Annotated in this window: 53 protein-coding genes (1 of these 53 running past the window's edge); 23 read left to right on the forward strand and 30 right to left on the reverse strand. The window is 31.6% G+C overall.

Going from position 1 to position 57,671, the window contains the following annotated elements:
• Window positions 1–251 precede the first annotated feature (251 nt).
• Window positions 252–1,565 carry a lipid II isoglutaminyl synthase subunit MurT gene (gene murT, locus CD113_RS07695; RefSeq protein ID WP_095092773.1) on the forward strand — a complete coding sequence of 438 codons (1,314 nt, stop codon included), beginning with the start codon at window positions 252–254 and terminating at the stop codon, window positions 1,563–1,565.
• Complete coding sequence (gene gatD / locus CD113_RS07700; protein WP_002464101.1) at window positions 1,566–2,288, forward strand: lipid II isoglutaminyl synthase subunit GatD; 723 nt, start codon at window positions 1,566–1,568, stop codon at window positions 2,286–2,288. It begins immediately after the preceding gene.
• Window positions 2,289–2,632: 344 nt separating this feature from the next.
• On the opposite strand, the gene CD113_RS07705 is transcribed toward gatD, so the two are convergent.
• Complete coding sequence (locus tag CD113_RS07705; RefSeq protein WP_002464442.1) at window positions 2,633–3,619, reverse strand: FUSC family protein; 987 nt, start codon at window positions 3,617–3,619, stop codon at window positions 2,633–2,635.
• A 176-nt stretch (window positions 3,620–3,795) separates the two neighbouring features.
• Between CD113_RS07705 and map the strand changes: the two genes are divergently transcribed.
• From map to vraR, 5 genes are all read left to right on the forward strand, one after another.
• Window positions 3,796–4,551: a type I methionyl aminopeptidase gene (map, locus tag CD113_RS07710; RefSeq protein ID WP_002464443.1), complete on the forward strand. Its 756-nt coding sequence runs from the start codon at window positions 3,796–3,798 to the stop codon at window positions 4,549–4,551.
• Between the two features lie 236 nt (window positions 4,552–4,787).
• Window positions 4,788–5,174, forward strand: a complete 387-nt coding sequence (locus CD113_RS07715) for a hypothetical protein (protein ID WP_002464444.1) — start codon at window positions 4,788–4,790, stop codon at window positions 5,172–5,174.
• A gap of 14 nt (window positions 5,175–5,188) precedes the next feature.
• A complete protein-coding gene (gene vraT, locus CD113_RS07720) occupies window positions 5,189–5,890 on the forward strand; it encodes a cell wall-active antibiotics response protein VraT (RefSeq protein ID WP_002464445.1) in 702 nt (233 codons plus the stop codon).
• Complete coding sequence (vraS, locus tag CD113_RS07725) at window positions 5,887–6,930, forward strand: sensor histidine kinase VraS (protein ID WP_002464446.1); 1,044 nt, start codon at window positions 5,887–5,889, stop codon at window positions 6,928–6,930. The genes vraT and vraS overlap by 4 nt, the downstream gene beginning before the upstream one ends.
• On the forward strand, window positions 6,920–7,549 hold the full coding sequence (gene vraR / locus CD113_RS07730) for a response regulator transcription factor VraR (protein WP_002464447.1): 630 nt from the start codon (window positions 6,920–6,922) through the stop codon (window positions 7,547–7,549). The genes vraS and vraR overlap by 11 nt, the downstream gene beginning before the upstream one ends.
• A 208-nt stretch (window positions 7,550–7,757) precedes the next feature.
• On the opposite strand, the gene CD113_RS07735 is transcribed toward vraR, so the two are convergent.
• From CD113_RS07735 to CD113_RS07745, 3 genes are all read right to left on the reverse strand, one after another.
• On the reverse strand, window positions 7,758–8,975 hold the full coding sequence (locus CD113_RS07735) for a YihY/virulence factor BrkB family protein (RefSeq protein WP_002464448.1): 1,218 nt from the start codon (window positions 8,973–8,975) through the stop codon (window positions 7,758–7,760).
• Between the two features lie 295 nt (window positions 8,976–9,270).
• Window positions 9,271–9,546 (reverse strand): hypothetical protein, encoded by a 276-nt coding sequence (locus tag CD113_RS07740; RefSeq protein WP_002464449.1) that lies wholly within the window; start codon window positions 9,544–9,546, stop codon window positions 9,271–9,273.
• Window positions 9,547–9,552: 6 nt separating this feature from the next.
• Window positions 9,553–10,017, reverse strand: coding sequence for a low molecular weight protein-tyrosine-phosphatase (locus CD113_RS07745; protein ID WP_002464450.1), 465 nt, complete (start codon window positions 10,015–10,017; stop codon window positions 9,553–9,555).
• A 146-nt stretch (window positions 10,018–10,163) separates the two neighbouring features.
• Between CD113_RS07745 and CD113_RS07750 the strand changes: the two genes are divergently transcribed.
• From CD113_RS07750 to CD113_RS07760, 3 genes are all read left to right on the forward strand, one after another.
• Window positions 10,164–10,364: a DUF1128 family protein gene (locus CD113_RS07750; protein ID WP_088177495.1), complete on the forward strand. Its 201-nt coding sequence runs from the start codon at window positions 10,164–10,166 to the stop codon at window positions 10,362–10,364.
• Between the two features lie 14 nt (window positions 10,365–10,378).
• The gene (locus tag CD113_RS07755) at window positions 10,379–11,623 is read left to right on the forward strand and encodes an aminopeptidase (RefSeq protein WP_002464452.1); all 1,245 of its coding nucleotides are present in this window, start codon (window positions 10,379–10,381) and stop codon (window positions 11,621–11,623) included.
• A 69-nt stretch (window positions 11,624–11,692) separates the two neighbouring features.
• Window positions 11,693–12,223 (forward strand): acyl-CoA thioesterase, encoded by a 531-nt coding sequence (locus tag CD113_RS07760; protein ID WP_002464453.1) that lies wholly within the window; start codon window positions 11,693–11,695, stop codon window positions 12,221–12,223.
• Between the two features lie 512 nt (window positions 12,224–12,735).
• Here CD113_RS07760 and yfkAB read toward each other — a convergent pair.
• A complete protein-coding gene (gene yfkAB, locus CD113_RS07765) occupies window positions 12,736–13,887 on the reverse strand; it encodes a radical SAM/CxCxxxxC motif protein YfkAB (RefSeq protein WP_002463267.1) in 1,152 nt (383 codons plus the stop codon).
• 242 nt (window positions 13,888–14,129) lie between these two features.
• On the opposite strand from yfkAB, the gene CD113_RS07770 reads away from it, so the two are divergent.
• The 8 genes from CD113_RS07770 (at window position 14,130) to CD113_RS07805 (ending at window position 22,020) form a co-directional block, all read left to right on the forward strand.
• Entirely contained in the window at window positions 14,130–14,291 is a 162-nt protein-coding gene (locus CD113_RS07770) for an SE1561 family protein (RefSeq protein ID WP_002463265.1), read from the forward strand.
• Window positions 14,292–14,424: 133 nt separating this feature from the next.
• On the forward strand, window positions 14,425–14,943 hold the full coding sequence (locus tag CD113_RS07775; RefSeq protein ID WP_002463263.1) for a type 1 glutamine amidotransferase domain-containing protein: 519 nt from the start codon (window positions 14,425–14,427) through the stop codon (window positions 14,941–14,943).
• 439 nt (window positions 14,944–15,382) lie between these two features.
• Window positions 15,383–16,393 (forward strand): siderophore ABC transporter substrate-binding protein, encoded by a 1,011-nt coding sequence (locus CD113_RS07780; RefSeq protein WP_002463261.1) that lies wholly within the window; start codon window positions 15,383–15,385, stop codon window positions 16,391–16,393.
• 712 nt (window positions 16,394–17,105) lie between these two features.
• Window positions 17,106–17,915 carry a monofunctional peptidoglycan glycosyltransferase SgtB gene (gene sgtB, locus CD113_RS07785; protein ID WP_002463259.1) on the forward strand — a complete coding sequence of 270 codons (810 nt, stop codon included), beginning with the start codon at window positions 17,106–17,108 and terminating at the stop codon, window positions 17,913–17,915.
• Between the two features lie 656 nt (window positions 17,916–18,571).
• Window positions 18,572–19,390, forward strand: coding sequence for a recombination regulator RecX (gene recX, locus CD113_RS07790; protein ID WP_002464181.1), 819 nt, complete (start codon window positions 18,572–18,574; stop codon window positions 19,388–19,390).
• Window positions 19,368–19,682, forward strand: coding sequence for a YfhH family protein (locus CD113_RS07795; RefSeq protein ID WP_002464182.1), 315 nt, complete (start codon window positions 19,368–19,370; stop codon window positions 19,680–19,682). Before recX ends, CD113_RS07795 begins: the two co-directional genes overlap by 23 nt.
• A gap of 14 nt (window positions 19,683–19,696) precedes the next feature.
• Entirely contained in the window at window positions 19,697–21,214 is a 1,518-nt protein-coding gene (locus tag CD113_RS07800) for an ATP-binding cassette domain-containing protein (RefSeq protein WP_002464184.1), read from the forward strand.
• A gap of 8 nt (window positions 21,215–21,222) precedes the next feature.
• Window positions 21,223–22,020: a hypothetical protein gene (locus tag CD113_RS07805; protein ID WP_002464186.1), complete on the forward strand. Its 798-nt coding sequence runs from the start codon at window positions 21,223–21,225 to the stop codon at window positions 22,018–22,020.
• A gap of 349 nt (window positions 22,021–22,369) precedes the next feature.
• Here CD113_RS07805 and CD113_RS07810 read toward each other — a convergent pair whose 3' ends face one another.
• A complete protein-coding gene (locus tag CD113_RS07810) occupies window positions 22,370–23,347 on the reverse strand; it encodes a metal-dependent hydrolase (protein ID WP_002464188.1) in 978 nt (325 codons plus the stop codon).
• A gap of 149 nt (window positions 23,348–23,496) precedes the next feature.
• On the opposite strand from CD113_RS07810, the gene mutY reads away from it, so the two are divergent.
• From mutY to CD113_RS07825, 3 genes are all read left to right on the forward strand, one after another.
• On the forward strand, window positions 23,497–24,534 hold the full coding sequence (mutY, locus tag CD113_RS07815; RefSeq protein WP_002464189.1) for an A/G-specific adenine glycosylase: 1,038 nt from the start codon (window positions 23,497–23,499) through the stop codon (window positions 24,532–24,534).
• 258 nt (window positions 24,535–24,792) lie between these two features.
• Complete coding sequence (gene ntdP, locus CD113_RS07820) at window positions 24,793–25,335, forward strand: nucleoside tri-diphosphate phosphatase (protein ID WP_002464190.1); 543 nt, start codon at window positions 24,793–24,795, stop codon at window positions 25,333–25,335.
• A 273-nt stretch (window positions 25,336–25,608) separates the two neighbouring features.
• Window positions 25,609–27,345, forward strand: coding sequence for an ABC transporter ATP-binding protein (locus tag CD113_RS07825; RefSeq protein WP_002464191.1), 1,737 nt, complete (start codon window positions 25,609–25,611; stop codon window positions 27,343–27,345).
• Between the two features lie 220 nt (window positions 27,346–27,565).
• Here the strand turns inward: CD113_RS07825 and CD113_RS07830 are convergent, their stop codons facing one another.
• The 7 genes from CD113_RS07830 to CD113_RS07860 form a co-directional block, all read right to left on the reverse strand.
• Complete coding sequence (locus CD113_RS07830; protein WP_002464192.1) at window positions 27,566–28,660, reverse strand: FUSC family protein; 1,095 nt, start codon at window positions 28,658–28,660, stop codon at window positions 27,566–27,568.
• Window positions 28,661–29,502: 842 nt separating this feature from the next.
• Window positions 29,503–31,527 carry a Stk1 family PASTA domain-containing Ser/Thr kinase gene (pknB, locus tag CD113_RS07835; protein WP_002462582.1) on the reverse strand — a complete coding sequence of 675 codons (2,025 nt, stop codon included), beginning with the start codon at window positions 31,525–31,527 and terminating at the stop codon, window positions 29,503–29,505.
• Window positions 31,524–32,267 carry a Stp1/IreP family PP2C-type Ser/Thr phosphatase gene (locus CD113_RS07840; protein ID WP_002462583.1) on the reverse strand — a complete coding sequence of 248 codons (744 nt, stop codon included), beginning with the start codon at window positions 32,265–32,267 and terminating at the stop codon, window positions 31,524–31,526. The genes pknB and CD113_RS07840 overlap by 4 nt, the downstream gene beginning before the upstream one ends.
• A gap of 6 nt (window positions 32,268–32,273) precedes the next feature.
• The gene (gene rlmN, locus CD113_RS07845) at window positions 32,274–33,368 is read right to left on the reverse strand and encodes a 23S rRNA (adenine(2503)-C(2))-methyltransferase RlmN (RefSeq protein WP_002462584.1); all 1,095 of its coding nucleotides are present in this window, start codon (window positions 33,366–33,368) and stop codon (window positions 32,274–32,276) included.
• A 2-nt stretch (window positions 33,369–33,370) separates the two neighbouring features.
• Complete coding sequence (rsmB, locus tag CD113_RS07850) at window positions 33,371–34,678, reverse strand: 16S rRNA (cytosine(967)-C(5))-methyltransferase RsmB (RefSeq protein ID WP_002462585.1); 1,308 nt, start codon at window positions 34,676–34,678, stop codon at window positions 33,371–33,373.
• A complete protein-coding gene (gene fmt / locus CD113_RS07855) occupies window positions 34,675–35,607 on the reverse strand; it encodes a methionyl-tRNA formyltransferase (protein ID WP_002462586.1) in 933 nt (310 codons plus the stop codon). Before fmt ends, rsmB begins: the two co-directional genes overlap by 4 nt.
• A complete protein-coding gene (locus tag CD113_RS07860; RefSeq protein ID WP_002462587.1) occupies window positions 35,600–36,088 on the reverse strand; it encodes a peptide deformylase in 489 nt (162 codons plus the stop codon). The genes fmt and CD113_RS07860 overlap by 8 nt, the downstream gene beginning before the upstream one ends.
• A 213-nt stretch (window positions 36,089–36,301) precedes the next feature.
• Here CD113_RS07860 and CD113_RS07865 point away from each other — a divergent pair, with 213 nt between their 5' ends.
• Window positions 36,302–36,505 (forward strand): TM2 domain-containing protein, encoded by a 204-nt coding sequence (locus CD113_RS07865; RefSeq protein WP_002462588.1) that lies wholly within the window; start codon window positions 36,302–36,304, stop codon window positions 36,503–36,505.
• A gap of 242 nt (window positions 36,506–36,747) precedes the next feature.
• Here CD113_RS07865 and priA read toward each other — a convergent pair whose 3' ends face one another.
• The 4 genes from priA to gmk all read right to left on the reverse strand — a co-directional run bounded on the left by priA (window position 36,748) and on the right by gmk (window position 41,984).
• Entirely contained in the window at window positions 36,748–39,156 is a 2,409-nt protein-coding gene (gene priA / locus CD113_RS07870) for a primosomal protein N' (RefSeq protein ID WP_002462589.1), read from the reverse strand.
• Window positions 39,156–40,355 carry a bifunctional phosphopantothenoylcysteine decarboxylase/phosphopantothenate--cysteine ligase CoaBC gene (coaBC, locus tag CD113_RS07875; protein WP_002462590.1) on the reverse strand — a complete coding sequence of 400 codons (1,200 nt, stop codon included), beginning with the start codon at window positions 40,353–40,355 and terminating at the stop codon, window positions 39,156–39,158. The genes priA and coaBC overlap by 1 nt, the downstream gene beginning before the upstream one ends.
• A gap of 793 nt (window positions 40,356–41,148) precedes the next feature.
• Window positions 41,149–41,361: a DNA-directed RNA polymerase subunit omega gene (rpoZ, locus tag CD113_RS07880; protein WP_002462181.1), complete on the reverse strand. Its 213-nt coding sequence runs from the start codon at window positions 41,359–41,361 to the stop codon at window positions 41,149–41,151.
• A complete protein-coding gene (gmk, locus tag CD113_RS07885; RefSeq protein ID WP_002462179.1) occupies window positions 41,361–41,984 on the reverse strand; it encodes a guanylate kinase in 624 nt (207 codons plus the stop codon). Before gmk ends, rpoZ begins: the two co-directional genes overlap by 1 nt.
• 306 nt (window positions 41,985–42,290) lie before the next feature.
• On the opposite strand from gmk, the gene CD113_RS07890 reads away from it, so the two are divergent.
• Window positions 42,291–43,988: an Rqc2 family fibronectin-binding protein gene (locus tag CD113_RS07890; protein WP_002462178.1), complete on the forward strand. Its 1,698-nt coding sequence runs from the start codon at window positions 42,291–42,293 to the stop codon at window positions 43,986–43,988.
• A gap of 162 nt (window positions 43,989–44,150) precedes the next feature.
• Here CD113_RS07890 and CD113_RS07895 read toward each other — a convergent pair whose 3' ends face one another.
• The 13 genes from CD113_RS07895 to CD113_RS07955 all read right to left on the reverse strand — a co-directional run.
• Window positions 44,151–44,552, reverse strand: coding sequence for a VOC family protein (locus CD113_RS07895; protein WP_002462177.1), 402 nt, complete (start codon window positions 44,550–44,552; stop codon window positions 44,151–44,153).
• Between the two features lie 445 nt (window positions 44,553–44,997).
• The gene (locus CD113_RS07900) at window positions 44,998–45,201 is read right to left on the reverse strand and encodes a hypothetical protein (RefSeq protein ID WP_002462176.1); all 204 of its coding nucleotides are present in this window, start codon (window positions 45,199–45,201) and stop codon (window positions 44,998–45,000) included.
• Between the two features lie 29 nt (window positions 45,202–45,230).
• Window positions 45,231–45,842: an orotate phosphoribosyltransferase gene (gene pyrE / locus CD113_RS07905; RefSeq protein ID WP_002462174.1), complete on the reverse strand. Its 612-nt coding sequence runs from the start codon at window positions 45,840–45,842 to the stop codon at window positions 45,231–45,233.
• A complete protein-coding gene (gene pyrF, locus CD113_RS07910) occupies window positions 45,842–46,534 on the reverse strand; it encodes an orotidine-5'-phosphate decarboxylase (protein WP_002462172.1) in 693 nt (230 codons plus the stop codon). The genes pyrE and pyrF overlap by 1 nt, the downstream gene beginning before the upstream one ends.
• A 107-nt stretch (window positions 46,535–46,641) precedes the next feature.
• Window positions 46,642–49,815, reverse strand: a complete 3,174-nt coding sequence (gene carB / locus CD113_RS07915; RefSeq protein WP_095092669.1) for a carbamoyl-phosphate synthase large subunit — start codon at window positions 49,813–49,815, stop codon at window positions 46,642–46,644.
• Entirely contained in the window at window positions 49,808–50,908 is a 1,101-nt protein-coding gene (locus CD113_RS07920; protein ID WP_002464926.1) for a carbamoyl phosphate synthase small subunit, read from the reverse strand. Before CD113_RS07920 ends, carB begins: the two co-directional genes overlap by 8 nt.
• Window position 50,909: 1 nt before the next feature.
• The gene (locus CD113_RS07925; RefSeq protein ID WP_002464927.1) at window positions 50,910–52,184 is read right to left on the reverse strand and encodes a dihydroorotase; all 1,275 of its coding nucleotides are present in this window, start codon (window positions 52,182–52,184) and stop codon (window positions 50,910–50,912) included.
• A 13-nt stretch (window positions 52,185–52,197) separates the two neighbouring features.
• A complete protein-coding gene (locus CD113_RS07930) occupies window positions 52,198–53,082 on the reverse strand; it encodes an aspartate carbamoyltransferase catalytic subunit (RefSeq protein ID WP_002464928.1) in 885 nt (294 codons plus the stop codon).
• Between the two features lie 26 nt (window positions 53,083–53,108).
• Window positions 53,109–54,416: a uracil-xanthine permease family protein gene (locus CD113_RS07935; RefSeq protein ID WP_002464929.1), complete on the reverse strand. Its 1,308-nt coding sequence runs from the start codon at window positions 54,414–54,416 to the stop codon at window positions 53,109–53,111.
• Between the two features lie 202 nt (window positions 54,417–54,618).
• Window positions 54,619–55,146, reverse strand: a complete 528-nt coding sequence (gene pyrR / locus CD113_RS07940; RefSeq protein WP_002464930.1) for a bifunctional pyr operon transcriptional regulator/uracil phosphoribosyltransferase PyrR — start codon at window positions 55,144–55,146, stop codon at window positions 54,619–54,621.
• A gap of 378 nt (window positions 55,147–55,524) precedes the next feature.
• The gene (locus CD113_RS07945) at window positions 55,525–56,442 is read right to left on the reverse strand and encodes an RluA family pseudouridine synthase (protein WP_002464931.1); all 918 of its coding nucleotides are present in this window, start codon (window positions 56,440–56,442) and stop codon (window positions 55,525–55,527) included.
• The gene (gene lspA, locus CD113_RS07950) at window positions 56,442–56,933 is read right to left on the reverse strand and encodes a signal peptidase II (protein ID WP_002464932.1); all 492 of its coding nucleotides are present in this window, start codon (window positions 56,931–56,933) and stop codon (window positions 56,442–56,444) included. The genes CD113_RS07945 and lspA overlap by 1 nt, the downstream gene beginning before the upstream one ends.
• A 253-nt stretch (window positions 56,934–57,186) precedes the next feature.
• Window positions 57,187–57,671 carry the 3' portion of a VOC family protein gene (locus tag CD113_RS07955; protein WP_002464933.1) on the reverse strand. Its footprint extends 313 nt past the window's final position, so 485 of the gene's 798 nt are visible here — the last part of the coding sequence; its start codon lies off the right edge, out of view — the gene reads right to left on this strand; the stop codon is at window positions 57,187–57,189.

Raw genomic sequence — 57,671 nt, forward strand, 5'->3', positions numbered from 1 at the left:
ACCTCGTATTTATAGATTATTATTTTGATATTAAAGTAAGTGTAACAAAGAATTTTCAAAATGTAAATAATAATAATTTTAATCTAAAGTCCAAAATTTTAATATAATTGAGAATAAATATCATTTTTAATTATCTAATTGAGAATTGTTATAATTTAATAAGGATATGATTATTTTAGAAGTAATGAAACTTTTTTGAAGTTGCAAAGTCATGTTATAATTATACGAATGCAAATTTGAGGAGGAAACACATGAGACAGTGGACTGCAATCCATCTGGCTAAGCTTGCTCGTAAAGCGAGTAGAGCAGTAGGCAAAAAAGGTACAGATTTACCTGGCCAAATTGCTAGAAAAGTGGATACTAATATTTTAAGAAAATTAGCTGAACAAGTAGATGATATTGTATTTATTAGTGGTACTAATGGTAAAACGACAACATCAAACTTAATTGGACATACACTCAAAGAAAATAATATTAATATTATTCATAATAATGAGGGTGCAAATATGGCAGCGGGCATCACATCTGCTTTTATTATGCAAACAACTCCGAAGACTAACATTGCGATTATTGAAATTGATGAAGGATCAATACCAAGAGTATTAAAAGAAGTGACACCATCTATGATGGTATTCACTAATTTCTTTAGAGACCAAATGGATCGCTTTGGTGAAATTGATATTATGGTTAATAATATTGCCGATACAATTAGTAATAAAGGTATTAAGTTATTACTTAATGCTGATGATCCTTTTGTTAGTCGTTTAAAAATTGCGAGTGATGACATTGTATATTATGGTATGAAAGCTCATGCACATGAATTTGAACAAAGTACAATGAATGAAAGTAGGTATTGCCCAAATTGTGGACGCTTATTACAGTATGATTATATTCATTACAATCAAATAGGTCATTATCATTGTCAATGTGGTTTTAAACGTGAACAACCAACATATGAAGTTTCAACTTTTGATGTAGCACCATTTTTACAGTTAACTATCAATGATGAACGATATGATATGAAGATTGCTGGTGATTTTAACGCCTATAATGCACTTGCAGCATATACTGTTTTAAAAGAATTAGGATTAAATTATCAATCAATTAAAAATGGTTTTGAAACATATACGTCTGATAATGGACGTATGCAATATTTTAAAAAAGATCAAAAAGAAGCAATGATTAATTTAGCGAAAAATCCAGCTGGTATGAATGCCAGTTTATCTGTAGGTGAGCAATTACAAGGTCGTAAAGTATATGTTATTTCACTGAATGATAATGCTGCAGATGGACGAGACACGTCATGGATTTATGATGCAGATTTTGAAAAGTTAGCTAATCAAGATATAGAAACAATCATTGTTACAGGTAATAGAGCTGAAGAATTACAATTGCGCTTAAAACTTGCTGAAGTAGATGTACCAATTATAGTTGAACGTGATATCTATAAAGCAACAGCGAAAACAATGGATTACACAGGTTTTACTGTGGCAATACCTAACTATACGTCATTAGCACCAATGTTAGAACAACTTAATCGCTCATTTGAAGGAGGTCAATCATAAATGAATGAATTGACTATATATCATTTTATGTCTGATAAATTAAATTTATATAGTGATATTGGCAATATTATCGCTTTAAAACAAAGAGCCAAGAAACGAAATATCAAAGTTAACGTTGTTGAAATTAATGAAACAGAAGGCGTAACTTTCGATGATTGTGATATTTTCTTTATTGGTGGTGGTAGTGATAGAGAACAAGCACTTGCTACTAAAGAATTAGAAAAAATTAAAACACCGTTAAAAGAAGCAATAGAAGATGGCATGCCAGGATTAACCATTTGTGGTGGTTACCAATTTTTAGGAAATAAATATATTACACCAGATGGCACTGAACTTGAAGGGTTAGGTATTTTAGATTTCTATACACAATCTCAAACTGAAAGGTTAACAGGGGACATTGTTATAGAAAGTGATACATTTGGTACAATTGTTGGCTTTGAAAATCATGGAGGTAGAACATATCATAATTTTGGTACGTTAGGCCAAGTGACATATGGTTATGGTAATAACGATGATGATAAAAAAGAAGGTATCCATTATAAAAACTTACTTGGCACTTATTTGCATGGACCAATATTACCTAAAAACTATGAAATAACAGACTATTTATTACAAAAAGCATGTGAACGTAAAGGGATTCCATTTGAACCTAAAGAGATTGATAATGAAGCGGAGCAACAAGCGAAGCAAGTATTAATTGATCGAGCTAACAAAAATAAATAATCATTATTAATATATAAACACGACCATTTCTATTTTCTGATATTAGAGATGGTCGTGTTTTTTAGGTTCTCTAAATTTTGGGACTGATAAACAAAAAATGAATAATTTAAAATAATTATGAATCAGTCCAATTTGAGAGAGAATTGTTTTTTATAACTATGGTAGGGAGTGGGACAGAAATAATTTTTTCTAAATAAATTATTTTGTAGTCCCACCCCGGCAAAACTGACTAGGTTTGTAAAACGTTGATAAATCAACATTTTACAAATCAGACAGTTACTGCCAAATGCTTAATATTAAGTATAAATGCTTTATGTCCCAGGCTTTTAGAACTAAACAATCGTTTACGCATATCTATTATCGAGTAAACGGTACATCATTAGAAATTCGTAGATAAGATGACTCTTTATTTGATTTTGACCTTTAATATCAAGTGTTTTAATACTATATTTCAACGTGTTGACAGCTTCAGATTCACGATGGAAAGTTCCTTCATTAACTATCATTTTAATATTTTGACTGATTGTTAAGATAGCAACACGCTCAGCAGTTGTAAATGTTATTTTAGTGTTTCTCGGTAAGTATATGATATTTGATAAATGAGTAATAAATAAACGGTTTGTGTAAGCGCGTTTTGTCATTTGATTGAGCAATTGCCAATCACACGCTTTCTTTTTATGATAACTAAGTTCATCACGTTGATAACTAATAAGTGTTTCAACTTCGGTATTTAAGTTAAACAATTTCTTAAAAGCTTTATTACTTTTATCAGATTGAATATGTCCCAAAATAAGCTCCTGACAACGATTGTAATATAATTTATACATCAACTGTTCTGTGCTAGATAATCTTGTTTCAACTTGATTGTAGTATTTGGGCGGGAAAATAATAAAGTTAATTAACCCTGAAGTAACTAAACCAATAATCGCTGTTAATGTTCTAGATAAAAAATTAAACATATAAGCATCATTGATACCCGGGATCATAGCTACGGATGTTAGTACAGCGACATTTGTACCTACTTGTAAATTTAATTTAGTACAGAATATAATCGTAAATGTAGCACTTAAAGCGTATGTAAACGGTGATTGGTCACCAAATATGTAAGTGAAGATCACTGCAAATCCTGCACCCATAACTGTTGCTGGCAAGCGTCTATACCCTTTTATTAAAGATGCTTTAGCAGTAGGTTCAATCGTTACAATTGCTGTTAAGATGGCATAAATAGGTGTTAGATTTAAAGCCATACAAAATAAAGTAGTAAAAAAGATAGCAATACCTGTCTTGATTGTACGTGCACCAATAAAATGTTTATACCAATGTTCGTTCATGTTTAACCCTCTTTGCCATTTGAAAATTAAAATATCATATGTTATTAAGTATGAAATTTATGTTCTTCTACCAATACTAAACAACAGAATTTATAAAATAATGTAGTTACATCTTTAGTATATCAAAGAATATTTGCTATAATAAGTTATAATATTATAAAAAGGAACGGGATAACATGATTGTAAAAACAGATGAAGAATTACAAGCGTTAAAAGAAATTGGCTACATTTGTGCGGTTGTACGTGACACAATGCAAAAAGCAACTAAACCAGGTGTAACAACGAAAGAATTAGATAACATTGCTAAAGAATTATTTGAACAACATGGCGCTTTATCAGCACCGATTCATGATGAAAATTTTCCTGGTCAAACATGTATCAGTGTAAATGAAGAAGTTGCCCATGGTATTCCTAGTAAACGAGTTATTCGTGAAGGAGATTTAGTAAATATTGATGTTTCAGCTTTAAAAAATGGTTATTATGCAGATACAGGTATTTCATTTGTTGTTGGTGAAGCTGACAATCCACTTAAGCAAAAAGTTTGTGATGTAGCAATAATGGCTTTTGAAAATGCTATGACAAAAGTAAAACCAGGTACTAAACTAAGTAATATTGGTAAAGCAGTACATAATACAGCGCGTCAAAATGATTTAAAAGTGATTAAAAATTTAACTGGTCATGGTGTCGGTCAATCATTGCATGAAGCACCAGCACATGTGTTGAATTATTTTGATCCTAAAGATAAAACATTACTAACTGAAGGACTTGTCTTAGCTGTTGAACCATTTATTTCTTCAAATGCTAGCTTTGTATCAGAAGGTAAAAATGAATGGGCATTTGAGACGCAAGACAAAAGTTTTGTAGCTCAAATAGAACATACAGTTATCGTTACGAAAGATGGTCCAATTTTAACAACGAAAATTGACGACTAAAGCACCTTTAATTTAATATCATTTTGCAACTAAGACCAAAGTATGAAAGCTATATCGTTCCGGAGCCTATTAATAATAGCTCCGGAATTATTTTATAATAATAAAGAATAGAAGGACGAATGTATAAAGTAATGTCTAGTTTTGAGACTATGATACTTGCATAGTTAATTTAAATCATATAGTTACAAAATATATACATTGAACCTATGATTAATTATTATGAAAAGGTGAGTAATATGAATTATGTAGAACATTATATTAATAACTTCTTAAAAGCAACAGTTAAAAATAACATTGTTGACTATCGCATGGTCTTGGACGAAAAACTAAAAAATCTTGAAGGATATATCAAGTATTTAACAGACAAGAAAGCACAGCTTAGTAAGTTAATTGACAGTCTCATGTTTACATTAGAAAATAAATATATTGATATTGCAGATAAATATGAAGTGAGTTGTGTCAGTGAAATTAATCATTTAGAAATTGAGCGCATTAAAGCACAACTTAATAGTATAGAAACATATTATGCTCGTATTGAAGCAGAAATTAAATTACAATCACAAGAGAGATTAACAACAGAAAATGAGTGTTACTTAATAAATTATATGAACGCTGTAGCATAGAAAGGCGGCGAAGCATGACACATAAATATATATCAACACAGATGTTGATTATTTTTACAGCATTAATGATTATTGCTAATTTCTACTATATTTTCTTTGAGAAAATTGGATTTTTACTTGTTTTATTATTAGGATGTGTTCTAGTTTATGTAGGCTATTTATATTTCCACAAAATTAGAGGTTTATTAGCATTCTGGATTGGTGCATTGTTAATAGCATTCACTTTATTATCGAACAAATACACGATTATTATTTTGTTCCTATTTCTATTACTATTAATGATTCGTTACCTTATCTATAAATTTAAACCGATGAAAGTCGTAGCGACGGAAGAAACAATGTCGTCTCCATCATTTATTAAACAAAAGTGGTTTGGTGAGCAGAAAACACCTGTCTATGTCTATAAATGGGAAGATGTCCAAATACAACACGGTATTGGAGATTTACACATTGATTTAACAAAGGCGGCAAACATAAAAGAAAATAATACAATTGTCGTGAGACATATCTTAGGTAAAGTTCAAGTGTTAGTACCTATTAATTACAATATTAATTTACATATGGCAGCATTCTACGGTAGCGCATATGTCAATGACAAATCTTATAAAGTTGAAAATGATAATATTCACATTGAAGAAATAGTAAAAACTGATAATTATACCATTAATATCTACGTATCAACATTTATAGGAGACGTAGAGGTGGTTTATCGATGAATCACTATATAAGAACGATAGGTTCTATGTTGATTTTAGTATATAGTATGTTAGCAGCATTTTTCTTTATTGATAAAGTGTTTGTTAATATCATTTATTTTCAAGGGATGTTTTATACCCAAATTTTTGGTATTCCAGTATTTTTATTTTTAAATTTAATTATTATTTTCTTATGTATTATTGTAGGATCTATTTTAGCTTATAAGATTAATCAACAAAATGAATGGATTAAGACTCAAATTGAACGCTCTATAGAAGGTGAAACAGTTGGTATTAATGACCAAAATATTGAATTATATAGTGAAACAATTGAGTTATATCATACGTTAGTCCCTTTAAATCAAGAATTACATAAATTAAGATTAAAGACACAAAATTTAACTAACGAGAATTATAATATTAATGATGTCAAAGTTAAAAAAATAATCGAAGATGAACGACAACGCTTAGCTAGAGAATTACATGACTCGGTCAGTCAGCAATTATTCGCTGCGAGTATGATGCTTTCTGCAATTAAGGAAACAACTTTAGAGCCACCTTTAGATCAACAAATTCCTATTTTAGAAAAAATGGTGCAAGATTCGCAATTGGAAATGCGAGCACTATTATTACATTTGAGACCTCTAGGCCTAAAAGATAAGTCGTTAGGTGAAGGTATTAAAGACTTAGTTGTAGATTTACAGAAGAAAGTACCAATGAAAGTTGTCCATGAAATTCAAGAGTTCAAAGTACCAAAAGGAATTGAAGATCATCTATTTAGAATTACACAAGAAGCAATTTCTAATACACTTAGACATTCCGATGGTACTAAAGTGACTGTCGAATTATTTAATAAAGAAGATTATCTGTTATTAAGAATTCAAGATAACGGTAAAGGCTTCGATATGAACGATGAAGTAAAACAAAGTTATGGCTTGAAGAACATGGAAGAAAGAGCATTAGAAATTGGTGCGACATTCCATATTATTTCAATGCCGGATGCAGGAACGCGTATAGAGGTAAAAGCACCTCTTAATAAGGAGGATTCATATGACGATTAAAGTATTATTTGTGGATGATCATGAAATGGTTCGTATCGGTATTTCTAGTTATTTATCAACGCAAAGTGATATAGAAGTAGTAGGTGAGGGTGAATCAGGTAAGGATGCTATTTCAAAGGCACATGACTTAAACCCGGACTTAATTTTAATGGATTTATTAATGGAAGATATGGATGGCGTCGAAGCTACTACGCAAATAAAAAAAGATTTGCCACATATTAAAGTATTAATGCTAACAAGTTTTATTGAAGATAATGAGGTTTATCGTGCTTTGGATGCTGGTGTTGATAGTTATATTTTAAAAACAACAAGTGCCAAAGATATTGCTGATGCTGTACGCAAAACATATAATGGGGAATCTGTTTTTGAACCTGAAGTATTAGTGAAAATGCGTAATCGTATGAAAAAGCGTGCTGAATTATATGAAATGTTAACCGAACGTGAAATGGAAATATTATTACTCATTGCTAAAGGTTATTCTAATCAGGAAATCGCTAGTGCATCACATATCACCATAAAAACAGTTAAAACGCATGTAAGTAACATATTAAGTAAATTGGAAGTACAAGATAGAACACAAGCTGTTATCTATGCCTTCCAACACAATTTAATTCAATAATTAGTTTGTATGTAATGCATGCATCTAAAATAATAAACTCCTTATAACGTCGACACTTAAGAGGTAACGACGTTATAAGGAGTTTTAAAGTTGAAATAAAAGTTATATCGCTAGCTTACATTGTCATTAGTAGCTAACGATATAACATATAATTTAATTTGTTTAAGTTAGTGTTCATCATTATTTTAAAAAATGACATTAGCTAAAATTAATCTTTTTTAAATTTATCTACGATTTTTTTTGCTATGTTTTTATCATCTTCCGGATATTCTTCTTCTGGATGTTTATCAATATGATATTTTGTGTCATGCGTATTACTAGCATCATTATTATATTGATATTTAGTATCTTCATTATAATGATTTTGATTATTATCATCGTGTTGTAATGCAGCTTCTTCAGGTGTTTTCCCTTTAATGACATTACGTTGATGAATAATAGCATTGATCTCAGCACCAACAATGATAATAAAGCTTGTAATATATAACCAAAGTAACAAGATAATGATTCCGGCAATACTACCGTATGTTTTAGAGTAGTTACCAAAGTTTGAAATGTACCAACCAAATCCGAATGAACCAACTAACCATATCACTGATGTGAAAATAGCACCGGGTAATACGGATTTAATTTTAGTTTTAACATTAGGTGCTACTGAATATAGCACAATAAATACAATGAATATGATGATAATAGGTAAACCAATACGAATTAAATTAAATATCCATCTTACTTCATCATCAAGTCCTAGTGGGCCAAATAAGAAATGACTAATAACTGAACCTAATGTTGGTAATGCTAGGGCGACAACAAAGACGACACCCATAACAATAGTGAATAAAACACTCAATAGTTTTAAGACGATACCATTGCGGCTATCTTCAACATCATATGCGACATTAAAGGAATTCATAATCGCTGTCATACCATTTGAAGCGGACCAAATCGCTAAAATCAAACCGACTGATAATAGGCCGCCACTGGAATTTTGTGTGACATCATTAATAACGCCTTTGATTAACGTAGACGTATCTGCGGGCGCATTGCTAAGCATCTCAGTGATTTGACTTTGTTTAATATTGAAAAATGGTAACAAAGTTAAAAGAAAGATAAGCATAGGGAAGAGTGCTAACACAAAGTGATAAGTCATTTGAGCAGCAAGACCTGATGCATCATCTTTACCAATACGGTAAATTAGATAAGACAAAAAGTTTGAATCTTTTTTATACTTTGCTGGTTTGTTTAATCTTGATACGAAAAGTACTTGATCATCTTTTTTAGTATCTTTAGATTGAAATTGTTGAGGTTCAACATACGTACGATCTACTTTTATTTTAGATGAACTACTTTTTTGGCTATTATGATTATCTTGGTTATTCTTAATAGAATTAAGAAATTTGGAAGATGTAGAGTCTTTTTTTGACATAATAAGTCCTTAACCTTTCTATTTTTTATCACATAATATGTCTTTAAAATATATCAATGATTGAAAAGTATTAATTATAATTATTTTAAGTGAATGATACATTTTCTAAACCTAAAGAAAGAGGCTATAACAATGATGAATCATGTTAGCCCCAACTTTTTTATCTATGCTGTATTAAGCAAGCAACAAGTGAACAATTTTAAAACATAAATATAATGAAGATATGATTTAAAGTATTCGACTTGCATAAAATAGCTTAAATTGTCATAGATAATATCAAACTGCTAAATAAATGTTAACGTTGGTTTTTTCTGTTAACAAATGTATCTTTAGCATCTTTAAGAGAACGTTCTAATTCTGGGTTGTTACGACGGATTTCTTCTACAACGTCTTTCCAGTATAAAACTTCATCTTTAATGTTAGTTATTTTAGATGGTTTACGGCTACGGTTACCATTTTTAGCATCTTTAAATGATTGTACTAAACTATCACGTGTAGATTTATCAGCTAAAGTTGCCACACCGCCGATAACGGCACCAATTAACATACCAGGAACTAATTTGTTTTTCATAATAATTTACCCCTCTTTCAAATTTGCATCTTTGACGATGTAATCAATTAAGTTATCACAAGATGATAATACCATATCATACACACCTTCAAAATTATTCGTGTAGTATGGGTCAGGCACATCACTTTCTTTCATATTACTAAATTCTAACAGTTTGAACAATTGTCCCTTTAAATTAGGATTGATAGATTTGATATTATCGACATTACTTTGGTCCATAGCAATAATATAATCAAAATCATCAGTTGGTTCGAATAACTCACTAATTATACCTTTATATGGAATATGGTGTTGGTCTAAAATTTGTTGAGTTCCTTTATGAGGTGGCTCACCAAGATTCCAACTTCCTGTTCCTCGAGAATGCACTTTAATATCATTAATTTGTCTATCTTGTAATCGTTGTCGCATAATTGCTTCTGCCATTGGTGAGCGACAAATATTACCAAGACAAACAAAAGCTACATCTATCATCATCATTCCTCCAAACTCTGTAGTTATATCCCCATTTTATAGTGTCTTTAAACAATAAGAAAGTAGAATATATAAATTTCTATCAAAGTTTATTAAATTGTGATACTTTGATTACATAACTAAATTTAGAGGTGAACATTGTGGCAATGACAAATGAAGATAAAGTTCTAGCAATTAGACAAAAATTAAATATCGTTAATCAAGGATTATTAGATCCTGAAAAATATAAAAATGCTAATGAAGAAGAAATAACTGAAATATACGATTTTGTGCAATCAAGAGACAGATTATCACCAAGTGAAGTGACTGCAATTGCAGATGCATTAGGTCAATTACGTCAGGATTAAGGAGAGGTTATTTTATGACAAATTATCAACATAAATTACAACAATATGCAGAATTACTGGTAAAAGTTGGATTGAATGTTCAACCAGAACAACCTGTTTTCATTAGATCATCTGTTGAAACATTAGAATTAACACATTTAATTGTTGCAGAAGCATACAAAAATGGTGCATCGGATGTACGTGTTGAATATAGCGATCCTACTTTAAAACGATTGAAATATGAAAATGAACCTGAAACATATTTTATGACCAATGATGTGAAGCAATATGATGTAGATGCGAGGATGGATTACGTTTCAAGAGGGGCAGCTAATTTAGCATTAATCAGTGAAGATCCATATTTAATGGAAGGTATTGATAGTAACAAACTACAAGCTGCACAACAACAATATTCAAGTGCTTATAAAGGATATATGGAAGGTGTTCAAAAAAATGCATTTCCGTGGGTGGTAGCAGCATTTCCATCTAAAGCATGGGCACATCGTGTTTATCCAGATTTACCTGTTGAAGAAGCATATAGTAAATTTATTGATGAAGTATTTGAAATTGTGCGCGTTGATGGGCAAGATCCAATTGAAAATTGGCAACAACATATTAAAAATCTAAGTGTCTATTCTAATAAGTTACAACAAAAAAATTATAAAGCATTACATTACGTGTCAGAAGGTACTGATTTAGTAGTTGGATTACCAGAGAATCATATATGGGAAGATGCGACGAGTTATGTTAATCATAATGGTCCATCATTCATTGCTAATATACCAACTGAAGAAGTGTTTACAGCACCAGATCGTTTAAGAGTAAATGGCTATGTTACTAATAAATTACCACTTAGCCATAATGGCACCATTATTGATGGTTTCACATTAACATTTGAAAATGGAGAAATTATTCGTGTACAAGCACAACAAGGTGAAGAAGTATTGAAAGATTTAATTAATACTGATGAAGGTTCTAAGTATTTAGGTGAAGTAGCTTTGGTACCATATGATTCACCAATATCAAATAAAAATACTATTTTTTATAACACATTATTTGATGAAAATGCCTCATGTCATTTGGCAATTGGTTCAGCATATGGTTTCAATGTTAAAGGTGGAACTGAAATGACGACTGAAGAAAAATTAGCAAGTGGACTGAATGATTCTAATGTACACGTTGATTTTATGATTGGTAGTAGTGACTTGAATATATATGGTATTTTAGAAGATGGTAGAGAAGAATTAGTCTTTAAAGATGGTAATTGGGCCGATTTTTAATGATAAAAATAAGATAGCTTAATAAGGGCATAAAATTATTGAGTTTAACAGGGAATAGGGAGTTAACATATGAGTAAAAATGATAGACCAATGAAGTCTATGTCTGCTTCAAAATGTTATAAAAATAGACAAGTATTTCCACAGGATACGAATCACCATCATACTATGTTTGGTGGTACATTAATGGCAAATATCGATGAAATTGCAGCTATTACTGCAATGAAACATGCAGGTGCGCAAGTTGTCACAGCATCAACGGATTCCGTAGATTTTTTAAAGCCAATTAAGACAGGTGATATTTTACAATATGTTGCTATGGTGTCTTATGCAGGTACAAGTTCAATGGAAGTTGTAGTTCAAATTCGTATTGATGATGTGTTTAACAATACACAAGAGCTAGCAGCCCTAAGTTTTCTAACATTTGTAGCTCTAGACGATAATGATAGACCCAAACATGTTCCAGGAGTATACCCTGAAGATGATGTAGAAAAATGGTTTTTTGAAACAGCACCACAACGTGTTGAAAGAAGAAAGGCACGACGTATTGAAAGTAAGCAAACAATAGAATATTTATCTAAAGTGCAACATATTAACGATTAGTTAAAATAAAAATAGACAGATTGTGACAGTATAAAATATATCTATACTGGCAATCTGTCTTTTTTAATTTTATCATTGATACTGATAAAAAATAAATAGAACCTGGGACATAAAGCATTTATACTTAATATTAAGCATTTGGCAGTAACTGTCTGATTTGTAAAATGTTGATTTATCAACGTTTTACAAACTTAGTCAGTTTTGCCGGGGTGGAAGGGACCCAACACAAAAAAACTGGTTAGTCAGTTTTTTCAGACAACGCAGGGACCCGTCATAGAGAAATTTTAAAAATAAAATTTTTTCTTTTATGTGCAAGACGGGCATAGTTGGGCAAGGGACCCGTCATAGAAAAATTTAAGGATTACAGTTGACACTAATCGTGCAACTGCATAAAAGCTACTAAAGATTAAAATCTAAGTAGCTTTAAATGTGCAAGACGGGCATCTACGAAATAATTTGTTTTGAAATAATTATTTCTGTCCCACTCCCATGTTTATTTCTAAATTGTGTCATTATTGTTGTACAATTTGTGGTTTTGAGTGCATCATACGCTCATTTTCTTTAAAATCCATATTTGGATAATACATATTTTTAACTAATATATTTGGCCCAAGACAATTAAATTGTGAACAGTGACAATTAAGTGATTGAGCTAAATTACTATTGAGCCATTTATCAAAGACATCAGTTAATTTATCTTGTTTAATATTAGAAATAGTACCAGTCTCATCACCAAAATCCGTTACAATCACATTACCTGTAAATACATTTACGTTTAAGCGACTGCGACCATCAGGGTCATTTCTAGTCGTTACATTACGTGCTGTTCTTAAGCGACGTAACAACTGTTGATCATTGTCATCGTTTAAACAAGGGAAGACAGGCAATGTACCAAATAACATCCAAATATCTTCATTTCTAAAATCTAAGAGATCATTAATTGCTTTTTTCATTTCAGCTAACGATAGCACATTGAGTTGACTAGCAAAGTCAGCTGGATACATAGGATGAATTTCATGACGACTACATTTCATATCATGAACGATTTCATGATGAATTTTTTGTAGATAGGGTAATGTGCTTTGATTAAGCATTGTTTCAGCTGACACAAACATACCTTGTTCAGATAATGTACGCGCATTTTCTATCATTTGATCATATAGTTTTAATTTTGCTTTTAGTGGAGGTTGCTTTTGCATAGCTCCAAATCCGACAGTAGCAAATTCGTCAGTTGTTCCCCAGTTATGAGAGATATGCATGACATCGATGTATTCAGCGATATCTAAATATCTGTCTTGAGGTAAAGTTAAGTTGGAATTCATTTGAATATAAATACCACGCTCATGTGCATATTTTAATAAGGGTTTAACAACGTTTCTAATTGATTTTTTGGAAAACATTGGTTCTCCACCTGTAATTGACATGGTACGCAAATGAGGTATTTCATCTAGTCGACGATATATCAAATCCATATCTAAAGGTTCGGGATCTGACGTTTGCAATGTGTAACCTACGGCACAATGACTACAACGCATATTACATAAATTTGTTGTTGTAAATTCGATATTACTTAGAGTTAATTTGTCGTATTGTTGCATATCATTGTATGCTTCCCATGGGTCATTATAAATGCTAATTGGCTGCTTTATGTTGACGCTATTCATCGTCTAAAACTTCCTTCTTTCTATGATTGAAAATATGTGTTATTAACTTATTGATGTTAATTTAGTATTATAATTATGATTATCAAATATAAATTATCTCTCACTTTGTAAATTATGAAAAGGTATTTTTTAATTGTCGCAATAATTAGAAACAGATTAAATACTAAATAATAGTATATCGCTGACACATGATTTCTGTTAGGATAATAATGAGAAATAAAATTAAAGGAGCTTACTTTTTTATGGATGAACAACAAACAATCGACCAAATTAAAACACGTTTAAATAAATTTATTGAGGATATTGACCATGTCAATCCTGATGAAGTTCGTGTTGAAGATATAGATGAATGGATTGGATTGTTAGATCAATTAGAAGAAAAAATGAAACAAGTATCTAAATAATTTAAGCTGTGAATTTAGTCATTAAATGTCATGTTTTAATAGAACAACTTTATTTTTTATTGATTTATGTTTAACAATGATTAAAGTTGTCTATATTATAATTAGCAATCATTTAAAGAAAGGTGATTTTATAATGACTAAAAAAGTAGCAGTAATTCTAGCAAATGAATTTGAAGATATAGAATTTACGAGTCCGAAAGAAGCATTAGAAAATGCAGGATTTGAAACAGAAGTCATCGGAGATACAGCTAACAGTGAAGTCGTTGGTAAACATGGTGAGAAAGTAAATGTAGACGTAAGTATTGCTGACGCTAAACCTGAACATTACGATGCATTATTAATTCCTGGTGGATTCTCTCCAGATCATCTACGTGGAGATGCTGAAGGACGTTATGGTACATTTGCAAAATACTTTACTAAAAATGACGTTCCAGCGTTTGCTATATGCCATGGACCACAAATTTTAATTGATACTGATGATTTAAACGGACGTACATTGACTGCAGTATTAAATGTACGTAAAGATTTGTCAAACGCAGGTGCACAAGTAGTAGATGAATCAGTTGTAGTTGATAACAACATTGTGACAAGCCGTACACCTGACGATTTAGATGATTTTAATAGAGAAATCGTTAAACAATTACAAGATTAATATATAAACAATCTAGTATATTAAGTATCTAGGTTAAGCGCAAAGGCAATTTCTATTGACTATAATAGAAGTTGTCTTTTTTTCGGTTCTCTCTTTTATTAGTACTGATAAATAAAAAATAATTATGTATCAGTACAATTTGGGAGAGAACCCTTTTTTCGTGTCTGTAATTATTTGTGCCGCTATTTGTAAACTGACTAATGACTCGAAAATTAATATACTGAATATAAAATAGTTTGATGTCGAGGTCTTTGAGTCACAAAACTAAGGAAAAAACGGTTAAATAGATGTCTAAACTCTTAAACGAAGTAACCATTACTTATCATAGAAAATTTGCGGAAAATAGTGATAATCACTTATATTGAGTAAAATTCATTATTGTAATTGATAATGATAATCATTTATAATAAGCCTATTATATGATAAGGAGAGGGAAATATTGAAAAAAGTATTATTTGTTATTCTTTGTCTTACTGTAATGTTGTCAGCTTGTAGTACTAATTCAAATGACAAAAAGGATGAAAAACAAAAAACTGTAACTATAAAGCAAACTTATGAATTCAAAGAAAAGAATAAAGATCATAATAAAGGAAAGGTGAAAACTGAAATGACAAAAGTTCCTGTAAATCCTAAGCGAGTTGCAGTGATGGATTACGGTGCTTTAGACGTGATGAAATCTTTGAAATTACAAAATAGAATCGTTGCAGTATCTAAAGGTCAAGGATCATCTCTGTTACCTGAAAGTTTAAATGAATTTAAGGATAAGAAATATACTAATTTGGGTAATCCTGGCAAACCAGATTACGATCAATTAGCTAAAACAAAACCAGAATTAATATTTGCCTCTTTTAGACAAGCACATACACAGACTTTAGATGAAATGAAAAAGGCTGCACCTAAAGCTAAAATTGTCTTTGTCAGTCCGGATAATGATAATTATTTACAATCTATAAAGCATAACACAAAAAATATTGGCAAAATTTTTAACAAAGAGCAACAAACTGATAAATTAATCACTAAACTAAATAATAAAGTTGAAGATACAAAAAAAGTGATCAACGATGAGCGCGTATTATTCTTAAACGTAGATGATAAAGGTATTAAAGTATTTGCAGATAGTGGTAGATTCGGTGGTTTTTTAAATAAAAATTTAGGTATAAGACATGCTGATTCAAACATGAAACCTAATTCATCTGGTACAATCATTTCAAATGAATACCTTGAAAAACTTAACCCAGATAAAATATTTGTTATTGATAGAACAAAAAATTCAACTCAACATAAAAAACAAATTCCTCAAGCATTAAACAACCCTGTAATCAAAAATGTAAAAGCGATTAAACAACATAATGTAACTCCTTTTGATAGTAATACATGGTTTTTCGGCGAGGGTGGAATTAATTTAACAATTGAACAGTTAGATAATATACAAAAAGCATATCAAAAATAACACGAATAAAATCTGAAAGAACGAAAACAAAGCATTAAGCGTTTAATTATTGATGCATTGTTATGTCACTATTGTCAGTTATAACAAGGAAGTTAGGCAATGAACCATTGCTTAATTTCCTTTTAATTTTGCTTGAAGTTAATAACAATCAATTATATAAACATTAGCGATGATGCGTTGCTGTTATTGAGACCTTCTTAAAAAAGGTTTTAAAATGATGATTCAGGGTGAAAATATTTAATTAAAATGATTAGCAATTACTTTTTTTAATAATAAATAGTACAAATAGTGTTGCGTTGTTAATGATTACCATAATAGGTTCTTTAACCATTCTTCTAAAATCTATGAAGCTAGCGTTTATGCTCAATATACGGTCAAATTTTTAGTTATGACAAGAATTTTGATATCGATAGCAAGAGCCTGGGAAAAAATTCCGCTTAAATTCAAACATTTGGCAGTAACTGTCTGGTTTGTAAAATATTGATAAATCAACGTTTTACAAGTCTAGTCAGCCTTGCCGGGGTGGGATTACGAAAAAATTTTTATTTTTAATTTTTTTCTGTACCACTCTCCCTTTCGGATGAATATATGATAATTGGACACAATTTAAGTACACCCCAGGACTGATTTTTTTAATAAAGTATAGCCTATCTGTGTGACTACTGGTAAACTCAAATTATACAAGTGAGTTTAAAGAAGAAGGAGCAAATGCATGAAAAGAAGCGATAGATACGCAAGCTCTACAAAACATTTAGAGCATAACACACGCGAACCTCACTATAATACTTATTATCAACCAGTTGGTAAACCACCAAAGAAAAAGAAAAGTAAAAGAATCATATTAAAAATTACTGTCTTCATTTTAGTTATCATTGCAATATTTTTTGGTGTCATGTATTTTCTAGCGTCACGTGATAACGTTGATGACTTAAAGAAAATTGAGAATAAAAGTGATTTTGTAGCAGCAAACAATATGCCTGATTATGTTAAAGGTGCATTTATTTCCATGGAGGATGAAAGATTTTACAAGCACCATGGTTTCGATATTAAAGGAACAACAAGAGCACTATTTTCCACTATTAGCGATCATGATGTTCAGGGTGGTAGTACAATCACTCAACAAGTTGTTAAAAATTATTATTATGATAATGGCCGTTCATTTACTCGAAAGGTAAAAGAATTGTTTGTAGCACATCGAGTAGAGAAACAGTATAGTAAAGATGAAATATTAAGCTTCTATTTAAATAATATATATTTCGGTGACAATCAATATACGATTGAAAGTGCAGCAAATCATTATTTTGGAGCTACAGTTAACAAAAATAACACTATGATGCCACATTTAACAGTACTACAAAGTGCTATTTTAGCTAGTAAAGTTAATGCACCGAGTGTTTATGATATTAATGATATGTCTAATAATTTTAGACAACGTATTAGTACGAATTTAGAAAAAATGAAACAACAAGCGTATATTTCTAATGCTCAATATCAAGAAGCGATGTCACAATTAAATCATTAACATATGATGCCACACATTTCTAATTTATAATGTTATGTGTGGCATCATATTTATATAGGTTCTCTAACAAATCGGACTGACACATAATTAAATTTTCAAGCCTCGCACCCCAGCTTGCACATTATAGTAAAAATTCTGTTAACAGAATTTTTCTTTGCTGGGGCCCCAATGCCCAACCTGCATTGCATGAAAAAACTGGATAACCAGTTTTTCTGTGTTGGGTCCCTTCCTAGGGTGCTGTCTCAGCCTGTAGTCTTCGACTAGCACTGTTGCCCAACCTGCATTTCTTGTAGAAACTGTTTCACAGTTTCTTTGTGTTGGGTCCCTACCTCAGGAGTCTCGGCTTCAAATTAATTTTCGTTTTAAAATTATTCATTTTTTATTTATCAGTCTTAAAAAATAGAGAACCGTTATATATATTGTTAATTATGGCTCATTGTCAAATTCGGTTGATGTATAAATGTTGAATCCAATTTATTATAGAACCCTAATTACAAGCGAAGTGACATTTTACTATTGATTACTGTGGTAATATATTTTAATCTGCACATGAAAAGCTTATACTTTTTAAAAATAAAATGATTATAAGAGTCATTTAGCAAGGTGTTATCAATTAGCTTTATTAAAATAACAATAGTCGCATAGGAGGTATGACGATGCCAACAATTTCTAAATTAGAAGTACAGAAAAAGAATAAAGAGCGTTTTAATTTGTATCTAGATGGACAATTTGAAATGGGTATAGATATAGATACTTTGGTAAAGTTTAATTTGAAAAAAGGGCAACAACTAGAAGTATCTGATATGCAGCATATACAACAATATGATCATTATCGTAAAGGCTTAAATACAGCAATACAGTATTTATCATATAAAAAAAGAACTGCTAAAGAAGTTAGGCAATATTTGGCGAAAGCAGAAATATCAGAACAAGCGATTGATGAAGTAATCAATTATTGCTATCAAGAAAAATTAATTGATCATGTTGACTATGCAGAAAGTTTAAAAAATACTATGATTCGCACTACTGATAAAGGCCCAGAAATATATCGTCAGAAATTATTTCAAGTTGGTGTAGAGCCTTCTATCATCGATCAATATACTGAATTATATAAAGAACAGCAACCACTTGAAGATATTATTGCAATTGCCAATAAAATCATGAAGACTAAAAAAGGGCCAGTTACTAAAGTAAAGCAAAAAGTGATGCAGTCATTGATGCAAAAAGGTTTTGACATGGAGACAATTCAACAGGTATTAAGTGAAATGAATTTCGAACAAGATGAAGCGGTATTAGATGATTTGTTACAACGTGATTTAGAAAAAGTTTATTCAAAACTACGTAAAAAATATGATCAACGAAAATTAATTCATAAAACAATTGAAGCACTTATGAGAAAAGGGTATAAATATGATAAAATTAAAGCTAAATTAGAAGAAAGTGGTATCGTCGATGGAACAGAAGAAATTGAGTGAAATGTCTGAACAAGAACTACGACATGAAATTCAACAATACAAAGAAAAAATGAGAAAAGCAGAAATGAATGGCATATTGAATGAATATGATGTCTATCAAAGTAAAGTAATAGTAGCAGAAAGCTATTTAGTTGATCGTAATAAAATAGAAATAGGTAAAATTTATAAGCTTAACGATGGTAGTAATCAATATTTTAAAGTTGAAAGATTAAAGGGCATATTTGCATGGGGCTTTAGATTTAATAGTAATGAGCCTGAAGAAGGTTTACCAATCGCGTTATTACAATTATAGAAGGATGAAATTAGATGGCAAGTTCAATTGTATTAAAGTTACTCAAAGTAACGCATTACTATAGAAATAAACGAAATCATAAATGGTATCTACCTTTTGGTTATGGTGCTGAAGATATAGAATTAAATAATGTGTCTCTTCATATATATCAAGGGGAAGTATTAGGGATTATTGGGGAGCCAGAATCATCTAAAACATTAGTTGGACAAATCCTTGGAGGAGCCATTAATCCTGATAAAGGTAAAGTTGTTTGTAAAGACGATATTTTTTATAGTTACATTGAAGATCATAAAGCAATTAATCAAACAATTGAGAACTATGTTGCACAAATTGTAGAGCTATTTAATTATCAAATTAATGACCATAAAGCTGAACAGATTATTCACTATGCACATTTGCATGATATAAAAGAGCGTAAAGTGAGTGATTTAACAAAAGAACAATACGCACAATTAGTGTTAAGTATTGCTAGATCTTCTAAGTCTAATATTATCATTTTAAACCATATTTTGACTTATTTATCAGAGCAATTTATGGAAAGAGCGCTTGAATTGGCTGATGATTATATTGATAATAATCAGACGATAGTATTTATAGATGATGATGTTAACAAGATCGAACAGGTAAGTAATTATATTGCATGGTTTTCACATGGACAATTAAGAATGGAAGGTTCTTTAAAACAAGTACTACCTGTTTTTAAAGAACATGAAAGAGATAGACAAAGTTTAACTGATGAAGAAGAAATAAAAAATTATGATTTAGATTGGAAGAAAAGTCGTAGTAGAATTCCAGAAATGACATATAATTTCAAACGAATTGAACGTTATAATCATGCCAAGCCGCCGCAATTTCTTATTAGATTTTGGACAATAGTAACAACCTCATTACTTGGTATGTTATTAATGGCTGCTTTGATTTTTAACAGCAGTGGGATTATATCTTTCGCTGACAACACAAATCGAAATGCCATCGAAAATGAAAATAAAGATCCTTACGTAGATAAATTAGCCTATGGTATTGCTTTTGAAGGTAGTGTGACATTAGACGGTGATAAAAGTGTTACGCTTCCTAAGTATAGTGTTGTAACAATTACTGGTGAAAATAGTAAAAATTATAAAGTCAGCTCAGATAATAAAACGTTTATTGTTAACAAAAATAAACTAGACTATTTTAATCCAGCAGGACTTTACCAATCTCATAGTATGAAAAAATTAGCACCATTTATGAAATCTAATTATAGTAATTACATAGATTATTTTAATAGCCAACTTCATAAGCAACATAGTTCGGTAACTAAAACGTTGGTACCAAGTGATGACAATCGCTATGTCGCACCAATTACGCAACAACCAATCGATATGTTATTTAATGATAATAATCAATTATATGGATTTGTTTATCCAATTGTAGATAAAGCGAAGTTTAAAGATAAATTTAATGTTAATTCTAATATTTGGATTGCCAAAGTTGGAAATGGCTATTGTATTGCTAATATGAAAGAAAATAAATGGATTTATATTGAATTGTAGGTGTGAAGATGCTAGATCAAATAATATCATATTTTAAAAATTTACCTCATTCAGTTAGGTTTACTATCAAGCGATTAAAAACAACTTGGCCATTGTTTATTGCTTTAATAGCGCTATGTGCATTACTTTTAATAGTATTTGAACTCGTCGTTCATTTTGGGAACCTTTCTGATGTAAGAGAAGCAAGATGGATGTTGAGAATCATTTCGTTCATAGTATATTTGTGTATTATTTTTGCAATATACAAAGGCTATCAATACTATGCTAAAGATTTTGTGTTGATGCAATCATTTAATCTCTCAGCAACAATTCCAATTGTCGTGATCGTCATTTTATCTATGGTATCATTAACAGTTGTTACTACGTTTGCATCAGTGTTAAAGCCGATTAATTTCGAAACATCAATCATTGCCTTACTATTTTATATTGTATTATCTGCAATATTTATTAATACGTTATCAGTGACAATAGGTCTTCTTAAATTGATATTTAGAAACGTAGATGTCATTTTCTATGTATGTTCCTTAATTAACATCGTGATATTACCTATTGTGCTTATGCCGAACCCCAATCAGATGTTACTTAATCATATCTTAATGCTTAATCCTTTTTATTATTTAGTAAATGGCATGTCACAATCGGTCATGTTCGGTGTCACTAGTATGGAGAACATACCTTATCATTTCTACTTTATATTCATAATTGTACTGTTACTAGTTATTAACTTTGCCTTGGCTCGATATACGACACATGCAATTTATAAACAGCATACAAAAGAAAGTACTGTAACTGAATCAGTAGAGTAGATTAGTTAAAGTTATAGCCTCTTAAAAGTGAAGGTATCAACATTCAACTTTTGAGAGGTTATTTATATATTAAATATCATGAGGTGTAAATATTCATATATGTCACAAATTACTAATTTAATTTTTTAAAGGTCGGATAATAAAAAAATGAATCATTATGTATCGGTCCTATTTTGGAAAGAACCTAATAAAAACTGCCAACAAACAAGTAAATGTATTGAGCTGACCCCTAATTACTGGGAATAAAATAAAAACACTTCCGTTGAATTCGTGTGAAATGAATCTAAACGGCAGTGTTTTTTCGTTATTATAATATTATTTTAAAATATATCGTGTTAAAAATAGATGATTAATGACTATATAATTTACGTTGCAATTTGTCTTCCGTAAACACCCATCCAATATAAGAATGATCAATTATATTATCTGTTGTTAAATGTGCAATAGCTACAAATGAGTAATGATTATTTTTTAAATATCTTAAGTCAATTAATCTTATTTCGGTTGTTCCATCACCTAAATCAGTTGTTTGCCAGCGATAAATTGATGAAAAGTTAAGAAATGTTCTAATATCTTTATTACCTTTAACTTTCCATAATAAAGAATCGGTAGTTAAACCTTGTCTTTTTACTTTATCGCTAAAGACAACGTTGCGTCCACGCGCAAGTCCTACATAATCATATTCGTCCGTTTGAATCGCCACTCGCCATTCCATAAACTTCATCGTAGGTGCAACAAAAATTTTAATAGGATGATGTTCTTGTTGAATGGTTTGAAGTGCTTGCTTTTTAATAGTTGAACGCATTTTAAATCGAATAATGTAATAAATAATTAAAATTGCGATGATAGGAAAGAAGACGATAAATGGATGGACACCTATAATCCATAGTACGATGCCTAAGCATAAAATAATAAAAATAATTGGATCAAAAGTATTGATAACGCTAAGTTGAATCCACTTGTTTGTAATAGGTCGTAACGCCTGTGTACCATAGGAGTTAAAGATATCTACAAAAACATGTAAGAATACAGCAAGTTGTGCCCACATCCATATATGCAATGGTTCAACACCCTTAAAAAAGGTAAAGATTAAGAATGTAATTAAAATCGGCCAAAGAATTGTAAATGGTATGGAATGAGTGATACCTCTATGGTGAGAAATATAAGTAGCATTATCTTTTAATTTAAGTACGGTATCGCCATCAGGTATTAAAGAGCCAATAATTAGTGTGGTTGCAGTAGCACCAAATGTACCAGCCATAGCAGGGTCTTGTGTTGCTAATGCAGTTAATCCAATACCCATTGCGATATGTGTTGCAGTATCCATATCTGTTCCTCATTTCATAATATTATATATAGTATTATAATCGAATTTTGCAAATAACAAAATTAACTTACTTATTAATTACCATTATAGTGTACACTAGAAACATTATGACTTAAAAATTAATTACTTTTAAAAAGAGAGGTATTTAAATGTATCAACAGCAAAATTTTAAGACGCATTTGGTACAATGGTTCGATAAAAATCAAAGAGATATGCCTTGGAGAGAAACGACAAATCCATATTATATTTGGTTAAGTGAAGTAATGTTACAACAAACGCAAGTAAAGACAGTGATTGATTATTACTATAGATTTATCGATAAATTCCCAACCATTGCTGCTTTAAGTAAAGCATCTGAAGACGAAGTATTAAAATACTGGGAAGGTTTAGGTTATTACAGTAGAGCGCGAAATTTTCATACAGCTATTAAAGAGGTAGATGATAAATATCATGGTATTGTACCTGATGAACCGGAGTTATTTAAACAATTAAAAGGTGTAGGACCTTACACAGAGGCAGCAGTGATGAGTATTGCATTTGATAAACCTTTAGCGACAGTTGATGGTAATGTATTTAGAGTATGGTCTAGATTAAATAATGATCACAGAGATATTAAATTACAATCAACTAGAAAAGCCTATGAACAAGAGTTATTACCTTTTGTACAGCAACAGGCTGGTACGTTTAATCAAGCGATGATGGAATTAGGTGCTTTAATTTGTACACCGAAAAATCCAATGTGTTTGTTTTGTCCCGTACAAGAACATTGTGAAGCGTTTCATATAGGTAACATGACCGAATTACCCGTAAAAACAAAAAATACAACAAAGAAAACTATAACACAAAAAGTTTTTTTAATTAGAAATAAAGCAGGACAATATGTGTTAGAAAAACGTCAACAAAAATTACTAAACGGTATGTGGCAATTTCCAATGCATGAATTTGACAATGCAGATCAAGCAATATCTGAGTTATTAAATACAGCAATTACTACATTAGATGAACCGTTAATGCAATTAAAGCATCAGTTTACGCATTTAACTTGGGATATAAAAGTATATGCTGTACCTTATACTGTTGATAACATAACATTACCGGATAATATGATATGGTTTGATCTTGATGATAGAGATCAATTTTCGTTACCAGTTTCCATGTCTAAAATTTATCAATTTATAACCGGTTAACTAAATATATTGGATTTTTATAAAGTTATTACGTTGAATATAGCACGATTGTACTTAGCGACACTTTCAACATATTGTCATTATTTGTCATTGATGAGACAACACTTCTACTAGCATGACTACTTTTCAAAAATGATTTAAATATAAATACATTAAATATTTAATATAGTAATAGTGAATCCATCTAATTTGTTCAATACTACATTTAAAATATGCTATAATTTATAATGGTTAAATTAACAGAAGGTGGTGTGGAGTATGGTCAAAGAATCCATACCTAAAGAAGGGGAAACTATCAAAATTCAGAGTTATAAACATGACGGTAATATTCACCGTGTGTGGTCTGAAACAACTATATTAAAGGGTACGGATCACGTTGTAATTGGAGGTAATGATCATACATTAGTTACTGAAAGTGATGGTCGTACATGGATAACTAGGGAACCCGCAATAGTTTATTTTCACTCAGAATATTGGTTTAATGTTATATGTATGTTTAGAGAAGATGGAATTTATTACTATTGTAATTTATCATCACCATTTGTGTGTGATGAAGAAGCATTAAAATACATTGACTATGATTTAGATGTGAAAGTTTACCCTAATGGTAAATATCATTTATTAGATGAAGATGAATATGAACAACATATGAATCAAATGAATTACCCACATGACATTGATGTCATATTAAGAAGAAACGTTGATATTTTACAGCAATGGATAGAACAGAAAAAAGGTCCATTTGCACCTGATTTTATTAAAGTTTGGAAAGAGCGCTATAAGAAAATTAGACAATATTAAGCAAAAAAGATGTAAAGTGAGTGTTAATCGTTTATATTATCATAGTATTGAAATGTAATAACGGATTATCTAATGCTTTAACATAAGCATATGCTGATTAAAGTTTAAAAGTATCGACATCACGACTAAGCCAATCAACAATTAAATTAATCACTAGAAGATAACAGAGGTTGCGATATGTTAATTAAAGTATTGTTTAGGTACAAATTAACTATCCAGCCTCTATTCATTTTTACAAAAAAATAGAATGACAATTGAATAGGGGGAAAAGGTATGATTAAGCGATATTTGGAATTTGTTAAACCATACAAATATCGTATTATTGCAACGATCATTGTTGGAATAATTAAATTTGGAATACCGATGCTAATACCTTTATTAATAAAGTATGCCATTGATGGTGTAATTAATAATCACGCATTATCATCTGCAGAAAAGATTAATCATTTAGGTATTGCTATTGGTATAGCGTTGTTTATATTTGTAATAGTTAGACCACCCATTGAGTTTATTAGACAATACTTAGCACAATGGACTAGTAATAAAATTTTATATGATATACGTAAAAGATTGTATAATCATTTGCAAGCATTAAGCGCGAGATATTATGCCAATAATCAAGTGGGACAAGTTATCTCAAGGGTGATAAATGATGTTGAACAAACTAAAGATTTTATTTTAACAGGATTAATGAACATATGGTTAGACTGTATCACTATAATCATTGCCTTATCCATTATGTTCTTCTTAGATGTAAAATTAACATTTGCAGCATTATTTATCTTCCCATTTTATATTTTGACAGTTTATGTATTTTTCGGAAGATTAAGACTGTTAACTAGAAAAAGATCTCAAGCCCTAGCTGAAGTACAAGGGTTTTTACATGAACGTGTACAGGGGATATCCGTAATTAAAAGTTTTGCGATTGAAGATAATGAAGCTCAAAATTTTGATAAGAAAAATAGCCATTTCTTAACTCGAGCATTACAGCATACAAGATGGAACGCATATTCATTTGCAGCAATAAATACAGTAACTGATATTGGTCCAATCATTGTAATTGGCGTAGGGGCATATTTAGCAATATCAGGTTCTATTACGGTAGGTACATTAGCAGCCTTTGTTGGTTATTTAGAATTATTATTTGGCCCTTTACGTCGTTTAGTTGCATCTTTCACAACGTTGACACAAAGTTTTGCGTCAATGGATAGGGTGTTTCAATTAATAGATGAAGATTATGATATTAAAAATGGTATCGGTGCACAGCCAATTGAAATCAAACAAGGGCGTATTGATATTGAACATGTTAGTTTTAAATATAATGATGATGAATCTTACATTTTAAATGATATTAATTTAAGTATAGATAAAGGAGAAACTGTTGCCTTTGTTGGTATGAGTGGTGGCGGTAAATCTACCCTCATTAATTTAATACCTAGATTTTATGATGTTACTGCTGGTGACATATTAATAGATGGTCATAATGTTAAAGACTTTTTAACTGGAAGTTTACGTAATCAAATTGGTTTAGTGCAGCAAGATAATATATTGTTCTCAGATACTGTCAGAGAAAATATTTTACTAGGTAGACCAACTGCTACTGATGAAGAAGTTATAGAAGCGGCTAAGATGGCTAATGCACACGAATTTATTATGAATTTACCTCAAGGTTATGATACTGAAGTTGGTGAACGTGGCGTTAAGTTATCTGGTGGACAAAAACAAAGACTTTCTATTGCGAGAATTTTCTTAAATGATCCTCCAATTTTAATACTTGATGAAGCAACAAGTGCACTTGATCTAGAAAGTGAATCCATCATTCAAGAAGCGTTGGATATCTTAAGTAAAGATCGAACAACATTAATTGTTGCACATAGATTATCTACGATTACACATGCAGACAAAATTGTTGTTATTGAAAATGGTCAAATTGTAGAGGTTGGTACGCATCAAGAACTTATTGCTCAACAAGGTTCATATGAACATCTATACAGCATTCAAAATTTATAATGGAATAAAATGTTAGACATCAATAACAAATTGTTTTTTTAATTATAATTATATATACAGAATCGCATTGTTAATAATAAATAAACACTAAATAATTGATTCAAAATAAAACACTTTCGTAGAATTCAAATAATATAAATTCTACGAAAGTGTTTTTATTTTAATCCCATTGGTTGAGAGCAGCGCTAGTATTTTATATTTAACATCATCTAAACAGTCTTTATAAATCGAAGTCTTCTTCCACAATATCAATATCAGAGTCATTACGGTGATAAGTGAAGAAACTAATTCTAATTCTATCTAAATGTTCCAGGTGATAACGGTAATCCTCAATTGCAGCTATAATTTGCATAATATTTGCAAATGAATATTCTGTTTGATGTGGATTATGAATTAATTCATATTGGAATGTTTCCATTAAATTTTTCTTTTGTGGGTTATCAACTTCAAAGTCTAAATTTGTGACGTTATATCTAGCTTTTTTCGATAAACTAACTAATATTTGTTCATGATAGGCGATAAGCGAATCTAATTCTAATTTAATCTGTAAGAGAAAATTATTATTAAGTAAATATAAGTCATTCTGATAGCGGGATAGGCGGTTTAATACTTCATATGCTTGTCTTGTCGTCTGTACTACTTCTCTAAAAAGAATTTTCTTTCTATTTTGTTGATGAATATGCTTTTTAGTAATAGGGCGCTCTTCACTATAATAATCGAATATTTTCTCTAATTTTTCAATTCGTTGGTTTAAATTTTGAGCATCCTGCTTAATATTATTAAACTCTGATGTATCATTTAGAACTAATTTAAACCATACAAAAATATCTGATGATATATTTAGCGAGTTATAATATATCTTTGTTTCAAATTTAGGAGGTAAGAAGACAAAATTGACTAATGATGAACTAATCACACCAATCATTACGAGTACAAATCTATAGAATGCTGCGATATAGAAAGAGCCCGTGTGTTGACCCATAATGATAAGGGCTGTCACACTTGCCAGAGTTGCTACATGTGCCAATTTAAATTTGAATAGTATGGCAATTAAAACAATTACCGTTACTCCCATAATGATAATATTATCACTAAATATGGTTACCATCGCAACTGATAGTAAGGCGCCGATAATGTTACCTAAGGCTTGATCAGATACTGTTTTAAATGAACGATAAATGCTTGGCTGCATTGCTACAACAGCACTGACGCCTGCTAAGGCTTTTAAACCTACATTGTCGGGTAGTAAAGAAGCGATAGACATAGCTAATATAATGGCTATACCAGTTTTAAAAATCCGAGCTCCTAGTCTCAAAAATAATGACGCTCCTTTTATTTAATTTGAATAATATTCGTATTCATTACTGTTATACACTTACTTCCATTAAAATTCAAGCGTATATATCGTAGAAATGGACATTGGTTCAAAAGTCTAATAGAAAATAAGTCTAAAGTAGTATAAAGGAAGACTGAAGAAGTTTTTAAGAACGCTATGATATTAATTTTAATACATTATAGTGTAGTTAACCGTAATTTTAGATTTATAAATTTAATGGGAGTGGGACAGAAATAAATTTTCTATAAAATTTATTTCGTAATCCCACCCCGGCAAGACTGACTAGGTTTTTAAAACGTTGATTTATCAACATTTTGAAAACCAGACAGTTACTGCCAAATGCTTAATTTTAAGTGTAAAATGCTTTATGTCCCAGGCTCATCTATATTTTTAGTATGACAAAATGGACATTCGTTAATATTGCTTCTTAAACTACCATTTGAAATTTACATAATTTTTATTTATATTGCTGTTTAGTTAATTTTTCACTAAAAATCATATTTTGGTCTTCCATATTGAGTGTATCTGATATAAAATTTTGCATAGGCGCATTATCTCCTTAGATTATTTGTTTAGGCACTTTTAATTATAGAGATAATTGCGCTTTTTTCATATTCAAAATACAAAAAATCGGACTAATAGAAAATAACATAAAAAATTCTCTATCAGTCCGATTTATTATAGAGTTCATAAAACTAAGCAACTTGTAAAACTTAAATCAAATTGCATAACTAAAAATGTCACTTTATTTGAAATTAGCAACTTCGTTACTTAGCTTAAAATACTTTTAATTTATTTTAACAATATGATATAAATTAATTTTACGCATCATCGTAGCTCACATCTTTATCAGCTACAATTCTACCATCAACTCTGACTGTATATCCGGCCGTTTTACCTTTTTCAATTTTAAGTGGTATATCAATTTTTTGATCACTTGTTATTGTAAATTCCCCTTTTGGTGAAGTACCGTTGTTATCTTTATCTCTAACATAAACTTTAACTGTTTGTGGTTTGTTTTTCTTACCACTAAATGGCACATCCACAGATACTGAAGTACTTTTAACTTTATCGCTATCGGAATCATTGTCAGAATCAGATTTTGATGAAGCATCTTTATCTTTCCCTTTAGATACTTCAAATGAAATCGTTGACCCTTCATCTACAGATTTAGCTTTAGGCGACTGCGAAATAACATCCCCTTTATCAACATCATCGTCGTATACTTCTTTACTTACTACTTTAAAGCCTTTATTTTCTAAAGCTTTTTTGGCTTTTGAAAATGACTTACCTTCATAGTCATCTACATATACCTGTTTAGGTCCAAGTGATTCATAAATTTTTATTTCTGAACCATTTTTCTTAACTTTACTTTCAGCAGCAACGCTTTGGTCAGCAATTTTACCTTCAGGAACATTATGGCTATACATTTGTTCTACTGTAATATTATTTAAACCAACTTCTTTAAGTTTATCTATAGCTTCGTCTTTTGATAGGCCAATAACATTTGGCATAGTGACACGTTCGGGGCCTTTGGATATAACTACATCTACACTATCTCCACGTTCAATGCGTTCACCTTCATTAGGATTAGTTTTAATAATTTCATTTTCAGCGTATTTATCACTGTAACTACGCGAAATTTTACCTAATTTTAATTTGTGTTGATTGAAAATCGTTTCAGCTTCTTTAACTGTCTTGCCTAACACATTAGGTGTTTCTTCATATTTATTACCAAACATTGCCATACCGACAAATGATATTAATGCGACTACCAATAATACGAAAATCAATGAATATAAAATTATTTTTTTCTTTGATTTTTTCTTCTTTGGTCCAGTGTAAAGTGCTTCTTCAGAATGTTGAAATTGTTGATGATGTGCAGGACCTTCAACAATCGGTACCTGCATTGTTTGTTTTGTAGCTTTTGGATTATTATTTAAATGATTGGCAATGTCTTCTTTAGAGTAACTAACTGCCTTGGTCTTCATTTTATCTAATTCGTAAACTTCTTCTTGCGCCCTATTTTCATGAAGCACACTACTTAGATCATCTTTCATTTCTTGAATCGTTTTATAGCGATTCGTTTTATCTTTTTCAGTTGCACGTAACACGACATTACTTAATGCTTGTGGCACATCATGCCGTATTTCTGTTGTTATATTTGGTACAGATTCTTGAATATGCTTAATAGCTATACTAACAGCTGTTTCACCATTAAATGGTGGTTCGCCTGTTAGCATTTCATATAACACAATACCTATTGAGTATATATCTGTTCCTTCATCAGTTGATTCGCCTTTCGCCTGTTCCGGAGAGAAGTATTGCACTGTACCTAAAACATGGTTTGTTTGCGTAAAAGAAGTCTCGCTAAGTGCCTTTGCAATACCAAAATCAAATATTTTTAATGTTTTGTGCTTATCTATTAATATGTTTTGAGGTTTTATATCTCTATGTACAATACGCATATCATGCGCTTCTTTAATTCCATTTAAAATTTGATTGGTAAAATTGATGGCAGTATCAATACTTAAAGGACCATGATTATGAATATATTCTGATAATGTTGGTCCTTCTATATATTCCATAACTAGAAAATAACAATCATCTTCTTCGGCAACATCAATCATACTTACGATATTTTCGTGTGATAGCTGAGAAGAGTTATGTACTTCACGCTCAAACCGCTTCAGTGTGGCTTCTTTCTCACTTGGTGGAATAGATATCGCTTTAATGGCAACTTTCATCTCTAAAACGGTATCCTCAGCAAGGTATACCGTACTCATTCCGCCGCCACCAAGTTTATCTATAATTTTATATCGTTCGTTAATTATTTTACCTATCATACTTTATCACCTTCAATTGCTGCGACTATGAAAGTTACATTATCTTTCGAATGGTGATCCATGGCTAATTGCATTAAATGATTACCGTGCTCTTCTAATGTTTGCTCTTTTTTCAACTGACGTTGTATGTCATGGTCTTTAACATAATCAGTTAAACCATCAGAACAGAGCAACAAATAATCATAAAAATTTAATCGTTTAATAAATAAATCTGGACTTACACGTTTATCTGTACCCATCACTTTAGTAATAATATTTCGTTGCGGGTGCGTAAATGCTTCTTCTTTAGAAATTTGACCAGTAAGTACTAAATGGTTTACAAATGAATGATCACTTGTAATTTGATCAATTTGTCTACCATTGATAACATATGCCCTTGAATCTCCAACATTAGCTACTACTACAGATTTATCGAAAACCAGCGCACAGACACAAGTCGTTCCCATACCATGATATTCTGGATTTTCTTGTGCATAATGAAATAGTTGAAAATTGATATCTTTAATTTGTTGACGCAACCAATTTTCAGCTTGATGTTGTTCTATAAGATTTTCATTTTCAAAACGTTGTTGTAATTCAGTAGTTACAAATGAACTAGCTACTTCACCAGCTTTGTGACCACCCATTCCATCACATAATACTAATAATTGTTGTTGTGTTTGATTATAGAAAATACCTCCAGCATCTTCATTCTTTTCTCGATGTTGTCCAGTATCAGTAAAAAATTGTGCCTCTAGCATTTATCTTTACCTCGTTTCTACTTGTCGTTCCTTTGCTCTTAATTGACCACATGCAGCGTCAATATCAGATCCTTGTTCACGACGAATTGTAGCATTAACTCCAAGTCGTTTAAGTTCTTTTTCAAATTTAAATATATCATCTTTTGGTGTCTTAACGTAATTTCTCTCAGGTACATGGTTAACAGGAATCAAGTTAACATGACAATTTAAATCTTTTATTAAATGTGCAAGTTCACGTGCGTGTTCTAATTGATCATTTACGCCACCAAATAAGCCATATTCAAAAGTTACACGACGATTTGTTTTCTCTTGATAATATTTTATTGCTTCAATTAATTTTTCTACATTATATGCTCTATTAATAGGCATTAGGCGTGAGCGAACATCATCTTTTGCTGCATGTAAACTTACGGCAAAATTGATTTGAATATCTTCATCTGCAAAATCATAAATTCGTGGAATAATGCCTGAAGTTGATACAGTTATATGACGCGCACCAATATTCAAACTATTGTCATCATTAACAATTTTTAAGAAATCCATCATTTCATCATAGTTTTCGAAAGGCTCACCAATACCCATAATGACGATTTGAGATACACGTTCATTTGTTTCATCTAAAGCTTTTTGAACAGTTAGTACTTGTGACACGATCTCTCCGGCTTCTAAATTACGTTTTAAACCACCTAAAGTAGAGGCACAAAACGTACAACCTATTCTACATCCTACTTGCGTCGTCACACAGACAGAATTACCGTAATCATGTCTCATTAATACGGTTTCAATAGTATAACCATCTTGTAATTCAAATAAAAATTTAATTGTTCCGTCTCTACTTTCTTGTTTAACTACTGTAGTTAAGGTAGTAACAGTAAAATTATCCTGTAATAATTGACGTAAATCTTTTGATATATTTGTCATGTCATCGATTGAATTAACACGTTTTTGATATAACCATTCAAATATTTGTTTAGCTCTAAATTTTTGTTGTCCATGCTCTACTAACCATTGTTGCATCTCATCGAATCTTAGTGAATAAATGGATTGTTTGTCAAAATCAGGAAGGAATTTATTCTTCTTTTTCTTTTCTGTAGTTATCATGCTTATTGTTCCTTTCTTGTTATCTTTGTGATAAAGAATCCGTCTGAATTAAAATCTTGTGGCATTATTTGCATTGTCTTAACCATTTCTCCAGTCACAGGATGTTGGAAAGGTTCAAATTCAAAGTTTTTATTATTTTTTAAGAACGTATAAATGACGTTGTCATTTTCTAATTGTTCTATTGTACATGTAGAATAGATTAAAGTACCACCTATTTTGACATTGTTTTTTACATTTTCTAATATTTCTAATTGTAAATCAACTAGTGATGCAATCTGTTCTTTACTCTGTGTATATTTAATTTCAGGTTTATGTCTTAATACCCCAAGCCCACTACAAGGTGCATCGACTAAAACTTTATCATAAGTTTGTTGATATGGTTTTGTTGCATCATGTTGAAAAGCTTTAATATTATTTAAGCGTAATTTTTTAATATTATAATTAATCAAATCTATTTTGTGTTCGTGAATGTCTGTTGCATCTACGTGCCCTTCTGGCATTAATAGTTCAGCTATATGACAAGCTTTTCCTCCAGGCGCACTACAAGCATCTAAAATATGGTCATGACGTTCTAATCCTATAATATGTCCAACAAACATTGAACTTTTATCTTGAATAGAAACAAAGCCATCTTTAAATGAGCGAGAATTGATAATAGGTTGGCCTAAAATATGTAGACAATATGGTAAATCTTGATCTTGTTCAACCTCATATCCCTCATCTTGTAGTTTAGAGATAATGTCATCAATGGATGCACGTGTAATATTAGCTCTCACAGTTGTGTCATTTTGTTCCATGAATGATTGTAAAATTGCCTTTGTCTCTTCTATACCATAATGTGTAACCCAATGATCAATAATCCATTTTGGCATACTATATTCTATAGCCATACGTTTTTTGGGGTCAGCAATTTCTTCAAAATGAGGTAAATCACTACGCATCATCGTTCTTAAAATACCATTGACAACATTGCCATTATGGTATCCTCCTCGTTCTTTAGCAATTTCAACTGCTTCATTAATAATGGCATGATCAGGTACTTTATCTAAATATACATATTGATATATACTCATCCATAATAATTGTCTAACCCAAGCCTTTATTTTAGTTTGTACAAATGGCTTCAAGAAGTAATCTAATGTATATTTACGTTTGACTGTTCCATAGACAATTTCTGTGAATAAGCCTTTATCCATCGCATTTAAATCGTTAGTTGATAATACTTCATTAATGCGAATATTACTATATGCACCATCATTCATAATATCTTGAATCGTATCAAAAGCGAGACTTCTTACTGTTTCTGTCATATTAATTTCTTCCCAACTAGTGATTCTTGCACACCACTTAAATAATTTGCTACTAACATGCGTTTCTTACCTGCAAGTTGCATATCTGTTATTGCAATTGCGTTATCATCAGCAGTTGCTACAATAATCGCTTTTTTAGTTGTTGCTATAATCGTACCGGGTTCACCTTGCTTACCATTAACCAAGTGGGCTTGATAAATTTTCAGATTCGTATCATCCATAGTTGTATAAGCAACTGGCCAAGGTGATAAACCTCTTATATGGTTAAATATTGTTCTACCTTTTTGATCCCAATTAATACGCTCATCTTCTCTAGAAATATTTGACGCAAAAGTCGCCAAATCATTGTCTTGTGGGATACTATCATTGGTTCCATTAATAATAGAAGGTAATGTATCTTTTAATAAATCTGCACCTAAAAAGCTAAGTTTTTCGTGCATTGTGCCAACGTTATCTTGGTCTTCAATATCAATAGCTTGTTGTGAAATAATGTTACCAGCATCTAACTTTTTAACCATATACATAATTGTCACACCAGTTTGTTGTTGCCCATCGATAATAGCCTGATGTATTGGTGCACCACCTCTATACTTAGGTAGCAGTGAAGCATGAACATTTATCGCACCTAGCTTAGGAGATTGTAGTAAAGACTCTGGCAGTAATTGTCCAAATGCTGCTGTGACAATTAAATCTGCCTTTAACTGTATTATTTGATTTAATTCTTCAGAACCTGCTAATTTTTCAGGTTGGTATACTGGAATGTCATATTCCAATGCTACTTCTTTCACTGGTGGCGCTGTTAATACCTTTTTACGACCTACAGGACGATCAGGTTGTGTCACTACTGCTATAACGTTATACTCAGCAACTAGCATTTTTAAAATAGTAGTTGAAAAGTCAGGCGTCCCCATAAATATAATATTAGTCATTATTAAAATATGCCTCCAATTCTTTGTCAGTTAATATATGTTCAGCACGTTCTATAAAAGGTATACCATTTAATTGATCTATAGTATGTAAAATCATTCGAGCTACATCATCATGTGCAGTTAATTCTACTTTATTACCATTGACATCGTAACTTTCTAACACAATTAGTTTGCTTCTGGTTACTCGACCATACGTATCAGGTATCGTGATTGAGCCTTCTAAATCCGTTTCTGTTTCCTCAGACTGACTGATTAATGTCGGATTAATTAATTGTAAAAGACCTTCATCTTCCATATCTATCATTGCCACTTGTAACGGTTGCCCAATTTGAGGTGCACAAAGACCTGCAGCTTCATGTGCATACATTGTATCTTCAATATCTTGTAATAACTGCTGCAGTGTGTTATCAAATTGTGTCACTTTTTGTGCCTGTGTTGTTAGTAAAGGATGTGTAGATGGAACTAATTTTTTTATGGCCATAACATAAACTCCTCAATAAAATTCATCAAACTATTATAACGTAAAATGATTAAAATTGCGACCGGTGCTAATAGTTTTAACTTATATAGATAATATTGAATGTCAATCAATATAGGATTAATTTCCAAGCTATTGGGTATAACAATATTGAAAGATAAATGATTTATATATTAATATACAATTTAAATATTACATTAACAGGAGGCACTTTAAATGGAAGTAAACAAAATTATTTATATTCTACTGGCAATTTTTCTTGGTAGTTTCGGCGTCCATAAATTTTATGCAGGAAAAAATATGCAAGGCATATTACATCTTCTATTCTTTTGGACAGGAATACCACATATCTTAGCTATTATTAGTGCAGTGTTAACATTATTCAGACCATCTGATGAAAATGGCAATATCATGATGTAATTATAAATAAAGACTTCAAACGGCCGAATCAAGGTCATTTGAAGTCTATTTTTGTTCACTAACAAATTGGACTGATACATAATTTTTTCAAGCCTCACACCCCAGCTTGCATTGCTTGTTGAAACTGTAAGTACAGTTTCTCTGTGTTGGGTCCCTACCTCAGGAGTCTCGTCTTCAAAATAATTTGCGTGTTAAATTATTCTTTTTTATTTATCAATCCTAAAAAATTGAGAACCCTTTTTTTACATCATTAGCTGTGGATCGATGTCAATTTTTAAAGATAGCTTGTCCTTAATATATTTATCATGATAATAATCGTCTAAAAATTGAATTGCTTGAAGTAAACCAGGTTCACTTTTATATTTCACTAAAATTTGAAAACGGTATTCATTATTTATACGAGCAAGTGCTGCAGGTGATGGGCCAAGCACTAGTGCTCTATCAGTTAAATGTTGCACTAAAATTTGATGAACATGTTGTGATGCTTCCATCACTTTTTTCATGTTTTGGTGTGAAATAGTAAAATTAATTAAAAAATAATAGGGTGGATATTTCCCTAATTTTCTATATTGCATCTCTTTATGATAAAAAGTTAAGTAATCATTCTTTTGAACATCTAAAATAGCATAATGGTCTGGATTATATGTTTGTATAATAACTTGCCCTTCTTTGTCATGCCGGCCAGCTCGACCAGCTACTTGAGTTAGTAATTGATACGTACGTTCACTTGCTCTAAAATCAGGTAAATTTAACATTGTATCAGCATTTAATACACCAACTAAAGTAATGTTTGGAAAATCTAATCCTTTGGCAATCATTTGCGTACCTAGTAAAATATCACCCTTACCTTGTTCGAAATCTGATAGTAACTTTTCATGAGCACCCTTCCTAGAAGTTGTATCAACATCCATTCTTATTATGCGTGCCTGTTCAAATTCTTGTTGTAACAGTTCCTCTACTTTTTGAGTTCCTGTTCCAACTTGGCGTATATGTTCACTCTCACAATTAGGACAACTGTTTGGTGGTGTTTCTTGATAACCACAATAGTGACATTTTAATAAGTCTGTTGTCTTGTGATAAGTCAGTGAAATATCACAATTAGGACATTGCGGAACATAGCCACAATCACGACATAACATGAATGAAGCATACCCTCGTCGATTTAAAAAGAGCACGATTTGTTCATTTTTGTCTAAACGTAATTGAATCGCTTGTCGTAATTCAATTGAAAACATTGAACGATTACCTTCACTCAATTCTTCACGCATATCCACAATATCAATTTTAGGTAACGCTTGATTATTAACCCGATTTGGAAGTGTTAACAATTGATAGACACCTTTTTCAGCTCTAGCATAACTTTCGAGACAAGGTGTTGCACTACCTAAAATAACCGGACAATGATGATATTCGCTACGCCATTGTGCAATTTCACGAGCATGATATCTTGGATAATCTTCTTGTTTATATGTAGATTCATGTTCTTCATCAATAATGATTAATCCTAAATTCTTAAATGGTGCAAAGACACTTGAACGTGCGCCCACACTGACACGTGCTCTACCATCTCGAATTTTTTGCCATTCATCATAACGCTCTCCATTCGATAATCCTGAATGTAAGACTGCGACATCGTCACCAAATCGACGCTTAAAACGTAGAACCATTTGTGGCGTTAATGCTATTTCTGGTACTAACATCATTGCTTGTTTATCTTGATTCAACACATCTTCAATAGTTTGTAAGTAGACCTCTGTTTTTCCTGAGCCAGTGACACCATGAAGTAAAAATGTTCGTTGTTCATGAGCAACAATTTTTTCTTTTATAGCATTATAAGCGCGTTGTTGATCAGCCGTTAACTGTCGTTTACTCTCTTGTTCAAAAATTCGCTCCGCAAACGGATTACGTTCAACAATGGCATCATATTTTTCTACGTAGCCTTTTTTGACTAAGGCATCTAAACTAGATTTTGAAAATCCCATATCATCTAAATCTGTTAAAAATACTATTTTATGTCGTTCTTCTGTTAAATATGCGTATAAATCATATTGTTTAATATGTTTTTCTAATTGAGCTAACACATCATCTGGATTAAAACTATCTATAATACGTGCCGCTTTCTTAACTTTCTTTTTAATATTTTGCGATAAAATTGTTTCTTCCATCACTAAATCGTGTTGTAATAAGTCGATTAATTCGGTTATATCATTATTTTTCTGTGCGTCTTTATAATTATAATAACCATGTCGATCAAATCGTTGAGCTAAATGATTGGGAATGTCTACACCTTCTATTAATTTAAATGCTTTATGGTATTTAGCTTTTATCGCACTCGGCAACATGACTTCTAACATTGAAATACGTTTAATAACATGTGTCGAACTCATCCATTCACTTAACTCAATGAGTTCAGGTGTTAATTCCGGTTTGATATCTTGAACTTCTTTAATTGCTTTCAATTTCTCTTGTTCGATATCTTCTGGTAGATCATTAACAATATCCATCACATAACCTTGTATTGTTCTAGGTCCAAATGGCACAATGACTCGTATACCTTTTTGAACAACAGATTCAAGATGTTCAGGAATAATATAATCAAATTTAAAATCAACACTTTTAGAAGGAATATCGACAATGACCTTTGCTATCATTATTGCCACCTAGTTTCTAATTCATCTAAAATTCGAGTTGCTAAGTCACTTTTACGACCTTTCTTAATATATATGTGCTGTCCATCTTTAAAATGCATGGTCAATTCATTATCGTCCGAATTAAAGCCAATTGTTTGATCTCCAACATTATTTGAAATAATGACATCAGCATTTTTCTTTTGTAATTTTTGTTCAGCATACGCATCAACATCTTTAGTCTCAGCAGCAAAACCAACTAAAAATTGACTTGTTTTATGTTCACCTAAATATTTTAAAATATCTACAGTACGTTTAAATGTTACAGATAAGTCACCATCTTGTTTCTTTAATTTATGTTCTAACACTTCTGACGGTGTATAATCAGACACTGCAGCGGCTTTAACAACCATATCTTGATGTTCAAATCTATCTTTAACCGCTTCAAACATTTCTTGTGCACTTTGCACATGAATCATCTTAGCACCAGGTATATCTTCAAGTTGTGTTGGTCCTGTTACCAATGTGACATTAGCGCCACGATTCATCAATGCTTGTGCAATAGCAAATCCCATCTTTCCTGATGAACGATTAGATACAAAGCGTACTGGATCTATAACTTCTACAGTTGGACCTGCTGTTACGAGCACATTTTTACCATTAAATGAACTAGTTGATATGCGTTGTTGCGCTTTAAAATAATCATCTATAATTGAAACAATAGCTAAAGGTTCCTCCATACGCCCTTTGGCTACATAACCACACGCCAAATAACCACTACCTGGTTCAATAAAATGATAACCATCATCTTTTAAAATCTTCATATTATGCTGAGTACGTTTGTTATTATACATATGTACATTCATAGCAGGAGCAACAAATGTCGGCGTTTCTGTAGCTAGTAATGTAGAAGTTACCATGTCATCAGCAATACCAACACTTAATTTAGCTATTGTATTAGCTGTTGCAGGAGCAATAATAATAGCATCAGCCCAATCACCTAATGCTACATGTTGAATTTCATGAGGATTTTCTTCAAGGAACGTATTGGTATAAACAACATTTCTACTAATAGCTTGAAATGCTAATGGTGTGACAAATTGTTGTGCATTTTCTGTAAGCATGACACGTACTTCGTATCCTGTTTGTGTCAACTTACTAGTTAAATCAATCGCTTTATATGCAGCAATACCACCTGTCACTGCCAACAAAATTTTCTTCATATTCATTCTCCCTTAAAAATATGTTATCTACTATTATATATATTTAAACGCTGTATAATGTGTCGTTTGTTATAATTCACTCATACGTCTTAGAGCTAGTTAAATTTTTAAATTTTACTAGCTCTTATGCAATTGTTGCGCTAGCAATCAATTGTATTCCTTTATGTTAAATTTTTAAATTTTACTAGCTCTTGCCCAACTTGTATTGCATGAAAAAACTAGTTACCCAGTTTTTCTATGTTGGGGCCCTGCATTGCATGTTAGAGTTTCTGCTATCTTGATAGCTAGAAAATCTTATGAACCTGGGACATAAAGCATTTATACTTAATATTAAGCATTTGGCAGTAACTGTCTGATTTGTAAAATGTTGATTTATCAACGTTTTACAAACCTAGTCAGTTTTGCCGGGGTGGGACTACGAAATAATTTGTTTTGAAAAAATTATTTCTGTCCCACTCCCAAACCTTATTCGTAGCAACTGTAATTCTTTAAATTTTTTACGACGGTTTCACCCAGCCCGAAAAGATTGTCTAGGATTGTGACACATGACAGTACCATCATTTAAAAATTCAAATAATTACGGTTAATTACTTCATTTATCAGTATAAAATGCTGTTTGTAAAAGACTCATGTTTAGTTAAGATTAGTGTGATGTAGTCAAACACAAATTTATATTTATTATACATCAAAATCTGGGTAAATTAAAAAGCAGTGCTTTATATTGTAAAAAAACAAACCTAACATTTGTATGATGTAGGTTTGTTTGAGATGACACATTGTGACTATTTATGTCCTATCCGTAGTAATCGCTAGAAATAATAGGACGAATCTTGCCGTCTGCAATTTCTTCTAAAGCTTTACCAACTGGTTTATATGAATGATATTCTGTTAATAATGCTGTTTCAGGATGCTCATCTAATTCACGAGCTCTTTTTGCTGCAGTAGTTGCAATTAAATACTTCGATTTAATTTGTTCAGTTAATTGATTTAACGGTGGATTTAACATTACTTTTTAGCCTCCAATAACATCTTTCTATATTTTGCTTCTACACGTTCTCTTTTAAGGTGTTCAGCTTCTACTATACATTGAACTCTATTTTTTGCAAGTTCTACTTCATCATTTACGACAACATAATCATATAAATTCATCATTTCAACTTCTTTTTTAGCTTCATTTATACGACTTTGTATCTTTTCGTTAGACTCAGTACCTCTTCCCACTAAACGCTCACGTAAATGTTCTAAGCTTGGTGGAGCAAGGAAAATAAATAGTGCATCTGGAAATTTCTTTCTAACTTGTTTCGCACCTTCAACTTCAATTTCAAGAAATACATCATGACCTTCTGCCATAGTATCTTTAACATACTGAACTGGTGTACCATAATAGTTACCAACATATTCGGCATATTCAATAAATTGATCATCTTTAATTAAAGCTTCAAATTCATCTTTCGTCTTAAAAAAGTAATCTACGCCATCCACTTCACCGTCACGCATTTGGCGTGTCGTCATTGAAATAGAATACTTATATGATGTGGTTGGATCCTCAAATATACTCTTTCTTACAGTTCCTTTACCAACACCTGAAGGACCTGAAAGAACGATTAACAATCCTTTTTCATTTTCCATGCCTTACGACCTCTCTAAGCTAATCTTCTATATTTAAATATAATATCATATTGTTCTTGATATTGTATAGCATATTTGAAAGACTATGACATAATTTCTAATTTAAAAAATTAATTCAATTGAGATAAATTTTTAATAACTTTTAGCTTGTATATTGTCATCATCATAATTATCGAATGATTAATATTATAATTAACGTTTTTAGTGAACACTAACATCTTTCATATTGGATCAAAAACTATACGATACATAGCGTGCATGTTAAAATGATTTGAATGAAAGATTATAAAAGGTGGAATGTATACTATGGCATATGATGGTTTATTTACAAAAAAAATGGTGGAATCTTTACAATTTTTAATTTCTGGGCGCATTCATAAAATTAATCAACCAGACAATGATACGATCATCATGGTTGTACGACAAAATCGTCAAAATCATCAATTATTATTATCAATTCACCCAAGCTTTTCAAGATTACAACTTACAAATAAAAAATATGATAATCCATTTAACCCACCTATGTTTGCACGTGTTTTTCGTAAGCACTTAGAAGGTGGCATCATCGAAGATATTCGTCAAATTGGTAATGACCGACGTGTCGAAATCGATATTAAAAGTAAAGATGAAATTGGCGATACTACCTATCGTACCGTGATATTAGAAATCATGGGTAAACATAGTAATTTAATATTAGTAGATAACAATTATAAAATTATCGAAGGCTTTAAACACTTAACGCCTAATACAAATCTTTATCGTACTGTAATGCCTGGTTTTAAATATGAGGCACCACCTACTCAGCATAAAGTTAACCCTTATGATGTCAATGGTAAAGAAGTCTTACAATATATAGATTTTAATAGTGGTAATATTGCCAAACAGTTATTAAATCACTTCGAAGGTTTCAGTCCACTTATTACTAATGAAATTGTAAGTCGTCGTCATTTTATGACAACTGAGACCTTACCAGAAGCATTTGATGAAGTAATGGCTGAGACAACTTTAGACCCTATTCCGGTTTTCCATAAAAATCATGACAGTGGTAAAGAAGATTTCTATTTTATGAAGTTAAATCAATTTTATGATGATATGGTCATCTATGATTCTTTAAATGATTTATTAGATCGTTATTTTGATGCTCGTGGTGAACGTGAAAGAGTTAAGCAACGTGCGAATGACTTAGTTAAATTTGTACAACAACAGTTACACAAATATCAAAATAAATTATCTAAATTAATAGATGAATATGAAAATGCTAAAAATAAAGATACCGAGCAACTTTACGGAGAATTAATTACGGCGAATATTTATCGCATTAAACAAGGTGATAAAGAAGTTATAGCAACAAATTATTATACCAATGAAGACATAACAATTCCTTTAAATCCTACTAAGTCACCTGCAGCTAATGCTCAGTATTATTATAAACAATACAATCGTATGAAAACGCGTGAGCATGAATTAACACATCAAATTAATTTAACTAGAGAAAATATCGATTATTTTAGTAATATCGAGCAACAATTACAACATATCACTGTGTCTGAAATAGATGATATTAGAGATGAACTTGCTGAACAAGGCTTTATGAAGCAACGTAAAAATGCCACAAAAAAGAAAAAAGAGCAAATACAATTGCAAGAATATATCTCAAGTGATGGTGATACTATATTAGTAGGTAAAAATAATAAACAAAATGATTATTTAACTAATAAAAAAGCTAAGAAATCATATATTTGGTTGCATACTAAAGATATACCTGGGTCACATGTAGTCATTTTAAATGATGATCCAAGTGAAGAAACAATTAAAGAAGCGGCGATGTTAGCAGGTTACTTTTCAAAAGCAGGAAACTCTGGACAAATACCTGTGGACTATACATTAATTAAACATGTTCATAAACCATCCGGAGCTAAACCTGGGTTTGTAACTTATGATAACCAAAAAACGCTTTATGCAACACCAGACTATGAACATATTCAACAAATGCGTGTAAAATAATAAAGAGCCTTGGAACATAATCATTCCAGACTTAAATTCAATCATTTGGCAGTAACTGTCTGGTTTGTAAAATGTTGATAAATCAACGTTTTACAAACCTAGTCAGTCTTGCCGGAGTGGGATTACGAAATAAATTTTATTTCTATTCCACTCCCATTTTTATTATTCCGGTAATGCTAGTTGAAAACTAACACCAAATTTGTCTTGTACCCATGCAAATTCTCTATATGGTGGCATTTCAGTTTTAGGCATTAATATTGCACCTTCTTTTTTCAAACCGTTAAATAAGCGCTCCATTTCTAACGTATCCTTAACGGTTACAAATAAGGAAATAGCTGGGTTCATTGGCAATTCGGTACCACTATTTGCGTCTATTGCCATAAATACTTGTCCATTTAATGTGAAAATAGAATGTTGAACTGTACCAGGATCTCCCGGACCATTGTCATCATACTTTGCCATCGTAATAATCTCACTGTCTTCAAATAAACTTGTATATAATTTTACAGCTTCTTCTGCTTGATTATTAAACATTAAAAATGTTGTGATTTTTGGGATTTCCATTTATAACCCTCCAACTTTGCCATTAATTTCTTTCATCATTAGTTTAACACGACTTTCTCATATTTGTAGAACAATATATTTAAAAAGTCATTCATTCAAATCGTTATATACATTACTATGAAATGACTTTAGTAAGTTAAACAATTTAATTATAGATACTTACCACAATACAATGTAATAACCTAACATAAGCGTTTACATTTCGCATTATTTTACTTTTCTATTATAATACTAAATAAGCAATAAGGAGGCTTTATTATGTTACATTATGTTATTCCTATCTTAGCGTTACTCATCGTATTACTCATTGGTTGGATACTGGTAAAATTAATTATTCGCTAATATCCAATTTAAAATAATAAAAGCTATAATAACTGTCTTCAAAGAAGTATTTAATACACTTTATTGAAGATGTTATTATAGCTTTTTTAGATGTTATTAATGTTTAAATGTGACCTTGATCTCGTAAGACATTTTTGACGTGTTTAAATAAGTCTTCATTATTATTTTTATCGAATTGTACTTCGTTCATTTCAGTTTCACTTTGTTGAAGTTGTTCTTTAGAGTGGTTAGAATCGTTTGAATGATTAATAAATTCATTGCAATGTTTAATTTTAGCATATAAATTCTTAGTTTGTTGTTCATTCATATTAAACATTCCCCTTTCTAAAGACTATCTTATGCTAAGTTGTCTCTCCATTCAACTAATGTCTTAATATCATCTTTCGTAATCTTGCCTTCATCTTCAGCAACTTCAATTAATTCATTGTAATTACTTAATGTATAGAATGGCAAATCTGCATTTTTAAACGTATCATCTGCTTTTTTTAAACCGTATGTGAAAATTGCTATGACACCAAGAACATCAGCACCAGCTTCTTTTAATGCATCAACAGCAGTAATTGATGAGCCACCTGTAGATATTAAATCTTCTACAACGACCACTTTTTTACCTTTACTATTGGCACCTTCAATTTGATTTTGTTTGCCATGACTTTTACTTGATGAACGTACATAGTTCATTGGTAATTTTAATTCTTCAGCGATAAAAGCTGCATGAGGAATACCAGCTGTTGCTGTACCTGAAATAATTTCTGCATCTGGGAATTGTGCTTCAATTAATTTAATTAAACCATCACGAATAGCACCACGAACTAATGGGTAACCCAATGTAACACGATTATCACAATAAATTGGTGATTTTATTCCTGAACTCCATGTATATAAATCATTCGGTGATAGTGTCACCGCTTCTATATCTAATAATGCTTTTGCAATTGCTTTTGCCATTATGATAACCAACTTTCTTTAATAATTTGATAACTTTTAACAGGATCGTCACTTTGCGTAATTGGTCTTCCAACTACTATATGAGTAGATCCTAATTGTCTTGCTTGCTCTGGTGTAGTAATTCTATGTTGATCATCTTTTGCTGAACCTTGAGGTCTAATACCTGGTGTCACTTTCATAAAATCTACGCCTAAATGATTAGTTAATAACTGACTTTCTAACGGAGAACATACAACGCCATCTAAGCCAGCTTGCTTCGCTAGTGATGCATAATTTAACACTGCATCTTCAATAGATGTTTGAATATTTTGCTCGTTATGCAACATATCTTCTGTTGTAGATGTTAATTGAGTGACAGCAATAATTTTAGTATTTTTATTATATTTTCTAAGACCTTGTAACGCTTGCATCATCATTAATGTTCCACCTGCTGCGTGAACATTAACTAAATCTACATTTAATTTAGCCAAACCTTCCATCGCTTTACCAACAGTATGAGGAATATCATGTAATTTTAAATCTAAGAAGACATCATGACCTCTAGATTTTACTGATTTAATCAAATCTGGTCCTTCTTGATAAAATAATTCCATACCAATTTTAACAAATAAAGGCTCATCAAATAAATCTAAAAATTGGTTCACTTTTTCTTTCGATTCAAAATCTAAGGCAATTATCGGTAAATCTTTCATCGTATTCTCCCTTACGTTAATTAGTGTCTATTGCATAGAGAGATTGCTAATTACACCTATTTTAAGTATAAAGCAACCTCTAAAATAATTAATGTGACAGTGTCATCTTACATTTCACGCATTGTAAATGTCATACTTTCAATGACAGTAGTTAGTGCATTGGCAGTATCTAACGATGTTAAACATGGAATGCCATTTTCGACAGTTGTACGTCTGATTTGGAATCCATCACGCTCTACTTCTTTACCCTTTGTCATCGTATTGATAACAATTTGGACATCACCTTGTTGAATACGCGTTAATAAATCATTATCTCCACCTATTTTTCCTACAACTTCAACCGGTATATGATCTTTTTTAATTCTTTCCGCAGTGCCTGATGTTGCTAATATTTTATAACCGACTTCATTTAAGCGGTGTGCAATTTTGACAATGTCATCTTTATCTTTATCACTTACAGTAATTAACACTGTACCATGATCTTTTATTTCAACACCACTACCAGTTAACCCTTTGTATAGCGCCTTTTCTAATGTCTCATCTTTACCCATTACTTCACCAGTTGATTTCATTTCTGGTCCTAATGTAATATCAACGTTTTTTAATTTATTAAAACTAAACACTGGCGCTTTAACAAAGACACCATCAGCATATGGTTGAACCCCTTCTTTATAACCCATTGCCGTTAGTTTTTCTCCCATGATTGCTTTCATAGCAAGTTGTGCCATTGGAATATTCGTTATTTTACTTAAAAATGGTACTGTTCTACTTGAGCGAGGATTCACTTCTAAGACATAAACACCATCATGTGCAATGACGAATTGAATATTAATCAAACCAATGATATCTAAACCTTTAGCCAATTTAATTGTATAATCTTCAAGTGTGTTTAACTCTTCGTTTGATAAAGTTTGTGGAGGATATACGGCAATTGAATCTCCACTATGTACACCTGCACGTTCTATATGCTCCATAATACCCGGTATAACCACAGTTTCACCATCACAAATTGCATCAACTTCAATTTCTTTGCCTGTTAAATATCTGTCCACAAGTACAGGGTGCTCTGGACTTGCTTTAACTGCTTGTGTCATATAATTTTCAAGCTCTTCATCATTATCTACAATTTCCATAGCACGACCACCTAAAACATATGATGGTCTGACTACAACAGGATAACCAATTTCTTTAGCATTAGTTAAAGCTTCTTGAGGAGATGTTGCTGTTTTACCTTGTGGTTGTGGCACATTAATACGACGTAATAATTCTTCAAATTCTTTACGGTCCTCAGCTCTATTTAGATTTTCTAATGACGTTCCTAATACTGTCACGCCATGTTTTGCTAATTTATCTGCTAAGTTGATTGCTGTTTGACCACCAAATTGAACAACAACGCCTTTAGGCTGTTCTAAATTAATGATATTCATGACATCTTCTTCAGTTAACGGTTCAAAATAAAGTTTATCTGAAATTGAGAAGTCAGTAGAAACTGTTTCCGGGTTGTTATTAACAATTATTGCTTCATACCCAGCTTGTTGGATTGCCCATACTGCGTGGACTGTAGCATAGTCAAATTCTACACCTTGACCAATACGTATTGGTCCTGAACCAAGTACTAATATTTTTTCTTTGTCAGTAACGATAGACTCATTTTCACTTTCATAAGTACCATAATAATATGGCGTTGTAGATTCAAATTCTGCAGCGCACGTATCAACCATTTTATAAACTGGTTTAATATCATTTGCCATACGTAATTGATATACATCCTCTTCTGTCATATCAAAACGATGTGCAATCGTTTTATCACTAAATCCATAATCTTTAGCATATTTTAAATATTCTAAATCCCCTTGATGTGCTTTTAATTCATGCTCGATGTTGATAATATTTTGGAATTTATGTAAAAAGAAATAATCAATTTGCGTCATGTCATGTATTTCATCTAATGATATTCCGCGACGAATGGCTTCACCAATGAAAAATAGTCTTTCGTCATCTTGCTGACAAATTCTCTCTTTAATATAATCAATATCAAAGCTTTCTCCATTAAGTAGTCCTAAATGATGCACACCATATTCCAATGAGCGAATGGCTTTTAATAATGATTCTTCATATGTACGACCAATAGCCATAACTTCACCTGTTGCTTTCATTTGTGTACCTAATTCACGCTCTCCCTTTTCAAATTTATCAAATGGGAAACGTGGAATTTTAGAAATGACATAATCTAAAGTTGGTTCAAATGCAGCATAAGATGTACCTGTTATTGGGTTAAGCATTTCATCTAGTGTCAAACCAACAGCTATTTTTGCTGCTAATTTAGCAATTGGATAACCTGTAGCTTTAGAAGCTAGTGCTGATGAACGTGATACACGTGGATTTACTTCTATAATGTAGTAATCAAATGAATGTGGATCTAAAGCTAATTGGACATTACATCCACCTTCAATACCTAACGCTCTAATCACTTTCAATGACACATCTCTGAGCATTTGATATTCAACATCTGATAACGTTTGGCTAGGTGCCACAACGATTGAATCACCTGTATGAATACCTACTGGATCAATATTTTCCATATTACATACTACGATGGCATTATCGTTTTTATCACGCATCACTTCATATTCTATTTCTTTAAATCCTGCGATGGATTTTTCAAGTAGGCATTGTGTTGCCGGGCTATAATGTAGACCATTAGAGACTATTTCTAACAACTCTTCATCGTTATGGCAAATACCGCCTCCTGTCCCTCCCATTGTAAACGCAGGTCTTACAATTAAAGGATAACCAACTTGTTCTTTAAATTTGAATGCTTGTTCTACAGTATTAACGATATCACTTTCTGGTACAGGAACATTTAAATCATTCATTAAAGTTCTAAATAATTCTCTGTCTTCTGCCTGTTGAATAGAAGTTAATTCTGTTCCTAATAACTGTACATGATTAGCCTGTAGGACACCACTTTCATGCAGCTGAATTGCCATATTCAAACCTGTTTGACCACCTAAAGTGGGTAATAATGCATCTGGCTGTTCTTTACGAATGATACGTGCGATAAAATCATGTGTTAATGGTTCAATATAAACTTTATCAGCAATTTCTTTATCCGTCATAATGGTTGCAGGATTTGAGTTAACTAGAATGACTCTATAGCCTTCTTCTTTTAGTGCCAAGCAAGCTTGTGTACCGGCATAATCAAATTCTGCAGCTTGACCGATAATAATTGGACCTGAACCTATGACTAGAATAGTATGAATATCATTACGTTTAGGCATGTGTTTGACTCCCCTTTTCTTTAGCATTGTTCATCATAGTTACAAAATCATCAAATAAGTAATTAGAATCTGTAGGACCTGGGTTTGCTTCTGGATGATATTGTACAGAAAAAGCAGGTAATGTCTTATGACGTAACCCTTCAACTGTTCCATCGTTCAAAGCAATATGCGTTACTTCTAAGTCTGTATTTTCAAGTGATGCTTTATCTATAGCATAACCATGGTTTTGACTAGTGATATCTACTTTTCCTGATTGTAGATGTTTCACTGGATGGTTTGCACCTCTATGTCCAAATTTCATCTTAAATGATGTCGCACCTTGCGATAAGGCAAACAATTGATGTCCAAGGCAGATACCAAAGAATGGGATTTTTCCTAAAATACCTTTAATCATTTCTATTGCGCATTCAACTACTTCAGGATTTCCTGGACCATTTGATAACATAACACCATCTGGTGACATAGCTAAAATGGCTTCAGCAGTCGTATTAAATGGTACAACTGTTACATTACAGCCTCTAATATTTAATTCTCTAACAATATTTTGTTTCTTTCCAAAATCGACTAACACTACATTTAAATTTTGGCCAGTTGAAACATATGGTGTCTTTGTGGAAACACTTTCAACTTCATTGTTTCGTAAGTCAACATTTTGTAATTTTTCAATTAAATTATCAATGTTTGCTTTATCATCTGTAAATCCTGCCTTTAATACACCATGTTGACGTATTTTGCGTGTAATACTTCTAGTATCTACTCCTGATATACCAGGAATTTGATGCAACACTAGAACGTCATGCAGTGTTTTTTGTTGTCTAAAATTACTTGGATGCGTGCTAGCTTCTTTAACTACAATACCATTTAAAGTCGGAACTAATGATTCAAAATCATCACGATTAATACCATAATTTCCTATTAATGGATAAGTGAACGTAATAATTTGACCAGTATATGATGGATCAGATATCGTTTCTTGATAGCCTGTCATTGCTGTATTAAATACAATTTCACCTATATTTAAATGATCAGATCCTAAACGGTATCCTTCGTAGTAAGAGCCATCTTCTAACACTAAATAACGTTTCTGTTGCATTTTATTTTGCCCCCTCGTATTTAATTTCACCTTCGACCATAGTTAATATTGGATTGCCGTATACTTTATAACCAATAAATGGTGTATTATCAGCTTTAGATAAAAAGTCTTCCCCTTTAATTTCTTGCTCATTATCTAAATCAATAATTGTAATATCAGCTAAACGGCCTGATTCTAATCTTCCAAAATCTAAGTTGAACGTATCGCTTGGTTTAACAGTTAAATAATCAACTAATTGTTGTAATGTCCATTCACCGTTTTTAACGAAATGTGTATACAACAATGGAAACGCTGTTTCACTACCTACAATACCAAATGGTGCTTTTTCCATAGGTTGGGCTTTTTCTTCACGAGCGTGAGGTGCATGATCTGTTGCAATGCAATCGATTGTTCCATCTAATAATCCATCAAGTAAGGCCTGTCTATCTTCATGACTTCTAAGTGGCGGATTCATTTTATAAATGGCATCATTACCAGGTACGTCATCCTCTGTTAATAATAAATGATGTGGTGTTACTTCAGCTGTGACATGAATCCCCGCACGTTTTGCATCTCTAATAACACGTACACTTTCTTTCGTAGATACATGACACACGTGATAATGACAATGCGCTGCTTCTGCCAATAGAACATCTCTAGCAATTTGTACAGATTCACAAATATTAGGAATTCCAGGTATACCTAATTCTTTACTACGTTGACCTTCATGCATAGCACCACCATAAATTAAAGAGTTATCTTCACAATGTGCCACAACTGCTTTATTAACTTTTGAAGCTTGTTGCATTGCCTCATACATCATACTAGCTGTCTGTACACCGACACCATCATCAGTAAATGCAAATGCACCTTCTTTAGCTAATGCCTCAAAATCTACAAGCGCTTTACCGGCTTGTCTTGTTGTAATTGATGCATATGGTAATACTCTCACATGTGCACTATCGTCAATAATACGCTGTAAAGAGTCAAAATGTTCAATTGAATCGGGAACGGGTCTAGTATTTGGCATTGGACACACCGTTGTAAATCCACCTCTTGCTGCTGCAAGTGTTCCAGATTCAATTGTTTCTTTATGTTCTCCACCGGGTTCTCTTAGATGTACATGAACATCAACAAATCCTGGTGACACAAAGTGTCCTTGTGCATCAATGATGTCAACATCTTCAGTTACATTTATATCATTACCAATTTCTTTGATAACTTTTCCTTCTATCAAAATATCAGCATTTACTAACTCACCATTTTGTAAAATTCGACCATTTTTTATTAATTTCATTATAAATCTCCCCCTATTTATTTAATAATTCATCTATGACTGCCATTCGAAGATACATACCATTTTCCATTTGTTTAAAGATACGAGATTTAGGCGCTTCTACTAAATCACTTTCAATTTCCACTCCACGATTGACTGGTGCAGGGTGCATAACTATCGCATTTGGTTTAAGACGATCATATCTCTGTTGGTTTAAACCATGCTTTTGATGATAATCATCTTTCATAAATCTTGCTTCTTCTACAAGACCATGTCTTTCGTGTTGGATTCTCAGTAACATGACTATATCAACTGAGTCTATGACATCATCCATATTCACGTATGGTGCTTCTAATGATTCATCAACCCATGCTCTCGGACTATTGAACATGACATTGGCTCCTAAAGCTTTCAAGCTATAATAGTTACTACGTGCAACTCTTGAGTTTTTAATGTCACCACAGATGACAACATTTAAGCCTTCAAAATATCCGTATTCTTCATAAATCGTCATTAAATCTAATAAACTTTGCGTAGGATGTTGACCACTACCGTCTCCAGCATTAGCTATTGGAATATTAACATTTGTCAATTGTTCATAATAGTCATTATAAGGATGTCTAATAACTAATAAATCACAACCAATACTCTCTAGCGTCTTACAAGTATCGTACAATGATTCACCTTTTGACACAGATGATGTTGTTGTATCAAAATTTATAATTTTCAAACCTAATTTCAATTCTGCAACTTCAAAGCTACACTTTGTCCTAGTAGAATTTTCGAAGAATAAATTAGCTACAAATTTACCATCTAGTTGTGGTAATGGTTGTTCACCTGATTTAAAACGACTTGCCTTTTGGATTAAGTTATAAATTTGATCTGTAGTTAAATGTTCCATTGATAATAAATGATTCATAAAGCGCCCTCCTAGATTAGTCAATCTTAATTTTTTACATCTTTGTCTTTAGGTAAGATTAAGTTTAGGATAATCCCTGAAAGTGCTGCTAAAGCCATACCTTCAATCTGAAGATTAATGCCAATTTCTTTCAAGTTAATCACTAAATTACCAATACCTACTACTAACACTACTGATGCGATGACAAGGTTGCGGTTATTAGCAAAATCTACTTTACTTTCAACTAACATTCTTAAGCCACTCGCTGCAATGATACCAAATAGTAGTATTGAAACACCGCCCATGACTGGGGTTGGTATAGAAGATATCAATGCTGTGAATTTACCTATGAAAGCTAAGATGATAGCGATAACTGCTGCACCACCTATAACATAGATACTATAAATCTTAGTTATTGCGAGAACTCCAATGTTTTCACCGTATGTTGTACTTGGTGGTCCACCAATGATACTGGCAAACATTGTTGATACACCATCACCGATAATAGACTTATCTAGCCCTGGTTTTTCAAAAAAGTTTCTACCAACAATTTTATTTAATACCATTTGATGTCCAATATGTTCACTTACTGTGACAAAAACAATTGGTATCATAACTAGTACTAGCCCGAGATGAAATGATGGTACATAGTCTTTAAATGGTAGATAAATATGAGGGAAATCGAACCATTTAGCTGACATGACAGCGTTAAATTTAACAATCCCCATAAAAATCGCTACCACGTAACCTACTATAATCCCTACTAATACAGGTATTAATGATAAGAAACCTTTGAAAAATCCTTGTACAACTATTGTTACTAATAAAGTTACTAGAGCAACAATTAAGTAACTCATGCTGTATCCTTTCATATCAGCAGAATTTTCATACATAGCCATATTAACTGCTGTTGGAGCTAAACTTAGTCCTATGACCATAATAACTGGACCAACTACAACTGGTGGTAGTAACTTCATTAACCAAGCTGTACCACTCAATTTAATAAAAATGCCGATAATCACATACATTAAACCACTCATAAATAAAGCAACTAACATATCTCCTAAACTGTGCGTACTTAAACCGGTAATAATGGGTGTGATAAAAGCAAAACTTGAACCAAGATATGCGGGTATTTGAGCTTTAGTAATTAGTATATATAATAATGTGCCAATTCCTGAAGCAAGCAATGCAGCGGAAATTGGTAAACCAGTTAAAAACGGCACAAGAACTGTAGCACCAAACATTGCAAACAAGTGCTGCAAGCTTAAAAATGCCCATTGTGCTGGTTGTGGTTTGTCATTTACATCAAGTACAGGTTTCACTGTACGTTCAAACATTTGTTCATTTTCCATTATGTCATTTCCTCCATTTTCAAAAAAATCTCTTTACATCAATATATGTAAAGAGACTTAGTAAACAGTTGAAGCTATAGTTATCCTAGTATAAGCTATCACTTCGAACTTACAATGAGGGTGAAATTTACATACTTAAATTGTTCCAGTATATAAATTACCCTCACCTTTTTCAGTCTCTCGTACTGATTTAAAAGGGCTATTATTCAATTATTACTGCATTTTCATTATCCATTTCTTCTAAGAAGACATTAACTGTTTCATCTTTTGAAGTAGGTATATTCTTACCCACAAAATCTGCTCTAATTGGCAGTTCTCTGTGGCCTCGATCAACTAAAGCTGCTAGTCCAATTTTTATTGGTCTGGCATTAAGTAAAATTGCATCTAAAGATGCGCGTACAGTACGTCCTGTATACAGTACATCATCAATAATGACGACAACTTTATCAGTAAGTTTCGTGTCAATTTCAATCGCATCTTTACTCATTTGTGAAGACATATGTTCAATATCATCTCTAAAATATGTAATATCAATCGTTCCTGTTGGTACTTGTTTTTGTTCAATGGTATTAATCTTTTGTTGAATTCTATTAGCTAAAAATTCACCACGTGTCTTAATCCCTAATAAAATTAAATTATCAGTACCTTTATTATACTCCAAAATTTCATGAGCAATTCTAGTTACTGTTCGTTGTATTGCGGCATCGTCCATAATAATTCGTTTAGACATTTTTTCACCCTTTTCAATTATTAAAAACAAAAAACCTCACGTCTTTAACAAGACATGAGGTTAAGTTATATACGAGCAAATAGTACGTTAATGACTACAAAAATTTATAGTCTTATAACCTTGAACAAGTACTATGCGTTTCAATAAGTATATATCTATTTATATCATGTCTTTGAAGCCTCTCTGGACTTTCACTTAAAGACGATTAATGCGTATTTAAACTGTAATTAGGATAATACTATTTTCAACAAATGTCAATCATCCATAGCACAAAATAAAGGTATATTTTATATTCTGTTATTTAAGTTAACATAAAATTACTATATGAAACTATAATTGTTTGACGTTTTTAGTTTACATAATAAAAATATGGTTGTTTTAAGCATCACGTTTACGTATAGTATCCAGTAGTGTCTCAAAATAATCTGGTAATGCCGCTTGTTGTTCGATATATTGCCCAGTAATTGGATGTTCAAAACCGATTAAACCAGCGTGCAGTGCTTGACCACCTATATCTAAGGTTTTCTTCGGACCATATTTAGGGTCTCCTACTAATGGGAAGCCGATGTATTTCATATGCACACGAATTTGATGTGTACGGCCTGTTTCAAGTTGACATTCAACTAAGGTATAATCTTTAAAACGTTCTAAAACATTAAAATGTGTAATGGCTTCTTTACCATCATCAACAACTGCCATGGATTGACGATCATTTTTATTACGACCAATTGGCGCATCAATTGTGCCATAATCGTGAGGAATAACACCGTGAATCAATGCAGTATATTTCCTTTTGACAGTTTTATCCATTAATTGTTCTACTAAACCTCTATGTGCAATATCGTTTTTAGCCACCATTAATAAACCTGATGTATCCATATCAATACGGTGAACAATACCAGGACGAATTTCTCCATTGATTCCAGATAAATCTTTAATCTGATACATTAAACCATTAACTAGCGTATTGGTATAATGTCCAGGTGATGGATGAACCACCATACCTTTTGGTTTATATACAACAGCAACATCATTATCTTCATAATATATATCTAAATCTAAATTTTCGGCAACGATATCTGCTTCAACAGTCTCTTTTTCAGTCACCACTATTTTATCATTTAGTTTGGTTTTATAATTAGGCTTGATTGTCTTATCGTTAACACTTACTAAACCTAATTTAATCCAATCTTGAATTTGATTACGAGACCACTCTTGGTTTAACTCAGGGAGTATTTTATCAATTCTTGAGCCAGTTTGAGATTGATCTGAAATTTGATATTCATATATTTCCATCATCTAACCTCCTTATCTTTATTGTTTGATGAGTCTTTTAATAATGCGATAATAACGAAAATCACACCAATCGTTAAACTTGAATCTGCAATATTAAATATTGGAAAATCATATCCAAATATATTTGTATCTATAAAATCTACTACTTGTCCATTAAATAAGCGATCAATAAAATTACCTAGTGCTCCAGCAAATAATAAACTAATAGCAACTTGTAAAAATAAATTAAATTGTGCTTCTTTAATAAAGAAATATATTAATACGATTAATATAATAACTGTAATGATATAAAAGAATCCCATTTTGCCACTTAAAATTCCCCACGCAGCACCATTATTTCTGTGTGATGTAATATTTAAAAAGTTAGGTATAACTTCAAATGAGTCTCCAATTTTCATCGTAGTCGCTATTAAATATTTAGTTAATTGATCAAAAGTAATAATAAATAACGTCACGAGTACGGATGTCCAAATATAATATTTCTTGTGCATCGATGTTCCTCCATTCAACTGTCGTTTAGACAACTCATTATATTATATCCTAGAGCAAACAATAAAAAAAGTAAGCATATGACAATTACTAAAATATTAAAGCTCATGACTACGTTATTTACTAACAAAATCGAATAAAGGTTGCGCACAATCATCATAAAAATAAATTTATGTTTTATCGGCATTTTATAATACAAACAATTACTGCCAATCACAAAATTTATTATAGAGACTTTGTAGTCTTAAACATTATTTAATCAACTGTTTTAATTTTATTAAAACGATAATATATACCATCTGGTCCTTGAAGATTAAGGTGCGTTGTTTCAGGATAATGAAAATCCACAATAGCTAAACCATAGGAATTGAAATTATCAATTCTTTTTGTAGCTGACATCCATTGATTCATTGCTAAATGTTGATGATAACCTTGTGATGCTAAAAATAATGAAAAGTCATCCATATAAGCTGCAATATCTAAACCAAAATAATCACAATAATAATTTGTCACTTCTGATAAACGAATTGTTTTTATATGCAAAGAACCTATAATTGCTAAATCGGGGATGCCTTGCCACTGCTCATCTGAAGTATAATTTAATAATTTAGGTACATTTAGTGGTTTAACATATATTTGAATTAAATCATGGTGTGTAACCCATTCTTCACTAGGCTTATCTACATAAAACTTAAAACCATGCCCATCCGGGTCTTCAAAAAATATTGATAAAGATGTAG

It is taken from the genome of Staphylococcus simiae, from assembly GCF_002902085.1.
Taxonomy (GTDB): Bacteria; Bacillota; Bacilli; order Staphylococcales; family Staphylococcaceae; genus Staphylococcus; species Staphylococcus simiae.

Bases quoted from the DNA above. Each gene is read 5' to 3' on its own strand.
- murT (WP_095092773.1), top strand. From the start codon at position 252: ATGAGACAGTGGACTGCAATCCATCTGGCTAAGCTTGCTCGTAAAGCG.
- gatD (WP_002464101.1), top strand. From the start codon at position 1,566: ATGAATGAATTGACTATATATCATTTTATGTCTGATAAATTAAATTTA.
- CD113_RS07705 (WP_002464442.1), bottom strand. From the start codon at position 3,619: ATGAACGAACATTGGTATAAACATTTTATTGGTGCACGTACAATCAAG.
- map (WP_002464443.1), top strand. From the start codon at position 3,796: ATGATTGTAAAAACAGATGAAGAATTACAAGCGTTAAAAGAAATTGGC.
- CD113_RS07715 (WP_002464444.1), top strand. From the start codon at position 4,788: ATGAATTATGTAGAACATTATATTAATAACTTCTTAAAAGCAACAGTT.
- vraT (WP_002464445.1), top strand. From the start codon at position 5,189: ATGACACATAAATATATATCAACACAGATGTTGATTATTTTTACAGCA.
- vraS (WP_002464446.1), top strand. From the start codon at position 5,887: ATGAATCACTATATAAGAACGATAGGTTCTATGTTGATTTTAGTATAT.
- vraR (WP_002464447.1), top strand. From the start codon at position 6,920: ATGACGATTAAAGTATTATTTGTGGATGATCATGAAATGGTTCGTATC.
- CD113_RS07735 (WP_002464448.1), bottom strand. From the start codon at position 8,975: ATGTCAAAAAAAGACTCTACATCTTCCAAATTTCTTAATTCTATTAAG.
- CD113_RS07740 (WP_002464449.1), bottom strand. From the start codon at position 9,546: ATGAAAAACAAATTAGTTCCTGGTATGTTAATTGGTGCCGTTATCGGC.
- CD113_RS07745 (WP_002464450.1), bottom strand. From the start codon at position 10,017: ATGATAGATGTAGCTTTTGTTTGTCTTGGTAATATTTGTCGCTCACCA.
- CD113_RS07750 (WP_088177495.1), top strand. From the start codon at position 10,164: ATGACAAATGAAGATAAAGTTCTAGCAATTAGACAAAAATTAAATATC.
- CD113_RS07755 (WP_002464452.1), top strand. From the start codon at position 10,379: ATGACAAATTATCAACATAAATTACAACAATATGCAGAATTACTGGTA.
- CD113_RS07760 (WP_002464453.1), top strand. From the start codon at position 11,693: ATGAGTAAAAATGATAGACCAATGAAGTCTATGTCTGCTTCAAAATGT.
- yfkAB (WP_002463267.1), bottom strand. From the start codon at position 13,887: ATGAATAGCGTCAACATAAAGCAGCCAATTAGCATTTATAATGACCCA.
- CD113_RS07770 (WP_002463265.1), top strand. From the start codon at position 14,130: ATGGATGAACAACAAACAATCGACCAAATTAAAACACGTTTAAATAAA.
- CD113_RS07775 (WP_002463263.1), top strand. From the start codon at position 14,425: ATGACTAAAAAAGTAGCAGTAATTCTAGCAAATGAATTTGAAGATATA.
- sgtB (WP_002463259.1), top strand. From the start codon at position 17,106: ATGAAAAGAAGCGATAGATACGCAAGCTCTACAAAACATTTAGAGCAT.
- recX (WP_002464181.1), top strand. From the start codon at position 18,572: ATGCCAACAATTTCTAAATTAGAAGTACAGAAAAAGAATAAAGAGCGT.
- CD113_RS07795 (WP_002464182.1), top strand. From the start codon at position 19,368: ATGGAACAGAAGAAATTGAGTGAAATGTCTGAACAAGAACTACGACAT.
- CD113_RS07800 (WP_002464184.1), top strand. From the start codon at position 19,697: ATGGCAAGTTCAATTGTATTAAAGTTACTCAAAGTAACGCATTACTAT.
- CD113_RS07805 (WP_002464186.1), top strand. From the start codon at position 21,223: ATGCTAGATCAAATAATATCATATTTTAAAAATTTACCTCATTCAGTT.
- CD113_RS07810 (WP_002464188.1), bottom strand. From the start codon at position 23,347: ATGGATACTGCAACACATATCGCAATGGGTATTGGATTAACTGCATTA.
- mutY (WP_002464189.1), top strand. From the start codon at position 23,497: ATGTATCAACAGCAAAATTTTAAGACGCATTTGGTACAATGGTTCGAT.
- ntdP (WP_002464190.1), top strand. From the start codon at position 24,793: ATGGTCAAAGAATCCATACCTAAAGAAGGGGAAACTATCAAAATTCAG.
- CD113_RS07825 (WP_002464191.1), top strand. From the start codon at position 25,609: ATGATTAAGCGATATTTGGAATTTGTTAAACCATACAAATATCGTATT.
- pknB (WP_002462582.1), bottom strand. From the start codon at position 31,527: ATGATAGGTAAAATAATTAACGAACGATATAAAATTATAGATAAACTT.
- CD113_RS07840 (WP_002462583.1), bottom strand. From the start codon at position 32,267: ATGCTAGAGGCACAATTTTTTACTGATACTGGACAACATCGAGAAAAG.
- rlmN (WP_002462584.1), bottom strand. From the start codon at position 33,368: ATGATAACTACAGAAAAGAAAAAGAAGAATAAATTCCTTCCTGATTTT.
- rsmB (WP_002462585.1), bottom strand. From the start codon at position 34,678: ATGACAGAAACAGTAAGAAGTCTCGCTTTTGATACGATTCAAGATATT.
- fmt (WP_002462586.1), bottom strand. From the start codon at position 35,607: ATGACTAATATTATATTTATGGGGACGCCTGACTTTTCAACTACTATT.
- CD113_RS07860 (WP_002462587.1), bottom strand. From the start codon at position 36,088: ATGGCCATAAAAAAATTAGTTCCATCTACACATCCTTTACTAACAACA.
- CD113_RS07865 (WP_002462588.1), top strand. From the start codon at position 36,302: ATGGAAGTAAACAAAATTATTTATATTCTACTGGCAATTTTTCTTGGT.
- priA (WP_002462589.1), bottom strand. From the start codon at position 39,156: ATGATAGCAAAGGTCATTGTCGATATTCCTTCTAAAAGTGTTGATTTT.
- coaBC (WP_002462590.1), bottom strand. From the start codon at position 40,355: ATGAAGAAAATTTTGTTGGCAGTGACAGGTGGTATTGCTGCATATAAA.
- rpoZ (WP_002462181.1), bottom strand. From the start codon at position 41,361: ATGTTAAATCCACCGTTAAATCAATTAACTGAACAAATTAAATCGAAG.
- gmk (WP_002462179.1), bottom strand. From the start codon at position 41,984: ATGGAAAATGAAAAAGGATTGTTAATCGTTCTTTCAGGTCCTTCAGGT.
- CD113_RS07890 (WP_002462178.1), top strand. From the start codon at position 42,291: ATGGCATATGATGGTTTATTTACAAAAAAAATGGTGGAATCTTTACAA.
- CD113_RS07895 (WP_002462177.1), bottom strand. From the start codon at position 44,552: ATGGAAATCCCAAAAATCACAACATTTTTAATGTTTAATAATCAAGCA.
- CD113_RS07900 (WP_002462176.1), bottom strand. From the start codon at position 45,201: ATGAATGAACAACAAACTAAGAATTTATATGCTAAAATTAAACATTGC.
- pyrE (WP_002462174.1), bottom strand. From the start codon at position 45,842: ATGGCAAAAGCAATTGCAAAAGCATTATTAGATATAGAAGCGGTGACA.
- pyrF (WP_002462172.1), bottom strand. From the start codon at position 46,534: ATGAAAGATTTACCGATAATTGCCTTAGATTTTGAATCGAAAGAAAAA.
- carB (WP_095092669.1), bottom strand. From the start codon at position 49,815: ATGCCTAAACGTAATGATATTCATACTATTCTAGTCATAGGTTCAGGT.
- CD113_RS07920 (WP_002464926.1), bottom strand. From the start codon at position 50,908: ATGCAACAGAAACGTTATTTAGTGTTAGAAGATGGCTCTTACTACGAA.
- CD113_RS07925 (WP_002464927.1), bottom strand. From the start codon at position 52,184: ATGAAATTAATAAAAAATGGTCGAATTTTACAAAATGGTGAGTTAGTA.
- CD113_RS07930 (WP_002464928.1), bottom strand. From the start codon at position 53,082: ATGAATCATTTATTATCAATGGAACATTTAACTACAGATCAAATTTAT.
- CD113_RS07935 (WP_002464929.1), bottom strand. From the start codon at position 54,416: ATGGAAAATGAACAAATGTTTGAACGTACAGTGAAACCTGTACTTGAT.
- pyrR (WP_002464930.1), bottom strand. From the start codon at position 55,146: ATGTCTAAACGAATTATTATGGACGATGCCGCAATACAACGAACAGTA.
- CD113_RS07945 (WP_002464931.1), bottom strand. From the start codon at position 56,442: ATGGAAATATATGAATATCAAATTTCAGATCAATCTCAAACTGGCTCA.
- lspA (WP_002464932.1), bottom strand. From the start codon at position 56,933: ATGCACAAGAAATATTATATTTGGACATCCGTACTCGTGACGTTATTT.